The organism is Streptomyces sp. NPDC058646 (genome assembly GCF_042716875.1).
GTDB lineage: Bacteria > Actinomycetota > Actinomycetes > Streptomycetales > Streptomycetaceae > Streptomyces.
On the sequence record NZ_JBHXRK010000035.1, the window covers coordinates 1 to 55519 of the forward strand.

A 55519-nucleotide genomic window follows, 5' to 3' on the forward strand; every position below is an offset into this window, starting at 1 on the left:
GCCGGGGGCCCCCCGGGGGGGGGGGGGGGGGGGCCCGCCGGGGTTACCCCCCCCCCGTCGGGGGGGGGCCCCGGGGGGCGGGCCCGGCCCGGGGGCCCCCTTCCGCGTTCACTTCTCCAGGGCCGCCATCAGGGCCCGCATGTCCTTGGCCATCGCCGTCTTCAGCGTCTGCCGGTCGGGCCTGGGCCGGACCGGCTCGCCGCCGTCCCCGTCCTGCTCGTCCGGCGCCGGCCCGTCGCCGAGGAAGACCAGATGCAGGGTGAACACCGCTCCGCCGGCACGGACCCGCAGCCGCAGGTCGTCCTCGTCTGACTCCCCCGGGGTGTTGACGAGCGCTTCGTCACCCAGGCCGGGCACCGGCTCCCAGGTGGTGCCCTCTTCGGAGTACATCCAGTCGTACGTGGTGCCCACGGCGAACTCGGCCGCCGGGTCGGACTTCTTGTGGAGCTCGACCTCGGCCTGGACGAAGTACGATTCCTCCCCGGCCGCAGGGGCACCGGATCGGCTGCACGCCGCCCGGTCCAGCACCTCGTGCCGGCCCTCCGTGGGCCGGCCCGAGGAGGCCAAGAAGCCGTCCAGGACCTCGCCCAGGGCCGCCAGTTCCATCTGCGCGCACAAGTTGTCCGTGGTCCGGTGGCCGATCTCCGGCGCCGTCAGGCGGTCGCCGTAGAGGTACAGGCCGCCCGCCCACGCGGTGGAGGTGGCCAGGACGGCCGCCAGCACCCACTGCCACGGGCGGCCGGGCGGCCGTTCGCGCGGCGGTCCCGCTCCCTGCGCCACCTCGGCCGGCCGCACCGGCTCCCACTGCCCCTCCAGCTCGGGCTCGCTGATCATCCCCGCCCCCCTCGTTCCGCAGTCCGGCTGTTCCGCCGGACCGCCTAAGTCCCGGGCTCCGCCCGGCCGTCCGGCACCAGGCCCGCCGCCGTCGCCCCGTGCGGCGCCGGCCCGACCGCTCCGGCGCCCAGGTGGTGCTGGTCGCGCGAGTACGCCTTCAGGTAGCCCACCGCGGTGTTGGTGACGGCGACCAGCGGTACGGCCACCACCGCACCGCCGATGCCGGCGACCATCCCGCCGGCCGCGACCGAGAGCACCACGGCGAGCGGGTGGACCCGTACCGCCCGGCCCAGGATGAAGGGCTGGAGCACGTGGCCCTCGATCTGCTGCACCGCCAGGACCACCAGCAGCACCATCAGGGCGCTGAACACGCCCTGCGTCACCAGCGCCACGACCACGGCGAGCGCACCGGAGACCACGGCTCCGACCAGCGGGATGAAGGCGAACAGGAAGATGAAGACGGCCAGCGGCACGGCCATCGGCACCTTGAGGAAGTAGATGCCGAGGCCGATGAAGATGGCGTCGATGAGCGCGACGAGCACGGTGCCGCGCACGTACGCGGTCAGCGTGCGCCAGGCGCGCGGACCGGCGCCCGCCACGCCGGGCCGGGCCGCGGCCGGGACCAGGCCGAGCACCCAGGTCCAGATGCGCTTGCCGTCGTAGAGCAGGAAGAGCGTGGAGAACATCGCGAGCAGGATGCCCGTCAGGACCTCGACCAGGACCGTCACGCCCTGCAGGCCGGCGCTGGTGATCTGCTCGGTGTTGGTGCCGATGGTCTCGCTGAGGTTCTTCGCGATGTCGTTGATCTGCTTCTCGGTCACGTGGAAGGGACTGTCCAGTGCCCAGAGCTTGAGTTCGTCGATGCCGTCGCGGACGCGGTCGGAGAGGTCGTCCAGGTTCTCCATGACCTGCCAGACCACGAACCAGCCGACGAGGCCGATGACCACGAAGCCGAGGATCGCGGTGACGGCGGTGGCCAGTCCGCGCGGCAGGCCGAGGCGGCGCAGCCGGACCACGAAGGGCTGCAGCAGCGCGGTGACGAGCAGGGCCGCGGCGAAGGCGAGGACGACGAGGCGGACCTCGCTGATCACCTTCATCAGCACCCAGAGCATCCCGGCGAGGAGCAGCAGCCGCCAGCTGGCCTCGGCGGCGACCCGCATGCCCCACGGGACCACGCTCACCGGGTCGGGACGCCCGGGAACCCCGGCGGCCGCTACGGGGACCACCGCGGGCGCGGGCTCCGCGACGGCCGGCCGCGGGGCGGACGTGGCGGGGCGCGGCAGGTCACCGGCGGTCTCGGCCTCGACTTCGGCGCGCCGCTCGTTGAGGCGCGCCTCCATCCGGTGCAGCCTGCTCCCGAGCCGGCCGAGCCAGCCTGCCCTCTTCGCCATGTCGTTCCCTTCCCCCCGTCCGGTACGCGGGCACCCGAAGACCGTACACGCGGGGAGCCCCGCACCGTCGAACGGTGCGGGGCTCCCCGAGGTCGGACGGACCGCGGCTGCGCGTGTGTCTAGTACCAGTTGTTGGCCTGGTGGAAGGTCCAGGCTTCGCACGGGCTGCCGTAGCGCTCGTTCATGTAGTTCAGGCCCCACTTGATCTGCGTCGCGGGGTTGGTGCGCCAGTCGGCGCCGGCCGAGGCCATCTTCGAGCCCGGGAGCGCCTGGACCAGACCGTAGGCGCCCGAGGACGAGTTCACGGCCTTGTAGTTCCAGGTGGATTCCTGGTTGATGATCTTGGAGAAGCACTGGAACTGCCCCGCCGGGACCATCTGCTGGGCGATGGCCTTGACCTCGGCGACCGTGTACGAGCTCTGGGCCGCGAAGTCACCGGCGTCGCGGGCGGCGGAGCGGCTGGCGACCTGCTCCTTCTCCTCGCGTTCCTTCTTCAGCCTGGCTTCGTCCGCGGCCTTCTTGTCGGCTTCGGCCTTCTCCGCTTCCGCCTTCTTGGACTTGGCGGTCTCGGCGGCCTGGAGGCGGGCGGCCTCCTCGGCCGAACGCTTGGCGTCGGCCTCGACGGCGTGGACGATCGCGTCGGCCTGCTGCGTCAGGGATGCGCTCTGGACCGCGGCCTGGTCGCCGACCGGGATCTCGGCGAGGAGAGTCGCGCCGGACGCGGTCGTCTCGAGATCGTTCGAGGAGGTGTCGCCAGTGGCGACGCCGACGACTGCGCCAACGGTGGTGACCGCGGTGGCCGAAGCCACGGCGAACCCCCGGACCGAGATCCGGCTCACACGGTGTCCTTCCAGCAGCGTCCGCAGTGACCGGGCGGGCGCAAGAGTGCCCCTTGACACTGGCCTCCGTGATGGTGCGGTCACTGGAGGCGCGGGCCCGTGGACAACTCCCTTGCGGGGGCTGCCGCGTGATGCTCCGGGCGGCATACGGCGAACGGCTGTGGAGTTGTGGTGCTGCGCGTACCTCACGGGAGATACAGGTGTGCCGTATGCGGGGCCTGACGGAAAACAGACTCTGCCGGACCCCGACGCCGCAGGGCAATTCTGGGGTGCGTGGGAAAGGTCACACCTGGCATGTCGGCGCTGTTTTCACCAAAGGCCTGTGCAGCGCGACGCCGCCCGGCTAAGCTTCTCGGCCTTTGCCGGGCGGCGTCAACTCATCCTCCCGCTATGCGTTTTTTGACCCTTTCACCCCGTCAGGGGCTAGAGGCTCTCGAGCATCTCGGTGACCAGTGCGGCGATCGGGGAGCGCTCGGAACGGGTCAGCGTGACGTGGGCGAAGAGCGGATGCCCCTTCAGTTTCTCGACGACGGCCACGACTCCGTCGTACCGGCCGACCCGCAGGTTGTCCCGCTGGGCGACGTCGTGGGTCAGGACGACCCGCGAATTGGCGCCGATGCGGGACAGAACGGTCAACAGGACGTTGCGTTCCAGGGACTGGGCCTCGTCCACGATCACGAAGGCGTCGTGCAGGGAGCGGCCCCGGATGTGCGTGAGGGGCAGGACCTCCAGCATCCCCCGGTTCAGCACCTCCTCGATGACCTCGCGCCCGGCGACCGAGGAGAGGGTGTCGAAGACCGCCTGTGCCCAGGGGCTCATCTTCTCGGAGGCGTCCCCGGGCAGGTAGCCGAGGTCCTGGCCGCCCACCGCGTACAGCGGCCGGAAGACCATCACCTTCTGATGCTGCCTCCGCTCCAGCACCGCTTCCAGGCCGGCACACAGGGCCAGCGCCGACTTTCCGGTACCGGCCCGGCCGCCCATGGAGAGGATCCCGATCTCCGGGTCGAGCAGGAGGTCGAGCGCGATGCGCTGCTCGGCGCTGCGGCCGTGCAGCCCGAAGGCCTCGCGGTCGCCGCGTACGAGCTTCACGTTGCCGTCCGCCGTGACCCGGCCCAGCGCCTTGCCGCGCTCGGACTGCAGGACGAGTCCGGTGTGCACGGGCAGTTCGGCGGCTTCCGGGACGTAGAGCCGCTCCTCGGAGTAGAGGAGGTCCACCTGTTCCCCGGAGAGGGACAGCTCGCTCATGCCCGTCCAGCCCGCATCGGTGATCGCGAGTTCCGCCCGGTACTCCTCGGCGATCAGCCCCACGGAGGAGGCCTTGATGCGCAGCGGCAGATCCTTCGAGACGACCGTGACGTCGTAGCCCTCGGCCTGGAGATTGCGGGCGACGGCGAGGATCCGCGAGTCGTTGTCCCCCAATCGGAAGCCGGCGGGCAGGACACCGGGGTCGGAGTGGTTGAGCTCGACGCGCAGGGTGCCGCCCAGATCGCCCAGCGGGATGGGAGCGTCGAGACGACCGTTGCGAACCCGGAAGTCGTCGAGCAGGCGCAGGGCCTGGCGCGCGAAGTAGCCGAGTTCGGGATGGTGCCTCTTTGCCTCCAGCTCGGTGATCACCACGATCGGGAGCACGACCTCGTGCTCGTCGAAGCGGGTGATCGCGTTGGGGTCTGCCAGCAGGACGCTGGTGTCGAGGACGTAGGTCCGCCTGTCGGGCAGGCGGCTCTTAGTGCTGGTCACCACGGAAGGACGTACCCCCTCGGAAGAGGTCGGGCCATGAAGACCGGACCGGTCATCGGCACCCATGCCAGGGCCGATTTCCGGCCCTCCACTGCGTCCGTGCGAACCGCACGTGCGTCCTGGTGCAAAGGGCCTCCCGGGCGGACGACCCCATGCCGTCCGCTGAGATTCGACACCCGTGGATCGGACGTCGACCTGCAAGGGATATTCCCCGAACAGGCCCGGCCATGCCATGGCATATGACGGACGCTCGGTGAATCCCTGGTGAAGGCTTCCGGGGGGTCGGCGCGGCGTGGTCCCGAGGAGGGCGGAGGGTGGTCCGAAGGGGCGTCAGGCGCCCCTTCGGCTCAGGTCCCGTACCGCCGGTGGCGCGCGGCGTAGTCGCGCAGGGCCCGCAGGAAGTCGACCTTCCGGAAGGCCGGCCAGAAGACCTCGCAGAAGTAGTACTCCGAGTGCGCGCTCTGCCACAGCATGAATCCGGACAGCCGCTGCTCGCCGCTGGTGCGGATCACGAGGTCCGGGTCGGGCTGGCCGCGCGTGTAGAGGTGCTCGGCGATGTGGTCGATGTCCAGGATCTCGGCGAGCTCCTCGCAGGAGGTGCCCTTCTCCGCGTGCTCCAGCAGCAGGGAGCGGACCGCGTCGGCGATCTCCTGGCGGCCGCCGTAGCCGACGGCGACGTTGACGAGTATCCCGTCGACGTCGTGCGTGGCCTGCTCGGCCTCCTTCAGGACGGTCTGCGTCCGGGCGGGCAGGATGTCGAGGTTGCCGACGTGGTGGACGCGCCAGCGGCCGTCCGCGGCGAGGCCCCGTACGGTGTTCTCGATGATGTTGAGCAGCGGGCGGAGCTCGACCTCCGGCCGGTCCAGGTTGTCCGTGGAGAGCATCCACAGGGTGACGACCTCGACGTCCGTCTCGGTGCACCAGCCCAGCATCTCGGAGATCTTGTCGGCGCCGGCCTGGTGGCCCTGCTCCGTGGTGCCTCCGGACGCCTTCGCCCAGCGCCTGTTCCCGTCCAGGATGACGCCGATGTGCTTGGGCACCGCGTCATGGTCGAGGCGGCCTTCCACCCGGCGTGCGTACAGCCTGTACACCAGGTCGCGCAACTTCACGATCTTCCAGCCCCTCCGTGCAATGCCCCCGTGCGATTGCGTACCCCCCGAGTGCGCCACATTACTGCGCAGCGGGATGCCCTACCCAACTCGGTCTGTCACAAGTCCGTGATAGGGAGGACAACGTGACTGATACCAATCCCTATCGGGCAGAGCCCTCGCGCTACGACTCCATGCCGTACCGGCGCACCGGCCACAGCGGCCTCAAGCTCCCCGCCATCTCCCTCGGCCTCTGGCACAACTTCGGTGACGACAAGTCCCTGGCGCCGCAGCGGGCCATCCTGCGCCGGGCCTTCGACCTCGGCGTGACCCACTTCGACCTGGCGAACAACTACGGGCCGCCGCCCGGGTCCGCCGAGCTGAACTTCGGCAAGATCTTCGCCCAGGACTTCGCGTCCCACCGCGAGGAGCTGGTCCTGTCCACCAAGGCCGGATACCTGATGCACGCCGGTCCGTACGGCGAGTGGGGCAGCCGCAAGTACCTGCTCGGCTCGCTCGACGCCTCGCTGAAGCGGATGGGTGTGGACTACGTCGACATCTTCTACTCGCACCGTTTCGACCCGGAGACCCCGCTGGAGGAGACCATGGGCGCCCTCGCGTCCGCGGTCCAGCAGGGCAAGGCGCTGTACGTCGGCGTCTCCTCCTACACGGCGGAGCAGACGGCCGAGGCAGCGGGGATCCTGCGGGAGATGGGGGTGCGGCCGCTGATCCACCAGCCCTCGTACTCCATGATCAACCGCTGGACGGAGGAGGACGGCCTGCTGGACACCCTGGAGGAGAACGGCATGGGCTGCATCTCCTTCGCGCCGCTCGCGCAGGGGCTGCTGACCGGCAAGTACCTGAAGGGGATCCCGGAGGGCTCGCGGGCCTCCCAGGGCAAGTCCCTCGACCCCGGCCTGCTGTCGCAGGACGTACTGCGCCGGCTGACGGGGCTGAACGAGATCGCGGTGCGGCGCGGGCAGTCGCTGGCGCAGCTGGCGCTGAACTGGGTGCTGCGCGACGAGCGGATGACCTCGGCCCTGATCGGCGCGTCCAGCGTGAAGCAGCTGGAGGAGAACGTGGCCGCACTGGCCGGTGCGCCGCTTTCGGAGCAGGAGCTGAAGGAGATCGATTCCTTCGCGGTCTCCACCCCCGGCACCAACATCTGGGCCCAGCGCGGCTGACCTGCACCGATGGCGTGCGGGGCCGCGGAGGCCGGGTGGAACGAAAAACGGGCCGGTCCGTGGGGGGGATACGGACCGGCCCGAGGGGGGGGTTCCACCATAACCCTTCGTAAAGCATCCTGCGTGCATTGCCGCGCCACGATTACGCTCCGAAACCACCCAGCAGCACTCCGGTGAAGGCCCCGGCCGCCATGAAGGGGCCGAAGGCGAAGTGTCGCGTCCGGGCCGCCGGGCCCCGCAGGACCAGGGCGAGGCCGTATCCGGACCCGTAGAGGAAGCCCAGGAACGCCCCCGCCGCCCATACCCCCCACCCGTACCACCCAAGAGCGACCCCCAGCGCGAGCGCGAACTTGACGTCCCCGAAGCCCATGCCCGCCGGGTTGATCAGGAAGAGCAGCAGGTACCCGGCCGCCAGCGCCGCCCCGCCGAGCAGCGCGAGCCGCCAGGACCCGGCCGCCCCGGGGAGCAGGGCGGCGGCGCCCAGTGCCGCGGCCGTCACGGCGGCGAGCGGCAGGGTCAGTACGTCGGGCAGCCGGTGCACGGCGCGGTCGACCAGGGCCGGCAGGACGAACAGCGGGGCGAGCGCCACGTACGCGGCCGTCTCGGGGCGGGGCCCGGCGGCCGCGGCGAGCGCGGCGCACACCGCCCCGGTCAGGGCGGCGGGGGGCAGCGGGCCGGCCCCGTAGACGTGCCGGGCCGCCGTCGCGACCGCTGCGGGTGCGGGCGGCGCGGTCCCGGCCGGGGCGGGCGCCCGGCAGCGGGCCGGGCCGAGCCAGCCGGCCAGCGCGTGCCCCTGCGGACAGCGGTCGCGCCAGGGCTCGCCCGGGGCCACGGAGAGCCGGTACGCGGCGCGGGGCAGCAGCAGCCCGGCGGCGGCGCCGTACCCGGCGGCGAGGACGATCAGCACCACACCCATGCGGCGACCGTAGCGACTGCACCGCCAGCCCGCCGGAGGTTCGGGGCACGGGGCCCGTTCACCCCCGCAGGACGCCCCCTAAGGTGGCGGCCATGGCGATGGCGAACTGGCGCGACGGCGGGGCCACCCTTCGGGTCGGGGCGGTGGCGGTCCCGCTGGAGGTCGCCGCCTCCTACCGGGCGCGGACCCGCGGGCTGCTCGGGCGGGACGGCATCACGGGGGCGCTGCTGCTGACGCCCGCGGCGAGCGTCCACACCTTCGGGATGCGGTTCCCGATCGACGTCGCCTACCTCGACCGGCGGCTGCGCGTCCTCGCGGTGACCACCATGGCCCCCGGCCGGCTCGGGCTGCCCCGCCCGCGCGCCCGGTACGTCCTGGAGGCCGAGGCGGGCGCGATGGCGGGCTGGGGACTGCGCGTCGGGGCCCCCGTCCGGGTGGAGCCGTCCGCCGGCCCCGCACCCGGCTGAGACGGCTCCCGCGGGGCCGCACGGCCGGGCGCGGCCGACGGGTGGGACGGGGCTGGGCCCGGTGTCGCGCGGGCGGTAGGTTGGGGCGGTTGAGCTGGGGTGTCAGGGGAGCGGCATGACGGAGAACGCGCGGATCAAGGCGCTGGAGCAGATCATGCCGGCGACGCACGGCGCCGACGAGGACATCGACTGGCAGGCGGCCGAGGCCGTCTGGGGCACCCGCTTCCCGGCCGATTTCATCGCGTTCATGGGCCGTTTCGGCGCGGGTTCCATCAACGGCGAGGCGAGCATCCTGCTGCCGCTGCCCAAGCCCGGCCTCCAGTGGGACCCGGCCGGGATGGCGGAGGAGACCGGCAACGCCCGGCAGATCTGGGAGGCCGAGGGCGGCCGGTCCGCCTTCGACCTGGACCCGGAGTCGGTCATCGCCTGGGGCGTCACCGGCGGCTCGGACATCCTGTGCTGGCTGACCACCGATCCCGACCCGGACCGCTGGCCGGTCCTGGTGTGCGGGCGGCACACGGCCGACTCCTTCGCGGTGTACCCGTACGGCATGGCCGAGTTCCTCTACCGGCTGTGCTCCGACGAGTTCGACGTGAGCCCCGTCAGCATCACCTTCTGGGACGGCGGCCACCTCAGCTTCGTGCACTGGCGCAAGGCCCAGCGGCGCTGGCAGGAGGGCCGCAACCCGGAGACGGGCGAGCCCGACCCGTACGCGGGCGACTTCGCCGACTAGTCCCCGGGCCCCGTCGAGCCCCTTCACCCGTTCCCTGACCGGAAACGGGTGATTCCGCATGTCTACGCGCGTCCCGATGGCCGATCACATATCGGAAAACACCAGTCGGAAATCGCCCAGTTGGAGCATTGACCACAAGTACGGCCCCAATGGAACCAACCGCCCGCCCTCGGGAGAGAATTTCGGCCAACGGGCCACGGAAGTACACCCCCCAGCCCGGAGCAACTCACGAGTAGTAACGGGATCCAAAAGAAAATCAGGGGAATACACCCGTGCGACGAAGAATTTTCGGAGCGGCCGCCACCACGGTCGTGTTCGGTCTGCTGATACCACTGTCCGGATGCGGAAGTGACGACGACGGTGCAGGTGACGGCGGTACGCTGCGTCTGGTCGCCGCGGAATACGGAGACACCCAGGCCACCAGTTCCAAGGCTTTCTGGGACAAGCTGACGGCTGATTTCACCGCCGCCCATCCCGGCATCAAGGTCGAGGTCCAGCTCCTGCCGTGGGCCGACATCGACCGTGAGGTCTCCCGTATGGTCAACACCGGGAAAGCGCCGGACATGGCCCTCATGGGCTCGTACTCCGACTTCGCGGCCCAGGGCAAGCTCTATTCCGCGGACCAGCTCCTCTCGGTCACCGCCGAGGCGAACTTCCTGCAGCCGCTCGCCGAGGCGGGATCGGTCGGCAGCACCCTCTACGGGCTGCCCTTCGTGGCGAGCAGCCGCCTGCTCTTCTACAACGAGGCCCTGTTCGCCAAGGCCGGCATCACCAAGCCGCCCACCACCTGGAACGAGCTCAAGGCCGCCGCGAAGGCGCTCAAGGACAAGGGCGTGAAGTTCCCCTTCGCCATGCCCCTGGGCCCGGAGGAGGCGCACGCCGAGGCCATGATCTGGGAACTCAGCAACGGCGGCGGCTACGCCGACAGCAGCGGCAACTACAACCTGGCCTCCGAGCAGAACATCGACACCTGGCGATGGGTCAAGGGCAACCTCGTCGAGACCGGCCTGACCGGGCCCGTCCCGCCCTCCCAGCTCAACCGCGCCGACGCCTTCGCGGCGTTCCTGCGCGGCGAGGTCGGCATGCTGAACGGATACCCCTCGCTGGACCACGAGGCGCGCGCCAAGGGCATCGGGGTCGGCGCGGTCGCCATGCCGGTCTCGGACGGCCTCGGAACCGGGGAGAACCCGCCGGCCGTGGGCGTCGCCGACTGGATGATGGCCTTCAAGCAGAACGGCAACCGCCAACAGATCGGAAAGTTCGTCGAGTTCCTCTACCAGGACAAGAACCTGACGGACTTCGCCAGCCGCTACCACCTGCTGCCTTCGACCACCAGCGCCCTGCGCACCCAGGACGGCGGCGGCCTCAGCAAGAACGACACGCAGTTCCTGACCGCCCTGCGGGGGGCCCAGCTCTACCCGGTCAACGACCCGGCCTGGGTGACGGTCAGCGACACCATCAAGCGCAACATCGGCCGGGCCGTGGAACCGGGCGTGGACCCGAAGGTCGTCCTCGAGGACATCGCCGCCAAGGCGAACCAGGCCTCCAAGAAGAACTGAGCGTCCCCCTGACACGGGACCTTGGACCCCTGCCGCATCGCACCCCGTGCGGCACCCTGGCTGTTGCGGCACTCGATCCGAGGCCCCGGCCCAGTCGCCCGCCGAGCACCCACAAGGTGCGCGGGGCGGCCGGCCCCCGTCCCGCCACCCACCCGCCGGTCAGCGCCGGCCGTTGTCCGGGGCGAAGGCCGTGCGGTACTGCTCGCAGTTCGAGTTCCAGGGCAGCTTGCCCGACAGCGTCCCGTAGCCGGACCGCGTGACCGACCATTCCACCGTGTACTCGCCGGTGTCGCACGCGATCCGCTTGCCGCCCGTGACCTTCTCGCGCCCCGTCGCCGGCTGCCCGGTCAGCTCCCGGTCCACGACCGCGACCTGGACCCCCTCGGCGCTGCGCAGCACGGCGTGCACGACGATCGCGTGCGTGTCGTCCTTGGTGGTCAGCGCCTTCTTCACCAGGGCCGAGTCCGACACCGACCAGGCGAATTCGTACGAGGGCTGCCAGGCGAGGCTCTTGGGGTCGGGGACCTGGCGCTCGTAGTCCGGGGCGCCCGAGGGGCCGGGACGGGTGACCGTCCGGTACTGGACCCCCGGGTGGAAGCGGAACTGCCCCTCCACCTTGTGCATCTCGTCCTTGGTCCACATCGACTTCATGGTCTTCTCTCCGCCGGCCGGGTCCTGGAGGTAGACCGTGCCCTCGGCGGCGGTGGCGGACTGGCCCAGGAGGGGGGCCAGGGCGCTCGCGGTGGCGGCGAGGGCGAGAGCGGCGATCCGGGTGCGGTTCATGCCCGGCCCAACGGGCCGCTCCGGCGGGCCGGAACGACACCGGCGGCGCATTCACCCGTACGTGCGGGCCGCTGCTGCGGTGGTCGTGGCACTGCTCGCGCAGGACGGGGTGCTCGACCTGGACGCACTGGTGCCGACTGGCCGGAGTTCACCGGGTACGGCACGGGGCACCTGACGGAGCGGCAGCCGGTCTCCCCCCAGGGTGTCGGCACGGCACAGCGCGCGGCGGGTGCACTGGGCTGGGCCGACCCTGCCACCGGGACGGCGTACGGGTACACGCGCCGCCGTTACGGCTTCCCGGGCGAGCGGCCACGGAGAACGAGGCCCCGGCGGCGGCGGTGCTGGAGGTGGCGCGTTCGCGGTGAGGGCCGACGGGCCGACGGGCCGACGGGAGGGTGCGGCCCGCTCAGGCCTGGCCGGTCTCGAAACGGCTGATCAGACCGTCGGAGCCGACGAAGAACTGCCAGGACGTGAGCATCTCGCCCCAGGTGTCGTTGCGGTAGCCGACCACCAGCCGGCGGCCGTCCTCGGACTCGGAGCGCACGTCCATGTGGCCGCCGGAGGAGAAGATCTCCTTGTCGGCCCACTGGTGGAGCTCGCGGTCCGATCCGTCGTCGGACATCGTGGCGTCCGGGGCGAGGTTCGCCTCGAAGGCCTGCCGGTCACCGTCGTTGACGGCGGTGACGAAGGCGCGGACGGCGGGGTCGGAGAGCTGGCTCGGTTCGATCACTGGGTCCTCCTGGTCGGACGGGCGCGTACGGGGCGGCGTGCGCGGCTGCGTACGCGACCAGGGAACACCGTGGGCACGACCGGGGTGTCGACCCTCACCCGTTCGCCGCCGGACGGCGTGTCAGGCCGGTTCAGGAGGGGTCGGGGGCGGTGCGCACCGGGAATCCGGTCGGCCTGCCCTCTTCCTTCAGCCAGGCCAGCACCTGGTCGAGCGCCTCGACGGTCTGCGCGCGGTTGCCGCCGCCGTCGTGGAAGAGCACCGTCGGGCCGTCGGGGAGCTCGCGCTTGACCGCGTCGACGATGGCGGCGACGCCCGGCTTGCCGAAGTCCTTGGTGTCGACGTTCCAGCCGAGGGGCCGCATGCCGTGGGCGGCGGCTATGCGGCGGCTGTCGGGGGTGAACGCCCCGCCGGGGGCCCGGTAGTACTCGACCTTCGCCCCGCTGCCCGCCGCCTCCTCGATCAGCTTCTTCGCGTCGAGGATCTGCTGCTCCTGGTAGGCCACGGGCTTCTTGTCCATGGCGGTGTCGTGGTCCATGGTGTGGTCGCAGAGCCGGTGACCGGCGGCGACGACCTGCTCGACGAGGTCGGGGTGGGCCTTGGCCTGCGGCCCGACCATGCAGAAGGCGGCCTTCACGTCGTACTTGGCGAGCACCTCCAGCACCTTCGGGGTCCACCGGGGGTCGGGGCCGTCGTCGATCGTGATGTTCACGGCGTCCGCGCCGCTCTCCGACGCGTGGGCTATGCCTTCGGGTATCCGCGCGCCCGCCCGCTGCCCCCGGGGGCCCGCGGCGCCGGTGTCCTGTTCGCGGGACACGTTCTGGTGCGGGGCGTCGTGGGGCGGGTCCACGAGGGTGGTCACCGCCCAGATCGTCGCCGCCACGGCCGCGGCCGATGCGATGACGGCCGCGCGGGCCAGAACCCCCTGCGTCCTCGTCCGCGGCGCGCTCGCCGGGTCCGTCGCGTTCTGCTGCTTGTCCATGTCGGGCGTCCACTTCCCATCCGCCTGGTGAGCGTTCTGTGCATCAGGACGTCCGTCGCCGTGAAGGGGTTGCCCCCAATTCCCCCATAAGTTCCACATAATGGGACTTAGGTCCTTGATCGTCCCAAATTCCTGCCCACGGGGAGCCGGGCGAAACGGTGCTCCCGCAGCAGAGCCCGGCCCCGGTGGAGGGATCCACCGGGGCCGGGCTCCTGCGTCCGTAGGGGTTCGCGTCAGTGGGCGACGGACTCCCGGGGCGCCGGGGCGGACGCGTCGCCCTTGCCGTCGCCGTCGCCGCTGTGACCACTCTCACCGTCGGCCGGGGCCGGGACCGAGCCGCGCAGCGGGACCTCCTTGACGAACCAGGCGGCCAGGAAGCCCAGGAGGGCGATGGCGGCGCCGAGCACGAAGGCGGAGTGCGTACCGGCGGCCACCGCGTACTGGTACGCCTCGCGCACCGCTTCGGGCAGCTTGGCCAGGCTCGCGGCGTCCAGCTGGGCGGAGCCCGCGGCGCCGGCGGCCTCCGGGCCGAGCCGGTCGGACATGGTGCGGGTGACCTCGGAGGTGAAGAGCGAGCCCATCAGGGCGACGCCGAAGGAGCCGCCGAGCGTACGGAAGAGGGTCGCGGAGGAGGACGCGACACCCATGTCCTTCATGTCGACGCTGTTCTGGGCGACCAGCATCGTGATCTGCATCAGGAAGCCGAGACCGGCACCGAGGACGGCCATGTACACGCCGGAGACCAGGCGCGAGGTACCGGTGTCCATCGTCGCGAGCAGGAACAGCCCGACGACCATCAGCGCGCCACCGAGGATCGGGTACAGCTTGTACTTGCCGTTGCTGGTGGTGGCCCGGCCCACGACCAGCGAGATCACCATCATGGACAGCAGCATCGGCAGGAGCAGCAGGCCCGAGTTGGTGGCGGAGGCACCCTGCACCGACTGCTGGAACAGCGGCAGGTAGACGACGCCGCCGAACATGGCGAAGCCGACCAGGAAGCCGATCACGGCCATGAGGCTGAAGTTGCGGCTGCGGAAGATGTGCAGCGGCATGACCGGCTCGGCGGCCTTGGTCTCGACGTAGAGGAACCCGGCGGTCGACACCACGCCGACGGCGATCAGCCCGGAGATCTCGGCGGAGGCCCAGGCGTACTCGGTGCCGCCCCAGGTCGTGACGAGGACGGTGGAGGTGATGGCGACGGTGAGGAGGGCCGCCCCGAGGTAGTCGATCTTCGGGCGGGTCCGGTCCGTCCGCTTCGGCAGGTGCAGTACGGCGGTGACCATGGCCAGCGCCACCGCGCCGAGGGGGAGGTTGATGTAGAAGGACCAGCGCCAGCCCCAGTGGTCGGTGATGGTGCCGCCGACCAGCGGGCCGCCGATCATGGCGAGCGCCATCACGCCGGCCATCATGCCCTGGTACTTGCCGCGCTCGCGGGGCGGGATCAGGTCGCCGATGATCGCCATGACGCCGACCATCAGACCGCCGGCGCCGAGGCCCTGGACCGCGCGGAAGCCGATCAGCTGGCCCATGTCCTGGGCCATGCCGCTGAGCGCGGAGCCGATGAGGAAGATGACGATCGAGGTGAGGAAGGAGCTCTTGCGCCCGTACAGGTCGCCGATCTTGCCCCAGATCGGCGTGGAGGCCGCGGTGGCCAGCGTGTAGGCGGTGACCACCCAGGAGAGGTGCTCCAGGCCGCCGAGCTCGCCGACGATCGTGGGCATGGCGGTGCCGATGATCATGTTGTCGAGCATGGCCAGCAGCATCGCGATCATGAGCGCCATGAGCACGACCCGCACGCTGCGCGGCTTCGCCTCCACGTCCACCTCCCCCGAGGTCTTCGCCGTGTTGACCGTCTCGCCCATGTCCACTCCCCTGGCACGTCTTCCTGCACCGGCACTTACTTGCCGACCGGCTAGTTCACTACACTGGGGGACGGTAGACCCGTAACTAGCCGGGCGTCAAGTAAGTAATTCTGAGGAGAACCATGCCCAGCAACGGTCCGCAGCAGCGTCGCGGCAACACGCGTCAGCGCATCCAGGACATCGCGCTGGAGCTCTTCGCCGAGCAGGGTTACGAGAAGACGTCGCTGCGCGAGATCGCGGAGCGGCTGGAGGTCACGAAGGCGGCGCTGTACTACCACTTCAAGACCAAGGAAGACATCATCATCAGCCTCTTCGAGGACCTGACCCGGCCCATCGACGAGCTGATCGCCTGGGCGGAGGAGCAGCCGAGCTCCCTGGAGACCAAGCAGGAGGTCCTGCGGCGCTACAGCGAGGCGATGGCGGCGGGCGCCTCGCTGTACCGCTTCATGCAGGAGAACCAGGCGACGATGCGCGAGCTCAGCATCGGCGAGACCGTCAAGAAGCGGCTGTTCCGCCTGGTGGAGCTGTTGCGGACGACCGACGGCCCGCTGACGGACCAGGTCCGCTGCGTCAGCGCCCTCTTCACGCTGCACGCCGGAATGATGTTCCTCCAGCACGTGGAGGGCGACCCCGAGGAGACCCGCCAGGCCGCCCTGGCCGTCGCCATCGACCTGATCACCCAGGCCCACCACGAGCAGCCCTGACCGGCGGACCGACGGAAGGGGCCGCGCCCGCGGCTCGCCGGCCGGGCCGCCCGGCCGCTACCCGCGCAGGCGCCGCTCCGCCTCCTCGATCGGCACGTCGTTGATGCTGGCCTCGCGGCGGGACATCAGGCCGTCCGCGTCGAACTCCCACTGCTCGTTGCCGTGGCTGCGCCACCACTGGCCGGCGGTGTCGTGCCACTCGTACTCGAAGCGGACGGAGATGCGGTTGCCGGTGCAGGCCCAGAGTTCCTTGCGCAGGCGGTAGTCGAGCTCGCGCTCCCACTTCTCGGCGAGGAAGGCCCGGATCTCGGCGCGGCCGGTGAGGAAGCGGTCGCGGTTGCGCCACTGCGAGTCCTCCGTGTACGCGAGGGCGACGCGTGCGGGGTCGCGACTGTTCCAGGCGTCCTCGGCGGCCTGCACCTTGACCCGCGCGGACTCTTCGGTGAAGGGGGGCACGGGCGGTCGTACGGCGGTGGCGGTCATGACGACAACCCTCCTGACGGTGATGAGAGAACGAACGTTCTCACTCTAGAGAACGCCCGTTCTCCCCGCAAGGCGGAGCTGGTCTACGCTGCCCTCATGGACGACGAAGAGGCCCGCACCCGACTCCTGGACGCGGCGGAGGCACTGTTCTACGCCGACGGCATCCAAGCCGTCGGCATGGACCGCATCCGCACCGAGTCGGGGGTCCCCCTGAAACGGCTCTACAGGCTCTTCCCCGCGAAGGAATCCCTGGTCACGGCCTACCTCCAGCGCCGCGACCGGCGCTGGACGAACAGCCTGCGCGATGCGGTGGCCGACGCTCCCGACCCGGTCGCGGCCGTCTTCGACTGGCTGGCGGCCTGGTTCTCGGAGCCGGACTTCCGGGGCTGCGCCTTCCTGAACGCCTTCGGCGAACTGGGCACCGGGCCGCAGGCGGTGCTGGACGTCGTGCGCCGCCACAAGGCGGAACTACGGGCCCTGCTGGGCGAGCTGGCCGGCCCGGGCGAGGACGCGCTGGCGGACCAGCTGATGATCCTGGTCGAGGGCGCCACGGTGGTGGCGGCCCTGGACCCCGGCCCGGAACCCGCTCACCGGGCGGGCGCGGCGGCCGCCCTGCTCATTCGCTCCCGCGCGGGAAGGTGATCTCGACGCGCCGGTTCTTCTTGCGGCCTTCCTCGGTGCTGTTGTCGGCGATCGGGTAGTCCTCGCTGTACCCGCGGACGTCGAAGACGACGCTCGGATCGGTCACGGTCTTGGCCAGCTCAGCCTGCACGGCATCGGCCCGCTGCTTGGACAGCTCCTTGCCGTGCTCGTAGCTGCCCTGGTCGTCGGTGAACCCGAAGACCCGGACACGGGTCGCCTTCTGCTGGTTCACCTCGTTGGCGATGGCCTGGATCCGGGCGGCCGCCTGCGCGTTGAAGACGGCACTGTTCTCGGGGAACAACACCTCCGACTGCAACGCCATCATGACGGTCTGATTGGTCTCCTGCCGCCGCTGCTCCCCGCCGAGGTCCTCGACGACCTCGGCGATGTCGAGGACCTTGGGGGGCTGGAGCGTCCCGCCCTGGGGGATCTTCAGGCCGGGCGAGTTCGAGTCGATGGGCACCGGCGCGGCCGCGGACGGCTCCGTGCCGGGGGGCGCGGACGGCTTGACCTCGTCGGCGTACGCCGCCGTCGCGCCGATGAGGTGGGCGCCGGCGATGACGAGGGCAGAGACCGCTGTGGCCGCTGCCGCACGGCGGCATGTTGTCATGGGGTCACCCCGAGATCTTGACGGTGGCCGTACCGAACGTGGGCAGGCTGAACTCGACCTCGGCTGTGGTGGCAGGTGGTGACGGAAACTGGGCGAAGAAGGGAATTGTCTCGCCAGCATCGACGCTGGAAACTCCCGTCGTGCACAGGCATTGCTCGCTGTCCCTCAACACGTAGTAACGCTTCTTGCCCACCTTGTCGACCATCGTCGCACCCGCTACCGATTCGCCGGTCCCGATCACTTCGTTCCCCCGCCAAGGCACAGTGTTCCTGTACGGCTGGCTGCCCGTGTTCTTGATCTGCCCGCTGATGGTCAGGTAGCCGCCCGGGTCGCGCACTGCCGAGTTGATGACCAGAGCCATTCCCGTTTCCCCATTCAGCGTGGCAATCACCTGGGTGGGCTGAGAACTCTGACCCGCACCCGGAGTCGGCTTCTGTGACACCGACCCTTGCGCCTGAGGACTCGCTGACTTCTGCGGCCCGTCCGGCTTGTTGTCGTCACCGTCACCACATCCAGCCAGTGTGAGGGCCATGACCGCCGCACTCACCACGGCCACTCCCCCACGGACCTTCACCTTGCGCCGAATGCTCATCAATGAACGTTCCCTTGTCTCTCGTTCCCTGTCAGCTGACGAGTCGCACGCTGAACAGTCTTCTGGTCAATGCGGTGATCGAACCCGGTTTGAGCGGGTCGAGCCTCAGCTGCTCTGCGCCGCAATCGAAGTTGACCGTCGATGGAACCGGCGTGGGCGTCGGCGTAGGCGTGGCACCCTCGGTCGGCGCCGTAGCCGTAGGGCGCGGGGTGGGCGCCGCCACCAGAGTGCACTTAGACTCGATCAAGGCCGTGGCCTGGGCTGTTCCATGCATGCTGTCGGTGCCCGGGATGACCGAGTCACCGACCGTCCCCTTGGTCTCGACCGTGACGGAGAACCGAGGAAGCGAGGGCACGCACGTCGCCGTGGCATCGTTCTTCGCAGCGAAGGCCTCTGCCGCCGCGCAGGCGCCGCCGACCTTGAAGAATCCGCCGTCGACGATTCTCTTCCAGTCGTCGGACGTCACCGCGGCCAGATCGAGCCCGCGGAACACCCCGTCCCGCGCTTCGCGCCCCGCCGCCAGCGCTGCAGCATCCGCTGCGCCCTGCGCATCGCTCCTGGTGACAGACGCCTGTCCCACGACGAAGAAGGCCAGCGCAGCAAAGAGCAGACCCGCCACCACGACCACGTAAAGGGGGAAGGCCTGCCCTCGGTCGAGCGAACGCTTCCTACCCGCCTGCATCAGCCTGCTTTGACATTTGCCACTGCTTCCTTGATCCGCTTGGTGATGTCGCCACCGATCCCCGATCCCACGATCGCTCCCACGATCACGATCACCACCAGGATGATTCCTAGGTACTCGAACGCGGTCTGCCCGCGGTCGAGCCCCGCGTAGCGCTTGCGGATCCGGCTTACGGCCGTGTCCACCCAGCCGTTCACCCGGATCCTCGCCTCGACGGTGGCCTTCAGCAGGGTGTGGTGTGACATGAGGGGTCCCTCCCGGACGGGTGCCGTTGTCGATTTGCGGACAGTACGGCGGGTCACCGGTCGTTACCAAGGGTCCCGGGGCCCAATTACGGACCCACTGCGCACTCCGTCTACCCATGACCGGTCACTCCTGGACGGGCGGTTCCCAGCCAGCGGGCTATGGCTTCGCTGCGGGTGGTGCTCCGGAGCTTCGCGAAGATGCGGTTGATGTGGTTCTTGACCGTCTTCTCGCTGATGAAGCAGGCGGCGGCGATCTGCTGGTTGCTCATTCCGGATGCGATCAGATCCATGATCTCCACCTCCCGGGAACTCAGACCGAACTCCATCGAGTTGTGCATCCGCTCAGAAGACTGTGCCACAACTCGTTGCGGTTGCGAAGGGGTACGGAGTTCTGCGAGGAGGGCGCTCGCCGCCGTCGGGGTGAGGTGCGGGCGGCCCTCGCGGACGTCGCGGACCGCGCGCAGCAGGTCGTCGGCGGTGAACTCGCCGTGGACCAGGTAGCCGCCCGCGCCCAGCAGCAGGGCCTCCCGGACGACGCAGGCCTCCTGGCTGTACGTCAGCATCAGTACGGGCGCCAGCCGGACCAGGTGCGGCAGCGCCGAGATGCCGTCCACGCCCGGCATGCGGACGTCCAGCAGGATCACGTCCGGGGCGTGCCGGCGGGTCAGGCTCAGGGCCTCGCGGCCGTCCGCGGCCTGGGCGACGACCTCCAGGTCGGGGGAGGTGGACAGGAGCGCGGCCAGGCCGGCCCGGACCACTGGGTTGTCGTCCGCGATCAGCACGTGGAGCGGCATCAGGGGCTCCCCTCCGGGGCGAGGGCCGCGATCAGCAGGACGAGGCGCACCCGGGTGCCGGGGCCGCTCCCGGGGCCGGAGCTGCCGGGGCGCGGGCCGATGTGGAGGGTGGCTCCGATCGCCGCGGCGCGTTCCGTCATGCCGAGCAGCCCGAAGTGGCCCTCGCGGTGCAGCGCCGGCAGGTCCGTCCCCGCTCCGGGCAGGCCGCGGCCGTCGTCCTCGACGGTCACGGTGAGGCGGGGCCCGTCGACGGCGGCCTCGACCACCACGCGCCGTGCGTCCGCGTGGCGGCGGGCGTTGTCCACGGCCTCGGAGACCACGGCGACGAGCTGCCGGGCCACCGCGGAGGGGACGGTCGGCAGGATGCCCGCCGCCCTGAACTCCACCCCCTCGGTGCAGAGCGCGCGCAGCGGCGCGGTGAGCGCGATCCCGGGGGTGTCCAGGTCGAGGTCGCGGCGGAGGTCGGTCAGCAGGGTGCGGGACTCGGCCGCCGCGCGCCGCGCCGCCCCGGCGATGAGTTCGGCCTGGCGGCGGACGGCCTCCGGGTCGGTGGTGCGGGACAGGGCGTCGGCGGCGAGGGCCAGGCCGTGCAGGGTCTTGGACACCGAGTCGTGCATCTCCCGGGCCAGGTGGTCGCGTTCGGCCCGGACCGCCTCGGTGACCGCCAGCCGGGCCCGGGCCCGGGTCAGGGCCCGGCCGGCGGCTCCGAAGCGGAAGAGAAGGTCGCGCAGGGAGGCCCCGGCCGCGCCCGCCAGCAGGCAGAGGGTGGCGAGCAGCAGCCCGTCGGCCAACAGGGCCACGGCGACCGCCTGCACGGCGGCGTACGGGGCCGAGCCGCGCCAGCCGTAGACCAGCCCGGCCAGCAGGGGGGTGCAGACGCAGACGAGGCCCAGCGGGGACTCGGGGGTCGCCGTGACCAGCAGCAGCCCGCTGAGGGCCATGTCCGGGGCCAGCAACCAGCGGTGGCGCAGCAGCAGGGGGCCGAACCGCTCCCAGTCACGGAACAGGGCGTAGGAGACGAGGACGGTGACCAGCACCGCCCCGGCCACCAGGTACGTCGGGACGCCGGGCGCCGCCCCGCCGAGGGCCGGCGGCGTACCCAGCGCGATCATGACCAGGCGGAAGGCGAAGACCTGGCGGCACAGGGCCTGGAGTGCGTTCGCCTGCAGGGTCGGTCCGGGTGCCGTGGGCGATACCCCCGGGGCCGGCCGCCGCCGGGCGGCGGCGCGCCGTGCGAAGGCTTCCCGCCCCAGGCCGGCCGGCGCCGTGGTGCCCGGTGTGGCCGCCATGGCTCACCCGCCTCCGAACAGGGCGCCGAAGTCGACGTCCGCGCCGTAGACGAAGCCGCAGACGAGCAGGATGAGCGTGCCCGGCAGCATGAACATGGTGACGGCGAAGGTGGCCTTCGGCACGGCTCGCGCCGCACGCCGGCGGGCGTTCTGGGCGTCCGTGCGCCGCATGTCCTCGGCGATCGCGATGAGGGTCTCCACGATCGGGGAGCCCAGCTCCTCGCCCTGCTGGAGGGCGGTGACGAACTGGGCGACCTGCTCCGAGTCGTTGCGCCGCCGCAGCTCGTCGAAGGCCTGGCGGCGGCTGACGCCCATGTCCATCTGCTGCAGGGTGATGCGGACCTCGTCGGACCAGGGGCCCTCGTACTTGTCGGCCACCCGGTCGAGGGCCTGCCGGAAGCCGAGCCCCGCGCTGACCACGACGGCCAGCACGTCCAGGAAGTCCGGGAGGGTGCGCTCGATGTGGTCCCGGCGCACCCGGATCGCCGACCACAGGCCGGCCTCGATCCAGAACAGGCCGAAGGCGACCATCAGCAGGGCGGGGACGAGCTGCCCGTTGATCAGCATCGAGAAGGCGCCGAGCGCGCCGAGGAACCCGTACACGGCGCGGCGCGCCGCGTAGCGGTCGATGGTCAGGCCGGCGGGGTTGCCCGCCATGTCGATCTGGCGGCGTTTGCGCGCGACCTGGTGCGGTCCCATCAGGCGCAGGACCAGCGGGGCCCAGCGGATGCCCAGGCGGTCGACGAGGGAGCCGACCGCGGTGGTGCGCGTGGCGCCGACCTCCAGGGCGAGGGCGAGGTCCGTGGGCAGTTTCACGTCGGCGCGGTAGAGGCGGATGCCGTGGAAGGCTCCGAGCACCGACAGGGCGGCGACGAGGGCGAGGAGGAGTTCGGTCATCGGTCCGGCCCCCTCACACGTCGATCTTCGAGAGGCGGCGGATGAGCAGGAAGCCCAGGGTGAACAGGCCGAGCGAGATCAGGACGGCGGTCTGCCCGATGAAGGCGCCCGTCATCCGGTCCAGGGCGCCCGGCATCATCACGTCCACCAGCAGCAGGGAGCCCAGGCCCATGGCCGGGACCAGGTAGGCGGTCACCGTGACCTGGGACAGCTGGGTACGGATCTCACGGCGGGTCTCCTTGCGCTGTTCCAGGGTGACCGTGAGGTTGCGCAGGCTGTCGACGATGGCACCGCCCGCCCGGGCCGACAGGACGAGGGTGGAGACCAGGACGACGAGTTCGCGGGAGGGCAGCCGTTCGGTGAGCTCGCCGAGGGACTCCTCGATGGAGTGGCCGACGGCGAGCCGGTCGGCGACGCGGGCGAGTTCCTCGCCCGCCGGGGCCTCCAGCTCCTCGGCCGCGATCCCGATGGCCGTGCGCAGGGCGAGCCCGGCCTGGGTGGCGTTGGCGAGGATGCGGGCCAGTTCGGGCAGCTGGTTGATGAACCGCTCCGTACGGCGCGTGCGCTGCCAGTTGAGGAAGGCGTCGGCCGCCCAGACGCCGATCGCGCCCGCCACCGGGCCGAAGAACGGGGCGAGGAAGGATGCGGCGACCAGCCACACCCCGGCGATGCCGGCCAGCATGGCGACGAAGAACTCGCCGGGTGTGAGGTCCAGGCCGGTCGTCGCCAGCTTCCGCTCGATCCGCCGTCCCAGGGCGGTCCTGCGCAGCCGGCGGTCCACTGCGGGGAAGCGGCGGTGGCGGCCCGCGGGTGGAGGGGCGCCGCTCGCCGAGAGGCGTTCGACGAGGGCGGCGCGCTGGGCCCGGCCGGCGGAGTACGCGTGCACGCCGAGGACGACGAGCAGGCAGGCCAGGAGGGTGGCGCCGAGGGTCAGGAGGACGATTGGGTTCACAGGACGGTCCGGGTGATGCGGGTGGCCAGGGGGTCGTCGGGCGGGGCGACACCGAAGGCCTGCGGGATCGGCTGGTTGTTCATGTAAAGGCGTTCGGCGATGCGGCGCGGCAGCGGGTAGTACTCGAAGGAGCCGTGCACGCGCCCGTCCGGCCCCATGGGCTGGGCGGCGAACCGGCAGACGGTGGTGATCCGGAAGGGTTCGCGGCCGTGCGATTCGAGGATGGAGATCTCGGTGACGCGGCGCGAGCCGTCGCCGAAGCGGGTCAGCTGGACGACGACGTTGACGGCGCTGTTGATCTGGTCCTGGAGCGCCTCGAAGGGGACTTCCACCTCCGACATCGAGGCGAGGGTCTGGAGGCGCATCAGGGCGTCCTCCGCGCTGTTGGCGTGGACGGTGGCCAGTGAGCCGTCGTGGCCGGTGGACATGGCCTGGAGCATGTCGAGGGTCTCGCCGCCGCGGACCTCGCCGACGATGATGCGGTCGGGGCGCATGCGCAGGGAGTTGCGGACGAGGTCGCGGATGGTGATCTGGCCCTTGCCCTCGACGTTTGCCGGGCGGGATTCCAGGCGGATGACGTGGGCCTGCTGGAGCTGGAGTTCCGCCGAGTCCTCGATGGTGATGATCCGTTCGCCCTCCGGGATCAGTCCGGAGAGGGCGTTGAGGAGGGTGGTCTTGCCGGTGCCCGTGGCCCCGGAGACGATCACGTTCATCTTCGCCTGGACCAGCCCCGACAGCAGGAGCAGCATCTGCTCGTCGAGCGAGCCGAGGGCGATCATCTCGTGCAGGGTGAAGGCGCGCGGGAAGCGGCGGATCGTGAGCGTGGCGCCGGTCAGCGACAGCGGAGGGATGATGACGTTGACGCGCTCACCGCTGGGCAGGCGGGCGTCGACCATCGGATTGGCCTCGTCCACGCGGCGGTTGACGGTGGAGACGATGCGTTCGATGGTCTGCATCAGCTGCTCGTGCGAGGCGAAGCGCAGGGGCAGCTGCTCGACCCGGCCGGCCCGTTCGACGAAGATCTGGTCGGGCCCGTTGACCATGATCTCGGAGATCGAGGCGTCTTCGAGGAGCGGCTCGAGCACGCCGAGGCCCAGGGCCTCGTCGACGACGCGGCGGATCAGCTGGGCCCGCTCGACGGTGGACAGGACGGGGCCCTCGCGGCTGATGATGTGGCCGAGCACCCGCTCCAGCCGGGCCCGCCTCTCGGCGGGCGCGAGCGCGGACATCTCGGCGAGGTCGATCTCCTCCAGCAGCTTGGCGCGGTAGGAGGAGACCAGCCGGCCGTCCTCGCGCGGGTTGTGCCGGTCGTCGGGGGTGCTGACCCGGGAACGCAGGCTCATGGTCCGGTCACCTTCGGGTCGTCGTTGGGCATGACAGCGGTGGCCACCGCGGCCTCCAGGTCGAGCCCGGGCACGATGGCCTTGATCTCGATCCTCGCCACCGCGGTCACGGCGTCGTCGTCCTTGGTCACCGTGACCTGCGCGCCGAGGCCCGGCTTGACGGCGGCCCGGCCCGCCGCCTCGCCCCCGCTGCCCTTGCGGGCCTCGACGCGGGCGGCCGTACGCGCGGCCGTGTCGGCCTGTTCGTGGACGTACGCGACCCAGCCCAGCTGGATCCCGCACAGCGCGACGAACAGCAGGATCGGCACGAAGCCGATGTACTCGATCGCCACCTGGCCCCGGTCGGAGCGCATCCGCCCGTTCACGTCACTCCGCCTCCTTCTCCGTCGCCGCGCCGCCCGTGCCCTCGATCGAACCGAAGTCGAGCGAGGGGTGCAGGACGGGGATGCCGAGCTTGACGGTCGCCTTGTAGACGTCGCCCTGCCCGGTGCAGATCACCTGGATTCCCCAGGCCTCCCCGATGTGCTCGCGGGCCGCCGCCGCGCACGCGCCGGCCCCCTCCACCGCTCCCGCCCGGGCCGCCTCGTCGGCGGCGTTGCCCGCCAGGGAGAACGCGTACCCGATCAGTACGCACTGCCACACCGCGGCCACGAGCAGCAGGATCAGCGGCACCGTGCCGACGAACTCGACCGCCACCTGGCCGCGGTCCCCCCGGGCACCGCGGGGGCGTCCGCGTGCCGCCGGCACCGGTCAGCCCTCCCGGCCGCGGCGCAGCCGGGCCACCGGGCCGGACACGCGCAGGGCCAGGGAGGTCCCGGAGCTCCCCGGGCCGGCCGGGCCCGGGGAGCCCAGGGCCTTCGGGGAGCCGTGGGCGCCCGCCGGGGTCTCCGGGGCGGACAGGAGCCCGAGTTCGCCCGCCAGGGTCCACAGGGCCTGCTTCACCGTGGAGCGGTTGTCCAGGTCCTGGACCCGGCCGGCGTCGACCACCGCCTGGAGTTCCTTGAAGGCGGCCGGGACGGGGGTGCGGGTGGCGCGGGTCTTGGTGATCTTCTCGATCAGGGCGGGCTGGATCTCGGTGTGCTTGCTCCAGCGGTTGACGACCATCGCGGTGTCCTCCGCCTTGCGGACCTGGAGCCGCTCCCACATGCGGACCATCCGCTTCGCGGCCCGCACGGCGACCACGTCCGGGGTGGTCACCAGGACCGCCACGTCCGCCATCTCCACGGCGGCGGCGTTCGCACCGGTCACCTGGGTCCCGCAGTCGATGACGACGAGTTCGTAGCGGCTGCGCAGCGCCCCGAGGATGTGGCGGGCGGCCCGGTCGTCGACCTCCTCGCCGCGTTCGCCGTCGGCCGGGGCCAGCAGCAGGGCGAGGCCCGTCCGGTCGTCGTAGACGGCGTCCTGGAGGACCCGGGGGGAGATGTCCTGGATCCCGGCCAGGTCGGCGATGGAGCGCCGGAACTGCACGTCGAGGTACGAGCCGACGTCACCGGCCTGGAGGTCCATGTCGACCAGTGCGGTACGCCGTCCCGAGGCGGCCGCGGCCAGCGCGAACTGGACGGCGGTGAAGGTGGTGCCCACGCCGCCCTTGGCGCCGGCGACGGTGACCACGCGGCCGCCCGGGCCGGTGAACACGCCGGCCCCGCCGCCCAGGTGGCGGCGTACGCCCACGGCCCACTGGGCGGCGGCCTGGACGCGGGCGGCGACCTCCTCGTAGGCGAGGGGGAGGCCGATCAGACCGCGTGCGCCCGCGTCCATCGCGGCGGAGAAGAGGGCGGGTCCGGCGTCGGAGGAGAGCAGGACCACGCCCACCGCGGGGAAGCGCAGGGCCACTTCGCGGATGAGATCCAGGGCGGGGACCGGACCGATGCGCTCGTGGACGAGGACGACCTCGGGGAGCTCGTCGACGGATTCGGCGGCCAGCCGGGCGAGGGTGTCCAGCAGGGTGGTGGAGTCGGGTACGGACAGGGCCGGTTCGGCGGCGGGGAGCTGGCTGAGGAGGGTGGCGATGGCGCGGGCGGCGTCCGGGTCGCCGGCCGCGGGGAGGATTCGGGTGGTCATCCGGGCCTGCCTCACTTGTCCCCGTCGAGGGTGTACGTACGGTCGCCCGGGCTCGGTGCGGAGTCGGTGCCGGGGGCCACCAGCGCCAGGCGCACGTGCTCCGCGAAGGACTCGGCGTAGGCGACGCGCTGGGTGTCCTTGGTGTTCAGGGCGAAGGTGATCGGTACGGCCTCGGCCGGGCCGTTGCGGTCGCTGTTCTTCTCCAGGGCCGTGAGCTTGCCGACGCCCAGGACGCGGGCGTTGGCGACGATGATCACCGAGCGGGAGGGGTCGGACTCCTTGGCTCCCTTGAAGGTGGCGATGATGTTGACCTTGGCACCCGAGGTGATCTTGCCGGCCACGCCGGTGGCGGCGTCGATCATGATGGCGATCTCCTGCTCGCCGGGCTGGAGCTGCGGCCGGTCGACGAACATGTCGGACTGGAGCAGCGAGCCCTTCTTCAGGGTGGTGAGCGCGATCTTGTCCTTGACTGCGCCGAGATCGGTGACGGCGGTCTCGGACAGCCATCGCCGCGGGACGGTGATCTCCTCGAACTGGCCGTCCGACAAGGGGCTGTACGGGGCGATGTCGCCCTTGGCCCGGTAGGCGACGACCTCGGCCCCGACCTTGGAGTTGACGTCGCCGATCACCACGAGGACGCCGGCGAAGGCCCCGAGGGCGCACAGGACCGACAGGAGCAGCAGGATGACGCCGCGGCGCTGGCGTGAGTTCATGGACCGTCTTACCTCGCCGTTCTTCGTTCGATCGTGCGTGCGGGCCGGATGGGGCGGTCGGGGCGGGACCGGGTGGCGGCCGCCCCCGTGGGGGGCGGTGGTGCGGTGAGCGGCGCGGAGCAGAAGCCGCAGCGGTCGCCGATGAGTTCGAGTCCGCACCAGCGGCAGGTGTCGCGGCGGACCGAGGCGACCAGCTGGTAGAGGACGTTCGGGTCCGGGATGCCGGCGGCGAACTCGACGAGCTTGGGGGTGCCCCACCAGGCGGCCGAGTCGGCCGGCAGCGGGTTCTCCATGACACCCTGCACCTGCCAGGCGGGGGCGAGTTCGGCCGTGACCCAGTCGGAGGCGAGCTGCCCGCGGGCGAAGGTGAGGTGGGTGGCGAACTCAGGCCCGGCCGGCAGGCCCGCGCCCGCCCCGCCCGCCCCGGCCGCGCCGCCGCCGCGCGCACCCCGGGAGCCGCGCGCGGCGGCGGCCCCGGTCAGCTTGACCAGATGCGGAGCCGGGTGGGCGAGTACGCCGAACAGCGCGCTCGGCGACCAGGAGCGGGCGTGCGCCTTGAGCCCGACCGGTACGCGGTCGAGCCGGGCGACGGAGCCCAGCAGGGCGCCCGCGTAGATGTAGTGGGACAGCAGCCGGGCCGCGGAGGCGATCACTCCGGGGCTGAAGTCGCAGACGCTGAGCTGGCGCAGCTGACGCACCAGCAGCGCGGTGCCCAGCGGCGGCAGATCGATGCCGAGGAGCGCGATCCGGTCGGTTTCCAGGATGGCCCGTACGGTGTGCAGCCGCTGCACGGTGGTGCGGGGCAGCCAGGACGGCACGAGGACCACGAGGTGGCCGTGCCCCTCCAGGAGCGCACCGGTCTCGGCGAGCGCGCCCTCCAGGTCGAGGCGCCCGGGGGGCTGCAGGACGGCGGCCCCGGGCGTGTGCCGGTCGGGGGCCGGAAGCACCAGATCGGCGCTGGTGACAGCGATGGCGGTCGGCACGCGAATCCCCCTGTTCACCCCGTACGCCACGCACGTCCGTGTGCCCGTCGCGGGCCCGCTCCGCGCCCGTCACGTGCTCGCCGCGTACGCGCACGCACTGCGTGACCGCAAACGCCCCCGACTGCCGCCGGAAGGTACCCCGGACGTGCTCCCCTTGCTCCAGCACCATATCCGCGTCGCCCCTGGCGGGGCAGGGCCTTGGGAATTCCCGTGACACGAGCCCGGGGCACAGGTGGCGGGAAACCCGGACAACAGGGATCGGACATCCGGCCATTTCAAGCCACATTGCAAAGACCCTTGACACCAGGATTGGTCTGGACCAACTTGGCTTCGCAGGCCGCGCGTTGCCCGTCCCCACCGGGCCGGCCGCACCCCTTCCCCTTCACCTCCCCCCACCGGAGCCCACGTGAACCGCATACGCTCCCTCGCCCTCCTGGGCGCCGCCACCCTCGCCGCCGGCGGCCTGACCGCCCTCACCACGGGCACCGCCCGGGCCGCGGACATCGACGTCGTCCGCAACGGGGGCTTCGAGTCCGGGCTCTCCGCCTGGTCCTGCTCGGGCGGCAGCGGCGCCGCCGTCTCCTCCCCCGTCTTCGCCGGGGCCGGGGCCCTGAAGGCCACTCCGGCCGGTTCCGACAACGCCCGCTGCAGCCAGACCGTCACGGTCAAGCCGAACTCGACGTACACGCTGAGCACCCAGGTGCAGGGCTCGTACGTCTACCTCGGGGCGACCGGCACGGGCACGCAGGACGTCTCCACCTGGACCCCCGGCTCGGGCTCCGGCTGGCAGAAGCTGTCCACGACCTTCTCCACGGGGCCGGCCACCACGCAGGTCACGGTGTACACGCACGGCTGGTACGGCCAGCCCGCTTACACCGTCGACGAGTTCAGCGTCTTCGGCCCGGACGGCGGCGGGGGCACGGACCCCGGCCCGTCCGTCCCCGGCGCCCCGGCCGGGACCGCCGTTTCCGGCCAGAGCGCGAACGGCCTCACCCTTTCGTGGAACGCGGTGGGCTCGGTGACCGGCTACCACGTCTACCAGGACGGCGTCCGCGTCCGGAGCGTGACCTCCGCCTCCGCCCAGATCACCGGACTCGCCGCGGCCACCTCGTACTCCTTCCAGGTGAGCGCGTACAACGCGGCGGGCGAGGGGCCCCGGTCCGCCGCGGTGACGGGCACCACGACCGGCGGCGGCGACCCGAACCCGAACCCCTCGGTCCCCAAGCACGCGCTGACGGGCTACTGGCAGAACTTCGACAACGGCGCGACCGTCCAGAAGCTCTCCGACGTCTCGGCGCAGTACGACATCATCGCCGTCTCCTTCGCCGACGCCACGGCCACACCGGGCGCCATCGCCTTCAACCTCGACTCGGCGGGCCTGGGCGGTTACACGGTCCCCCAGTTCAAGGCGGACATCGCCGCGAAGAAGGCGGCCGGCAAGTCGGTCATCCTCTCAATCGGCGGCGAGAAGGGCACCATATCGGTCAACGACGCGGCCTCCGCGAACAACCTGGCGAACTCGGCGTACGCGCTGATGCAGGAGTACGGGTTCAACGGGATCGACATCGACCTGGAGAACGGGATCAACCCGACGTACATGACGCAGGCGCTGCGCTCGCTGTCCGCGAAGGCGGGCCCCTCCCTCGTCATCACCATGGCCCCGCAGACCATCGACATGCAGTCCCCGCAGGGCGGGTACTTCAAGACGGCGCTGAACATCAAGGACATCCTGACCGTCGTCAACATGCAGTACTACAACAGCGGCTCGATGAACGGCTGCGACGGCAAGGTCTACTCCCAGGGCTCGGTGGACTTCCTCACCGCGCTCGCCTGCATCCAGCTGGAAGGCGGCCTCGACCCCTCCCAGGTGGGCATCGGCGTGCCGGCCTCCCCGAGCGGCGCGGGCAGCGGCTACGTCTCGCCGACCGTCGTGAACAACGCCCTGGACTGCCTGGCGCGCGGCACGAACTGCGGGTCCTTCAAGCCCTCGAAGACCTACCCCGGGCTGCGCGGCGCGATGACCTGGTCGACCAACTGGGACGCGAAGGCGGGCCACGCTTGGTCCGACGCGGTGGGTCCCAAGGTCCACGCTCTCCCCTAGGCGGCACCTGTGGGGGTGGCCTGAATCGGTTCGGCGGGCACGAGGGGTCCTTGACCGGGACATGCCACGAGAGCACGCTGTGCGCACGTCCGCACGGCTACCCCCACACTCCCCACCCAGGAGAACGCATGCGGCTCCACACCCGCCGGAGGGCCGCCGTCACGGCGGCCCTGCTGGCACTCGCCCTCGGCGCACCCGCCTACGGAATGAGCGCGACGGCGTCGCCACCGCCCACCCCCTCCACCGCGACCCAGGACGAGGCCGTCGTCCAGTACCGGATCCACGGCCCCTCCACCGTCGCCGACCGTACGGCGCTGCTCCGCACCGGGGTCTCGATCGACGAGGTCGACGACCACACCGTCGTCGTCAGCGCCGACACCATGCAGGCCAAGGAGCTGCGCGCGCGGGGCTACCAGCTCACCGCCCTCCCCGGACCGCCCGACCGCTCCCTGCCCGGCATCGCGGCGGGCACCATGGACTTCCCCTCGGCGGACTCCAGGTACCACAACTACGCCGAGGCGAGCGCCGAGATCGACCAGCGCATCGCCCAGTACCCCGGGATCATGAGCAAGCGCGTCATCGGGAAGTCGTACCAGGGCCGTGACCTCGTGGCGATCAAGATCAGTGACAACGTCGCCACCGACGAGGCCGAACCTGAGGTGCTCTTCACCGCGCACCAGCACGCCCGCGAGCACCTGACCGTGGAAATGGCCCTCTACCTCCTGAAGGAGTTCGGCGCCAAGTACGGCACGGAGTCCCGCGTCACCAACGCGGTCAACAACCGCGAGATCTGGATCATCCCGGACCTCAACCCGGACGGCGGCGAATACGACATCGCCACCGGCTCCTACCGCTCCTGGCGCAAGAACCGCCAGCCCAACTCCGGCTCCTCCTACGTCGGCACCGACCAGAACCGGAACTGGAACTACAAGTGGGGCTGCTGCGGCGGCTCCAGCAGCAGCAAGAGCTCCGAGACCTACCGCGGCACGGCCCCCGAGTCGACGCCCGAGGTGAAGGTCGTCTCCGACTTCGTCCGCAGCCGGGTGATCGGCGGCAAGCAGCAGATCAAGGCCTCGATCGACTTCCACACCTACAGCCAGCTGGTGCTCTGGCCCTTCGGCTGGACGTACAACGACACCGCGCCCGGCCTGACCGCCGACGACCTCGCCGTGTTCAAGAAGATCGGCACGAGCATGGCGGCCAGCAACGGCTACACCCCGGAGCAGTCGAGCGACCTCTACATCACCGACGGGACGATCGACGACTGGCTGTGGGGCAGCCAGAAGATCTTCGCCTACACCTTCGAGATGTACCCGGCGAGCGCGGGCGGCGGCGGCTTCTACCCGCCCGACGAGGTGATCGACCGCGAGACCTCGCGCAACAAGGAGGCCGTGCTCCAGCTGCTGGAGAACGCGGACTGCATGTACCGCTCCATCGGCAAGGAAGCCCAGTACTGCACCGCCTGACCGCAGGACCGCCCAAGGGGCGCCCCACCGCCAGGGGGGCGCCCCGTCCGCGTGCCTCAGCCCAGGACGGCGAGGGCGTCGATCTCCACGAGCAGCCCGTCCGGCAGGCCCACGTACACGGTCGTGCGGGCGGCGGGAGCCTCCTTGAGGCCCTGCTCCTCGAAGTAGGCGTTGTAGATCCCGTTCATCTCGGCGAAGTGCGCCGTGTCCGTGAGGTAGACGCGGATCATCATCACGTCGTCCCAGCCGGCGCCACCGGCCTCCAGGACGGAGCGGACGTTCTCCAGCGTCTGCAGGGTCTGCTCGCGCAGCCCGGGCCCGGCGGGCGTGGGCGGCTGCCCCTCCACGTACGGGAGGAAGCCGACCTGGCCGGCGACCTGCAGGATGTTCCCCTTGCGCACCCCGTGCGAGAACCGCGCGGGCGGGACGGTGTGGGTGTCGGGGGTGAGGGCGGTCTTCTCGGTCATGAACCGTCTTTCTGTACGGGGCCCGGGGAGCCTGAGTACTCCCGGCTGATGGTGTCGGCGGTACGGAGCACCAGGGGCAGCAGCGCGCACAGCCCCTCGGCGGTGACGACCACGCTCGGCGCCGAGACGGACAGCGCGGCGACGACCCGCCCGTCCGGCCCGTGCACCGGGGCGCCCAGGCAGTTGACCGACTCCTCGTGCCCCCCGAGGTCCGTCGCCCAGCCCTGCTCCCTCACGAGGGCCAGCTCACGGAGGAAGGCGGCGGCGTCCGGGGTCGAGCGGGCCGTGTGGCGCGGGTACTCCAGGCGCTGCGCCAGGGCCGCGCGCTCGGGCTCCGGCAGATCGGCGAGGAGCAGCTTGGCGACGGCGGCGACGGTGAGGGCGACCGGCCTGCCGATCCGGGAGTACATGCGCACCGGGTAGCGGCTGTCGACCTTGTCGACGTACACGACCTCGTCGTCCTGGAGGAGCGCGAGGTGGACGGTGTGGCCGGTGGCCCGGTTCAGCTCGACGAGGTGCGGGTGCGCGATCTCCCGGACGTCCAGGCTCTCGACGGCCTCGGCGGCCAGCGCGAAGAGCTGCACCCCCAGCCGGTAGCGGCCGTCGGCCTGCCGGTACACGAAGCGGTGCTCGTGCAGGGTGCGCAGCAGGCGCAGCGCGGTGCTCTTGTGCACGCCGAGTTCCCCGGCCACCTCGCCGAGTCCTGCGGAGCCCTTGGCGAGCAGCGGCAGGATCGCGAGCGCCCGCTCGACGGACTGGCTCATCCCTCGTCCTCCCGTACGGTCCGGCCGGACCGGCTCCGCCGGCCCCTGGGCTCCGCCCCGGACGGCCGCGCGTTGACCCGCCGTCACCCGGGATGTTAGACAGCGGGGAGCGGCACACGCAACGCCCGTTGCGGTCCACGCAACGCATATCCCGGGAGGGCAGCACCACATGGCCAGCGACCCCGTCAAGGACCTCGCCGACGAACCGGTCGACCACCGGTTCAAGGGCCTGCCCCCGGACGCCCAGACCCACGGCCTCACCGTCGGGCAGCTCGCCGCCCAGCGCCGCGACCTGTTCGACGGCGGCTTCACCACCCCCGTCCTGACCCTCGACGCGGACGCCCTGGAGCACAACCTCACCGCCCTCGGCACCTATGCGGCCCGCCACGACCTGGCCTTCGCCCCGCACGGCAAGACCTGCATGTCCCCCCAGCTCTTCCGCCGCCAGCTGGACCACGGCGCCTGGGGCATCACCGCGGCCGTCCCCCACCAGGCCCGCGTCTACCGCGCCTTCGGCATCCAGCGGATCTTCCTCGCCAACGAACTCGTCGACGCCGCCGCCCTGCACTGGGTCGCCGCCGAACTCGCCGCCGACCCCGGCTTCCGCTTCGTCTGCTACGTCGACTCCGTGCGCGGCGTCCAGCTGATGGACCGCGCCCTGCGGGGCCGCCCGGCCGTCGTCGACGTCGTCGTCGAGCTCGGCGCCGGCGACGGCGCCCGCACCGGCGCCCGCACCGAGGAGGACTGCCGCGCCGTCGCCGACGCCGTCGCGGCCACCGACACCCTGCGCCTCGTCGGTGTCGCCGGATACGAGGCCGAGGTGCCGGACGCCGGCCCGGACCGCGTCCACGCCTACCTGCGCCGCCTCACCGGCCTCGCCGTCGAGTTCGACGAGGCCGGGCGGTTCTCCCCCGACCTGGAGGAGATCGTCGTCAGCGCGGGCGGCTCCGCCTGGTTCGACACCGTCGCCGAAGTCTTCGCCGGGCTCCCGGAACTGTCCCGCCCCGTCCTGCGGCTGCTGCGCTCCGGCGCGTACGTCTCCCACGACCACGGCTGGTACACCCGGCTCACCCCCTTCAACCGGCACCCCGAAGAGGGTGGCCTGCGGCCCGCCTTCCGCCTGTGGACCCAGGTCGTCTCGCGCCCCTCCCCCACCCAGGCCTTCGTCAACGCCGGCAAGCGCGACATCGCCTACGACCTGGGCCTGCCGGAGGCCGAACTGGTCCGTGACGCACTCGACGGGACCGAGCGGCCCGCCACCGGCATCCGCGTCGTCAAACTGTCCGACCAGCACGCCTGGCTGGAGACCGACTCCGCCGACGGCGTCCAGGTCGGCGACTGGGTGGCGCTCGGCATGTCCCACCCGTGCACGATCTTCGAGAAGTGGCCGCTGATCCCGGTCGTCGAGGGCGACGGCACGGTCACCGACTACGTGCGCACCTTCTTCTAGGCCGCGGCCGTGGACCTGGTCATCCGCGGTGCCCGTGTCGTCGACGGCACGGGCGGGCCCTCGTACACGGCCGACGTCGCCGTGCACGAGGGCCGGATCGCCGCCGTCGGCAGGATCCCCGGCGGAGGCCGCCGCACCCTGGACGCGCACGGCCTCGCCCTCGCCCCCGGCTTCACCGACATGCACGCCCACAGCGACCTCGCCCTGCTCCGCGACCCGGACCACAGCGCCAAGGCCGCCCAGGGCGTCACCCTCGAAGTGCTGGGCCAGGACGGCCTGTCGTACGCGCCCGTCGACGACCGGACCCTCGGCGAGGTACGGGCCGCCGTCGCGGGCTGGAACGGACCGGGCGACGACATCGACTTCGACTGGCGCACGGTCGGCGAGTACCTGGACCGGCTGGACCGCGCCCACGGCGGCCGGGGCTGCGCCGTCAACGCCGCGTACCTCGTGCCCCAGGGCACGGTCCGCGCGTACGCCCTCGGCTGGGAGGACCGGCCCGCGACCCCGGCCGAACTGGACCGGATGCGCCAGCTCGTCGCCGACGGGCTCGCCCAGGGCGCCGTCGGCATGTCCTCCGGGCTCACCTACACCCCCGGCATGTACGCCTCCGGCACCGAACTGACCGAGCTGTGCCGGGTGGTGGCCCGGTACGGCGGCTACTACTGCCCGCACCAGCGCTCGTACGGCCACGGCGCGCTGGCCGCCTACGCCGAGATGGTCGACCTGACCCGGGAGGCAGGCTGCGCCCTGCACCTGGCGCACGCCACCATGAACTTCGGCGAGAACGCGGGCCGTGCCCCCGAGCTGCTGGCCCTGCTCGACGGGGCCCTGGCCGCGGGAGCCGACATCACCCTCGACAGCTACCCGTACACCCCCGGCTGCACCACCCTCGCCGCGCTGCTGCCCAGCTGGGCCGGCGAGGGCGGCCCGGAAGCGGTCCTGGCCCGGCTGCGCGACGGCGCCCAGGCCGAGCGGATCCGCCACGCGCTGGAGGTCGAGGGCGCGGACGGCTGCCACGGCGTGCCCGTCGACTGGTCGACGATCGAGATCTCCGGCGTCACCGACCCCGCCTTCGCACCCCTGGTCGGCACCCGGCTGGACGGCTGGGACACCGCCCGGCGGCTCCTGCTCGGCGACCGGCTCCGCCCCACCGTCCTCCAGCACGTGGGCGACGAGGAGAACGTCCGGACGATCATGCGCCATCCCGTCCACACCGGCGGCTCCGACGGCATCCTGCAGGGCGCGAAGCCGCACCCGCGGGCCCACGGCACCTTCCCGCACTACCTCGGCCACTACGTGCGCGAACTCGGCGTGCTCACCCTGGAGGAGTGCGTCGCCCACCTGGCGGGCCGCCCGGCCGCGCGGCTGCGCCTGACCGACCGGGGGCTCGTCCGCGAGGGCCTGCGCGCCGACCTCGTCCTCTTCGACCCCGGCACCGTCGCGGCCGGATCCACCTACGAGCAGCCGCGCGCGCTGCCCACCGGTATCCCGCACGTCCTGGTCGACGGACGGTTCGTCATCCGCGACGGGCGCCGTACCGACGTCCTCGCCGGGCGTTCCGTGCGCCGGACGCTGCTCCCCGGCTGACACCTACGATGGCGCCATGGTCGTCTTCGCCTTCGCCGCGCTGCTGTTCCTCGCCTTCTGCATAAGCGCGCGGAAGGACCGCCGCCGATTCCGCAACGCCGTACTCCTCGGACTGACCTGCGTGGCCGTCTCCTTCGCCCTGCTCCTCCAGGCCGCCGCACTGCCGGGCTGGCTGGCGATCGCCGTCCTGCTGGCCGTCTTCTCGGTGCCCACGCTCGGCCTCGTGGCCGCGGGGGTGTTCCTCGTCGCCAACGGCATGACCATGGTCCGCAAGGAAGGCACGCGCCTGCCCAACCTGCTGTCGCTGCTCGCCGGCCTCGGGATCTTCGCGATGATCGCGCTGCTGGTCTTCGTCGGCGTCTCCGACTCCGCGGTCCTCACCGGGACCGTCGCCACCCTCGCCCTGGTCGTCGCCTACGTGTCCTTCGTGTTCCTGTCCTTCGCCGGGTACGCCTTCCTCTACGGCCGCATCAAGGTGCGCGGCGACGTCGACCACGTGGTGATGCTCGGTTCCGGCCTGATCGGCGGGGACCGGGTGCCGCCGCTGCTGGCCTCGCGGCTGCGCAAGGGGCAGCAGATCCACGACGCCCAGATCGCGCGGGGCGGGCGGCCGCCGGTGCTGCTGGTGTCGGGGGGCAAGGGCTCGGACGAGCGGGTCTCCGAGGCCCGCGCGATGGCGGACTGGCTGGTCGCGCAGGGCGCGCCGGCCGCGCACGTGCGCTTGGAGGACCGTTCCCGCACGACCGAGGAGAACATGCTGTTCAGCCGGGAGATCATGGAGGCGGACCTCCCCGGTTACCGGTGCGTGGTGGTCACCAACAACTTCCACGCCTTCCGGGCGGCGATGATGGCCGGCAAGACCGGGGTCAACGGGCAGGTCGTGGGGGCCCCGACGGCCCGCTACTTCCTGCCGACCGCCACGCTGCGCGAGTTCGTCGCGGTCTTCTGGGAGCACCGCCGGGTGAACCTGGCCATCTGCGGGGCGCTGGTCGCCGTCGGCGCGCTGGCCTCGGTGGCGGCGGCACTGAGCGCCTGACCCGACGGGCCCGACCCCGCGGCAGGGCGGGCGGGGGCGGGACGCGGGGGCGCCGCGGCGCCCCCCTCGGCAGCCGCGGCACCCCCTGTCCCGGCCTGACCTGGCCCGGACCCGGGCCGGACCCGGGCCTGGACCTGGGCCCCGGCGAGACCCTCAGAGGCGGTGCCAGAGCGCCGGGACGTTCGGCGGCTGCCAGCCCGGCTGGGCCTGGTGGCCCTGGAGGCAGCGGTAGGAAGCGCCCCCGTAGGTGACCGTGGCGCCGGTCGCGTAGACCGTGCCCGCCTTCCAGGTGCCGCCCGGCTCGGGCTCGCCGGGGCCGGGGCCCGGGTCGCTGCCGCTGACCTTGAGGGTCAGCCCGTACGCCGACAGGATCGGGTTCAGCGGCTGGAAGAAGGTGGTGCCGCCGCTGGAGCAGTTGCCCGAGCCGCCGGAGGTCACGCCCTGGGCCTGGCTGCCGGAGATGTACGAGCCGCCGGAGTCGCCGGGCTCGGCGCAGACCGTCGTACGGGTCACGCCGGAGATGGTGCCCTCGGGGTAGGTGACGCTGGTGTTGTGCTGCTGGATCGTCCCGCAGTGCCAGCCGGTGGTCGAGCCGGAGCGGCACACCGAGGCCCCGACGGGCTGCAGGACCGAGCCCGTGACCTGCACGTTCGTCCCGCCGCTGCCTTTCACGAAGGGGGTCGCGGCCCACTGGGCGTTCGTCGCCACCCAGGCCATGTCGTTGCCGGGGAAGACCGAGGCCTGGAAGGACCCCTGCGCGACCTGGTTGAAGCCGCTGGTCGTGGTCCCGGCGCGGCCGCAGTGCCCGGCGGTGGCGAAGCCCTGGGTGGTGCCCCTGGTGACGGGGAAGCCCACCGAGCAACGGCCGCTGCCGTTCATGTAGTACGCGTCCCCGCCGCGCAGGTCGTACAGCGGGCGCGGGCTCTGCTGCGTACGGACCACCGTGACCAGGCCCGGATCGGTCCCCGTGGCGGCGAGGAGCCCGGCGGCGGCCCCGGCTTCGGCCTCCTCCACGACCAGGGTGTTGGAGCGCGGGTCGGCGTACCGGACCGGGGTCGCGGCGGTGGCCGCCCGGTCCAGGGCGGCCCTGGCGGCGTCCAGGTCGGCCAGGCTGCGGGTGACCACGGCCGCCCGGGCCCCGGCGGCCCGTATCGCCGTGGCGTCGGCGGCCCGGGTCGTGGCCACGGTGAGGCTGCCGGCGTCGGCCCCCTCCACCCAGGCCCCGGCGAAGGCTGCGCCGAGCCGCACCTGGAGCCGGGCCGCGGTGGCCCCCGCCTCGGCCTCGTGGGCGAGGCGGGCCCGGGCCTGCGTGGGGGTCAGGCCGAGGTCGCGCTGCATGGCGGCGAGCAGCTCGGGCGGGGCGTCGGCCGTCCGCAGGGCGGCCGACGCCGAGGGGGTGGCCGGGCCGGGGTCGGCGGTGGCGCCGCCGGTGCCGGCCAGCAGCAGCCCGGCGGCGGCCAGGGCGGTACACGCCGCGCGGGCGTGTCGCTTGAGCATGGGGGATCTCCTCGGTTTCCGGTGGGGGTGGGGCGGGAGGTATGCGGAAACCGTAGAAATCCGAACCGGTGCGCGGGAGCTGCCAATTGGCCCCTCCCCCGGCGGTATGGCCGCCGCGGGCGCCCGGCCGAGGTGCGTTCATGGGGCTGCCGCCGGAGTATGGGGGCCAGGGGGCACTGGAGGAGGTACGCGATGGACAGTGAATCGGACCAGCAGCCGACACGGTCGGACCGGCTCTTCACGGGCGGGGAACGACCGTACGACCCCGAGGACCTCGTGATGGCGACCGGCCACGACCCGACTCCGGAGCGGGTCGAGAAGGCCCGCAAGCTGATCGAGAAGGAGGGCCCGCAGGTCATCGAGCGCTACCTGCCGTAGCGCCGGCACGGATGCTGCTGCCGGGCCCGCCCCCACGCACGGGGGCGGGCCCGTACTGCTGCCGGGACCCGGCAGCCGCCCGGTCGGCAGGCGGGCCGCCAGGGCGCCCCCGTCAGCCGGGCCCGGCAGGCCACCCCTGGGCGGTGACCGGCCGACCGGGCGCACGGCCCCGGCCGAGGCCGCCGGCCGACCGGGCCAGGGCCTCGGCGTGCGCGGCCCTGGCCCGGTCCAGTACCGCCGGCGCCCGGGAGGCGGCACGGGCCGCGGGGTGCCAGCCCAGCAGGTGCCGCCACACCAGCGGGGCCCCGGCGAGCGGCAGGGTGACCACCCCCGGCGTGACCGGGAAGGTGGCCCGGCACAGCCCGACGGCCCGCCCGACCTGCACCAGGTGCACGCAGGAGGCCGTGTCCGCCTCGTACACGCAGGCGGGCGTGAACCCGGCCCGCACGCAGGCCGCCGCGAAACAGTCCCCGAAGCACCCGTCCCCCGGTACGTCCGCCCATGCCTCCGCGGCCAGCTCGGCGAGCTCCACCTCCCGCCGCGGGGCGAGGGCCAGCGGATGCCCCTCGGCCAGCATCACGTGGACCGGGTCCCGCGCCACCTCCATCCAGGCGAGGCGCCCGGGCTCCGGCGGCGGGCTCTCCCCGCACACCCCCACCAGGGCGAAGTCCAGCCGCCCGGCGGCGACGCTCCCGGCGATCTCCGTCTCGGACCAGGACGTGTACGTGGTCACGGGCACGCCGGGCTCCTCCCCGGCGAGCCGGTCCACGAGCCCGCCGAGCAGGGGTCCGTGCGTCCCCCCGAGCCGGTACCCCGCCGCCCCCTGCCGGGCGAACCGCTGGGCCTCCTCCTGGAGCTCGCACACCGCGGGCAGCACCACGCGGGCCCGGTCCAGCACCAGCTCCCCGAGCGCGGTGGCCCGTACGCCCTCCCGCCCGCGCACGAACAGTGCGGCACCCAACCCCCGCTCGATCCGCTTCAGTTGGGCGCTGAGCGCGGGCTGTGCGAGCCCGAGCGCGGTCGCCGCCCGGGTCAGGCTCCCGGCGTCGGCGACGGCCCTGATGATCTTGAGGTGCCTCAGCTCCAGGTCCATACGAGGAGCTTGGTCCAGACCAGCGCGACTGCGCTACGGCCCGACCGCATCCAGAATCGGTGAAGGCTCGTTATCGGCCAGGGGGCCACGACCCAAAGGACAGGTGAATGCACGCACTCGACGTCGACTGGGACCACCCCGTGGACCCGGCCCCGGGCCCACAGCTCGACCACGTCCGCGCCTACGTGACCAGCGCGGGCACCGACGGCCACCTGTGGCACGGGGTCCCCACCCTCCTGCTCACCACCGTCGACCGCCACACCGGCCGCACCACCCGCACCCCGCTGATCTACGCCACGGACGGGGACCGCCACATCGTCGTGGCCGCCGGCAAGGGGGCAGCCGGGCATCCCGCCTGGTACCGCAACCTCACCGCCCACCCCGAGGTCCGCCTCCAGGTCGGCCCGGCCACCCTCAAGGCCACCGCCCGCACGGGCGGCCCCACGGACCACGAGGTCTACTGGGAGATGATGACCGCCCTGTGGCCCCCGTACGAGGACGCCCGGACGGCCGCCCGCCCCCGCGAGATCCCCCTGGTGATCCTGGAACCCCTTCCGGACGGGGCGCAGTAACCTTCCCTCACCTGCCCGCCTCGCGAGGCGCGCGCCCCCTGTCGGCGTGCCCGCGGGCGGGCCCGGAGCGCGCCGATATCCGGATGCGGGCAGGTCGGGGCACCCGTAGGGTCGATGCCCGTGGAACCACTCACCGAGAAACAGATCCGCTCGTCGTTCGTGAACTGCACCAAGGGCGAGGCCGCACGACTGCGGCTCCCGCTCGACTTCGCCGAACTCCCCTGGGACGACCTGGACTTCCTCGGCTGGGTCGACCCGGGCGCACCGCTGCGCGCCCACCTCGTGCTGCCCGCGGCGCAGGGCCCGCTGGGGATCTCCCTGCGCGTGCCGTCCGTGAACCGCACCAGCGCGCTCAAGTCCAGCCTGTGCCAGATCTGCCTGACCGGCCACGCCTCGTCGGGGGTCACCCTGCTCGCGGCACCCCTGGCCGGCGCCCGGGGCCGCGAGGGCAACACCGTCGGCATCTACGTCTGCGCGGACCTCGCCTGCCCCCTGTACGTACGCGGCAAGCGGCAGCCGAAGCTGCGCACCGCGCGGTACGAGGAGTCCCTCACCCTGGACGAGCGCCTGGCCCGGATGTCGGACAACCTGGACTCCTTCGCGGCCCGGGTCACCGCGGCCTGAGTCCTCCGGGGGGGGCGCGGCGAGCAGCTGCCGGGCCTCCGCCACGAGCCTCAGCGCGGGGGCTCCGAAGGAGCCTCGTACGAAACCCTGCTCGGCCCGCTGCCGCTCCGTCAGCACGTCACGGTGGCTGGCGGCGAAGAGCTCGGCCATGCCCACCACGTCGGCCTCGGTGGCGTACCGGTAGTCCATACCGCGATCGCCCCACCTCACCCCCGGTCGTAGACGGTCACCTGCACCCCGCGGGCCCCCAGCGTGTCGACGATCAGCGGCTCGACCCGGGACCAGCTGCCCCCGGCGAGCCCGCACCCGATCCGGGGCATGTGCACGGAGGCACCCAGTTCCAGCGCGTGCCCGGCCAACGCGTCGAGGCAACGCCGCAAGGCGTCGTACCGGATCGGCGGCCCGCCGCTCCCGGTGCGCATGCCGCGCTGACCGACCATGTTGGCCACCCACACATCGGGCTGCACCCGCACCACCTGCACGGCACCCAGCCCGAAGTCGTTCCCGCTGCGCCCCCGGTGCCAGGCCCGGTACGCGGCCTCCGGCTCGGGCCACCGCTTCGAGACGGCCAGCACGAACCCCTTCCCCCACCCCCCGAGGTCGTTGCAGACATGGGCGATGATCTTGGGCCCCTTGGCCTGAGGGCTGGTCGCATCCCCGGCAACGACCCTCAACCCCTCCCCACCCGCTCCCACCCGAACTCCTTCCCCACCCTGAACACCACACCAGTCGAGGTCCAGCCTAGGCGAGAGGGGTGACAGGGGGGGGTGGGCGTTGAGGGGTCGGGGTTGGGCTTCGGGGGCCTGTTGCCCCTTCTCGGGATCAGGGAGGGTTTGGGGGTTTCCCGCCAGTCCTATCGTCTCTCCGCGTCGGGACGGCCCCTCAAGGGCGCTCACTGCGTTCGCGTCGCTTCGCGATGGCCTTCGGCCCCCCCTTGACCGCCCGCCCCGCCACGGAAAGACAGGACCGACGGGAACCCCCCAAAAAGACGCTCACCGGGGACCGGACAGAGGAGCGGGGCGGCCAGCGTTCCAGGGCCTGACCTCCAGTGGCCCTGCCGGAGCCAGACCTCGACCAGACCATCAGCAGGATCGGGCAGCGCATCAACGCCGCACACACCCTTCTCGCCTCAGCGTCTGCGACCCGCCTGGAGCTGGACATAAGCCGCCAACGGTCTGGTGGGCACCGCACGTTGCTTGACGTCTGCGACCCGCCCGGGGTTGGACATAAGCCGCCACCGGTCCGGTGGGCACGGCACGTTGCTTGGCGTCTGCGACCCGCCTGGAGCTGGACATAAGCCGCCACCAGTCCGGTGGGCACCGCACGTTGCTTGGCGTCCGCGACCCGTCCGGAGCTGGACATAAGCCGCCACCAGTCCGGTGGGCACGGCACGTTGCTCGGCGTCTGCGACCCGTCCGGGGTAGAGATGTGACGTCTTGCCGGAGTGAGGGACCGAAAAATCCGGCATCAGACTCCGTCAGCCCCCTTCCCGCGCCCTGACGGTCGCAGGGGCCCCCGGCCCACACACATGCATACGCACATACGCGCATACGCGCGCACAGCCGTGTCGCTGACGCCTGGCGACGTGCCCCGCCCACCGGAGCGTTGGCGGCCTATGTCCAACCCCGGGCGGGTCGCTGACGCCGGGCGACGTGCGGTGCCTACCGGAGTGGTGGCGGCTTATGTCCAACCCGCAGACGGCTCGCAGACGCTGAGCAATGAAGTGGTGGGTGGGGAGTGGACGCGCTCCCCGATCCTGCCGACGAGTCGGTCGAGGTCTGGCTCCGGCAAGGTCCCTGGAGGCCAGGCCCTGGAACGCTGACCACCCCGCATAGGCATCGGTCCCCGGTGAGCGTCTTTTTGGGGGGTTCCCGTCGGTCCTGTCTTTCCGTGGCGGGGCGGGCGGTCAAGGGGGGCCGAAGGCCATCGCGAAGCGACGCGACGAAGGAGCGCCCTTGAGGGCCCGCCCCGCCACGGAGAGACGATAGGACTGGCGGGAAACCCCCAAACCCTCCCTGATCCCGCCAAGGGGTAACAGGCCCCCGAAGCCCAACCCCCCTACAGATACTCCCGCGCGAACTCCACCGCCCACTCCACCGCGGCCACCGGGACGCTGCCCGAGTCAGGGTCGATGGCGAGGCGGGCGTGTTCCCAGCCTTCGCCGTGTTCGCGGAAGATCGCGAAGCCGCAGGTCTCGGGGCCGTGCCGGTGCGCCACCAGGAACTCGATCACCCGGTCGTCACCGTCCGTGCCCACCGTCGTGATCGCCATGTCACCCACTGCGAACTCCACTGCCCGCCGCCCTTCAGTAGCCGATCTCCACGGGCCAGCCGCCCAGCCGCCAGCCCCCCAGCTGCCCGGCCACCGACCCCTGGTCCACGGCCCAGCCTCGCCGCCGGCGCGGTCCGCCGCATGAGTGCGCGTACTCACGTGGGGTACTCACGCGGGCTACTGCCCACGAGGTACTCACGGGGTCCTCGCCCGGCGCCCCCAGGCGGGGCGCCAGGCGGCCTGCCGCCGCCCCGCGCACCGCGGAGCCCCCGAGCCCGAGGTGACGAGCGCAACACCCGCCCGTTCGGCGTAGTGCGCGTGCACCCGTTCCGCAGGCCGGAGCGCGGGCGGGCCCGGGATTCCAAGGGTGGATCCGGCCGCCACCCGCCCTTCACGCGAACCAGGACATATCGCACCCCGCATCCCGTCGCGGAATCGCAGGGCGGGTTCGCACCAGGCCCCGTAAGCTCCCGTCATGCAGGTGATCCAGTCAACGAAACTCGCCAATGTCTGTTACGAGATCCGCGGCCCCGTCCTCGAAGAGGCGATGCGGCTCGAAGCAGCAGGTCATCGCATCCTCAAGCTCAACACCGGCAACCCCGCGGCCTTCGGCTTCGAGTGCCCGCCGGAGATCCTTGAGGACATGCTCCGCAACCTGGGCAACGCCCACGGCTACGGGGACGCGAAGGGGCTGCTCTCCGCGCGGCGCGCGGTCATGCAGCACTACCAGACCAAGGGCATCGAGCTGGACGTCGAGGACATCTACCTCGGCAACGGCGTCTCCGAGCTGATCCAGATGTCGATGCAGGCGCTGCTCGACGACGGCGACGAGGTGCTGGTCCCGGCGCCGGACTACCCGCTGTGGACCGCCTCCGTCTCCCTCGCGGGCGGCACGGCCGTGCACTACCGCTGCGACGAGCAGGCCGACTGGATGCCCGACCTCGCGGACATCGAGCGCAAGGTCACCGACCGCACCCGCGCGATCGTGATCATCAACCCGAACAACCCGACCGGCGCCGTCTACGACGACGAGATGCTGCGCGGACTGACGGACATCGCGCGCCGCCACAACCTGGTGGTCTGCTCGGACGAGATCTACGACCGGATCCTGTACGACGGCGCGACCCACACGAACACCGCCGCCATCGCACCGGACCTGCTGACCCTGACCTTCAACGGGCTGTCCAAGAACTACCGCGTCGCCGGGTACCGGGCCGGCTGGATGGCGGTCTGCGGCCCCAAGAAGAACGCCTCGTCGTACATCGAGGGCCTGACGATCCTGGCCAACATGCGCCTGTGCGCGAACATGCCCTCGCAGCACGCGGTCGCCACCGCCCTCGGCGGCCGGCAGTCGATCAACGACCTGGTGCTCCCGGGCGGGCGGCTGCTGGAGCAGCGCGACACGGCGTACGAGCTGCTGACCGCGATCCCCGGCATCACCTGCGTGAAGCCCCGGGGCGCGCTGTACCTCTTCCCGAAGCTCGACCCCTCGGTCTACAAGATCAAGGACGACCGGCAGATGGTCCTGGACCTGCTGCGGGCCGAGAAGATCATGGTGGTCCACGGGACGGGCTTCAACTGGCCCGAGCCCGACCACTTCCGGATCGTGACGCTGCCGAACGCGAAGGACCTGGCGGACGCGGTGACGCGGATCGGCAAGTTCCTCGACGGGTACGGACAGCCGTAGACGCGGCGGCGGGGCCGCGGCCGGAACCCCGGCCGCGGCCCCGCCGGGCGTCCGGCCCGGGTTCCGGCGCAGGCGGGTCGGAGCATTGCCGGATCCGTATCAACTTTAGAACCGATCCAATGTAGGATGGTGCCCTGACCCACGCAGGAGGCCTCCTCATGTACGAGCCGATCCGCACCAAGCCGGTCGTCCACCGCATGGGCGCCGCCGCCGACTACCCGCACAGCAGCCGTGCCGAAGCCCTGGACATGCAGCTCGCCGGGCACCTGGCGGCGCTGCTCGCCGTCACCGACGAGCTCGGGCTCGACGAGGGCGCCGAGGCGATCGCCGCGCAGGTGAAGCGGTTGCGCGGGGCCGAGCCCGCGCGTGCACCGCACCGCGGTGCGGCCGGGGACGCCGTGCTGCACCGGCGTGCGCACGACCTCGCCGGACGCGCGCTCGTCGTGGCCGCCTCCCGTGCCGACACCACCGTCGCGATCCTCGCCGCCGAGCGCATGGACGCGCACGCCGCCGCCCTCGACACCCTCGACCTGGCCGGCGCCCACTGACGGCCCCGGTCCGGGGCCGCGGAGGCTCCGGACCGGGCGCCATGCTCCTCCGCCCGCCGCGCGGCCCCGTCCGGACTACGGGGCCGGGGTGAACTCCGCCGAGGCGACACCGCACCAGGGAACCGTCGCGACCGGCCACACCGGGCCGACGGCCTCCCCCGACTCGGTGGCACCCGGGGCCACGCCCGGGATCCTGACCAGGGCCTGAGCGGCCCGCTGGGCCGGGTCGGGCTGCGCCGTTTCGCGGAACTCGACCGTGACCACGTAGGCGCCCGGTCCCTCGGGCCGCCCCGCGGCCGTCACCGCCGCCGCCACCCGACGGCTCCCGGGGTCGATCCGGCACGCGGTGACCCGTACGTCCTCCACCGCGGCCCGCGGCGGCGCCGCGGGCGGATCGCCGCCGCTGGCCCACACGTACAGGCCCAGCGGGGCGAACACCAGCAGTCCGGCCAGCACCACCAGACCGACCAGCCAGCCCTGCCACTTCAATGCGCTCACGCCCATGGCACGATCCTCCCGGGCGGCCGCCCCGCCCACCAGCACCCACGGGCTCACACAGCATTTCGAAGTGGGACGGCCTGGCCACCTGACGTTCATTCAACTCGGCGCGGAATGTGGGTTTCCGCGAGCACGCTGCACCTCGTGAGACGCATCCTGGGAATCATCCTGGGTCTTCTCCTGATCGGCGGCGTGCTCCTCGTCGCCGTCTTCCAGGGGAAGGACTCAGCACCCACGGCAACGAAGACCGTGCGTGGCGTCATCGGCTCGGAGAAGTCCGAATTCTTCCGCGACCCCGATGTCGTCAAGGCCCTTGCGGACAAGGGCTACACCGTGAAGACCGAAACCTCGGGCTCCTGGGCGATGGACCGACTCGCCCTCAAGGAATTCGACTTCGCCTTCCCCGGCAGCAGTGAACCCGCGAAGGAGATCGAGGCCGCGGCAGGCCTCGAGGGCGCCCAGACCACCAGGCCCTTCTTCTCCCCGCTCGTCGTCATCTCCCGCTCGAACGCCGCCCGCGTCCTCGCCGGCAACGGCCTCGTGAGGATGACCGGGGAGAACTCCGGGACCCTCCTCATGGACCCCTTCCTCAAGGCCGCCGGCGAGGACCGCACCTGGCAGCAGCTGTCCGGATCCGCTCCCCATCCCGAGCTGACCGGCACGGTGTTCGTCAAAACCACCGACCCGGCCACCTCCAACTCCGGCGCCCTCTTCCTGGCCGCCACCTCCAACGTCGCGAACGGCAACAGCGTGGTCGCCGACGACACCGGGATCGCCCGCACCGCGCCCCTGCTGCGCAAGCTGATCTCGGTCCAGGGAGCGCTGGAACCCAGCACCGACGACCCCTTCCGGGCCTTCATCAGCGGAAGCGGCGAGCCGCTCGTCCTCGTGTACGAGTCCCAGGTGGCCGCCCTGCTGCTGCAGAAGCAGGAGCCGGGCGACATGGTCGTCCTGTACCCGGACACCACGGTCAACACCGCGCACACCTTCGTCCCGCTCGGCGACCGGGCCCGGGAGCTCGGCTCCTTCCTGGCCACCGACCCGAAGCTGCGCGAACTGGCCCTGCGGCACGGGTTCCGCCCGCAGGACGGCGTGCCCGAATTCACCGCCGCCACCGCCCCGCACGCCGCGTACCTCAACCCGGGACTGACCGGCATCCGCCAGGTCGGCACACCCACCGTCAAGATCCTGATGGCGCTGGCCGAGCGCGCCAAGGGCCAGGGGGACACACCATGACACCGACACCGACACCGACACCGACACCGCCACCCACGCCGTCCGCCGGCGGGGACGACGACCCGCTCGTCCTCACCGCTCCCGAGCCCGTCGCCCCCGTCCGCCGGGAGCAGGCCGCCGGCCTGGTCCCGCTCCAGGACGGCGTCCGCGAGGAGATGGCGCGCCGGGCCGGGGAGTTCGTCGACCGGCTCGCCGGGATCGACAGCCGCTCCCCGGAGTTCGCCCGGCACATCGGTGAGATCACCGGGCTGGGCTCCGCCGACATCCGCGGCGCCGCCCAGCAGTCCAACCGGATGCTGGAGCGGGCCGTGCGCTCCCTCGGCTCCGGTGAGGGCGGCGACGCCCAGGCCCGTGTCGCCGGGTCCCTGGTCGAACTGCGGCGCACCGTCGAGGACCTCGACCCGCGGGACGCTCCCGCCAAGGGGGCCCGCAAGCTGCTCGCAAAGCTGCCGGGCGGCAACCGGCTCCGCGACCACGTGGCGAAGTACGCCTCCTCGCAAGCCACCCTGAACAGGATCGTGGGCTCGCTGCGCGGCGGCCAGGACGAGCTGCGCCGCGACAACGCGGCCCTGCACACCGAGCGCACCCGCCTGTGGGAGACGATGGGCAGGCTCCAGGAGTACGCCGTCCTCACCGAGGCCCTGGACACGGCCGTCGGGCAGCGGATCGCCGAGGCGGAGCGGAGCGACCCACGGGACGCCGACGCGCTGCGCGCCGACGTGCTCTTCCCGGTCCGGCAGAAGCACCAGGACCTGCTGACGCAGCTGGCCGTCTGTGCACAGGGCTACCTGGCGATGGACGTGGTCCGGCGCAGCAACGAGGAGCTGATCAAGGGCGTCGACCGGGCCGCCACCACCACGGTGTCGGCGTTGCGGATCGCCGTCATGCTGGCATCGGCGCTGGACAGCCAGCGCAAGGTGGTCGAGCAGGTCGACGCCCTCAGGGGCACCACGGAGGAGCTGATCCGGGGCAACGCGGAGATGCTGTCCACGCAGAGCGGCGAGATCCAGCGGATCGCGGCCGACCCTGCGGTGGGTGCGGAGACCTTGCGGACGGCCTTCGCGCAGATCTACAAGACGCTCGACGCGATCGACACCTTCAAGGTGCAGGCCACCGAGAACATGGCGGCCACCGTGGAGTCCCTGGCCGGGGAGCTGCAGACCGCGTCGGCGTACCTCGCGCGGACGCGGACCTCCGGTGCGCTGGAAGGCGGTGCGCCGTGAGCCGGGGCCCGGGGGCCCGTCCGCCGGAGGGGCCGAAGGGCGCCCGGCGGGCCCGGAGGGCGGCCTCCGTGCTCGCCGTGCTGGCGGCCACGGCGGCCTGTACCTCCGGGCCGCCCGCCGAGCAGGGCCCGCCGGCGTACGAGGAGGGCACCCTGAGGGTGCTGGCCTCCAGTGAGCTGGCCGATCTGCAGCCCGTACTGGACCGGGCGAAGCAGGCCACCGGTGTCACGGTGCGGCTGACCTGGTCCGGGACCCTGGACGCGGTCGAGCAGGTCGCCTCGGGGAAGGCGGACGGCGCGTACGACGCGATCTGGCTGTCCTCCAACGACTACTTGCGGCTGCGCCCGGAGGCGGCGGGGAAGCTGGCGAACGAGACCCCGCTGATGTCGTCCCCGGTGGCGCTCGGCGTCAGGCCGGAGGCGCTGGCCCGGCTCGGGTGGAAGCCGGAGGAGGTCACCTGGTCGGCGGTCCACGAGGCCGTGGCGGGCGGGCGGCTGACGTACGGGATGACCGATCCGGTGCGCTCCCACTCGGGTTTCTCCGCGCTGGTCTCGGTGGCCTCGGGCCTGTCGGGTGCGCAGTCGGCGCTGACCGACGCGGACGTGAAGGCCGCCTCACCGCGGCTGAAGGAGTTCTTCGCCGGGCAGAAGCTGACCTCGGGTTCCTCGGGCTGGCTCGCGTCGGCGTACGCCCAGCGCGGGGACGTGGACGCGCTGGTGAACTACGAGTCGGTGCTGCTGTCGATGAACCGTGACGCCAAGGCTCCGCTGACGGTGATCCGGCCGCGCGACGGGGTGGTCACCGCGCACTATCCGCTGACCCTGCTGACGTCGGCCCCGGCCGGGGCCCGTGAGTCGGGGCGGGCGCTGACGGAGTACCTGCGCGGCGCGGAGGCGCAGAGGGAGATCACCGGGCAGACCTTCCGCCGTCCGGTGGCGGCCGGGGTGGCTCCGGCGCCGGGGCTGGACCCCGGGAAGCGGCGGGAGCTGCCCTTCCCCGGTTCGCGTCCGGTCGCCGACGGGCTGCTGTCCTCGTACGAGAACGAGCTGCGGCGGCCTTCGCGGACGGTGTACGTGCTGGACACCTCGGGGTCGATGGCCGAGGAGGACCGGATCGGCCGGCTGAAGGCGGCGCTGACCGAGCTGACCGGGAGCGGGAGTTCGGGGACCGGGGAGAGGTTCCGGGACCGCGAGGAGGTGACGCTGCTGTCGTTCGGGTCCAAGGTGAAGAAGGTGCGGACGCACGTCGTCGAGCCGGGCGATCCGGGTCCGGCCCTGGACGCGGTGCGCGCCGATGTGAAGTCGCTGGCGCCGGAGGGGGGTACGGCGGTCTACAGCAGTCTGGAGGCCGCGTACGAGCACCTCGGCAAGGGCGGCACGGACGCGTTCACCTCGATCGTGCTGATGACGGACGGGGAGAACACGGAGGGCGTGGGGGCCGGGCACTTCGGCTCCTTCTACGCCGCGCTGCCCGAGGCGCAGAAGCACACGCCGGTCTTCGCGGTGCTGTTCGGCGACTCGGACCGCGAGGAGCTGACCCGCATCACCGAACTGACCGGCGGGCGGCTCTTCGACGCCACCGGCGGGAACGGTTCGCTGGGCGGAGCCTTCGAGGAGATCCGTGGCTACCAGTAGGGCGGGAAGGATCCTGGGCCGGCTGGAGTCGGGGAAGAACCTGGCCGGTTCGGCCTGCGGTGTGGCCGGGGTGGGCCTGGCCCTGGCGGGGGTGGGCGGGGCGTACTGGCCGGTGGTGGTCGCGGGACTGTACGCGGCGGGTGCGCTGATCGCCCCGCCGGAGCGGGTGCCGCCGCCGCCCTTCGACCCGCGGGAGGAACTCGGTGTGCTGCGGGAGGATTTCGCGCGGCTGCGGGAGTACCTGACCGAGGTGGAGCTGCCGGCCGGGGCGGGGGCCGGGCTGGCGGGCCTGCTGGAGTCGTACGGGGCGCTGCTGGAGCCGGGGTGGGTGGCCGATGTGCTGGCCACCGAGCCGGAGGCGGTGCACGCGGTCTCGCGGGGGGTCCGGCAGGACGTGCCGGAGTGCGTGGACGCGTACCAGCGGACCCGCTGGTGGAACCGGATGGCGCCGGGCGGCGAGTCGCCGGAGCAGCACCTGGAGCGGCAGCTGGTGGTGCTGCGGGAGGAGGCGGACAGCGTAACGGCGGGCCTCCACGAGGTGGAGGCCCGCCGTCAGCAGACGCACACGGCCTACCTGGAGGAGCGCGGACGCTCCTGAGGACGGTCGTGTGCTGCGGTGGGCGCCGCTTGGTCGGGGGCTCCCACAGCGGTGGGCGCCGCTTGGTCGGGGGCTCCCACGTTCAATGGCCCTTCTTCAGGGCGTGTCCTGGCTCAGCCCAGGCGCTCGACCAGGGCGTGGTACTGGTCCCACAGCTCCTTCGGGGTGTGGTCGCCGTAGGTGTTCAGGTGCTCGGGGACCAGGGAGGCCTCGTCGCGCCAGACCTCCTTGTCGACCGTGAGGAGGAAGTCCAGGTCGGCGGCCGGGAGGTCCAGGCCGTCGGTGTCGAGGGAGGCCGCGGTCGGCAGGATGCCGATGGGGGTCTCCACGCCTTCGGCGGTGCCGTCGAGGCGCTCGACGATCCACTTCAGGACGCGGCTGTTCTCGCCGAAGCCGGGCCACACGAACTTGCCCGCGTCGTTCTTGCGGAACCAGTTGACGTAGTAGATCTTCGGGAGCTTGGACTGGTCCTTGCCCTTGGCCACGTCGATCCAGTGGCCCATGTAGTCGCCCATGTTGTAGCCGCAGAACGGCAGCATGGCGAAGGGGTCGCGGCGCAGCTCGCCGACCTTGCCCTCGGCGGCGGCGGTCTTCTCGGAGGCGATGTTCGAGCCGATGAAGACGCCGTGGTTCCAGTCGAAGGACTCGGTGACCAGCGGGACGGCGGAGGCGCGGCGTCCGCCGAAGAGGATCGCGGAGATCGGGACGCCCGCGGGGTCCTCCCACTCGGGGGCGATCGTCGGGCACTGGGAGGCCGGGACGGCGAAGCGGGCGTTGGGGTGGGCGGCCGGGGTGCCGGACTCGGGGGTCCAGTCGTTGCCCTTCCAGTCGACGAGGTGCGCGGGCGCCTCCTCGGTCATGCCCTCCCACCACACGTCGGAGCCGTCCGGGGTGAGGGCGACGTTGGTGAAGACGGTGTTGGCGTACATGGTCTTCATGGCGTTGGCGTTGGTGTGCGCGCCGGTGCCGGGGGCGACGCCGAAGAAGCCGGCCTCGGGGTTGATCGCGTAGAGGCGGCCGTCCTGGCCGAAGCGCATCCAGGCGATGTCGTCGCCGACGGTCTCGACGGTCCAGCCGGGGATCGTGGGCTCCAGCATGGCGAGGTTCGTCTTGCCGCAGGCGGAGGGGAAGGCGGCGGCGATGTACTTCGGGCCGTCGGACACGCCCGCCGGCGGGGTGAGCTTGAGGATCAGCATGTGCTCGGCGAGCCAGCCCTCGTCGCGGGCCATGACGGACGCGATGCGCAGGGCGTAGCACTTCTTGCCGAGGAGGGCGTTTCCGCCGTAGCCGGATCCGTAGGACCAGATCTCGCGGGTCTCGGGGAAGTGGGAGATGTACTTGGTGGTGTTGCAGGGCCACGGGACGTCGGCCTGGCCTTCGGCGAGCGGAGCGCCGAGGGTGTGGACGGCCTTGACGAAGAAGCCGTCGGTGCCGAGTTCGTCCAGGACGGCCTTGCCCATGCGGGTCATGGTGCGCATGGCGACCGCGACGTAGGCGGAGTCGGTGATCTCGACGCCGATCGCGGAGAGCTCGGAGCCGAGGGGGCCCATGCAGAAGGGGACGACGTACATCGTCCGGCCCTTCATGGAGCCGCGGAAGATGCCCTGCTCCCCCGCGAAGATCTCCTTCATCTCGGAAGGAGCCTTCCAGTGGTTCGTGGGGCCCGCGTCCTCTTCCTTCTCGGAGCAGATGAAGGTCCGGTCCTCGACGCGCGCGACGTCGGAGGGGTCGGAGGCGGCGTAGTACGAGTTCGGGCGCTTCGTCTCGTCGAGCTTCTTGAACGTTCCCTTGGCGACGAGCTCCTCGCACAGGCGCTCGTACTCGCTCTCGGAGCCGTCGCACCAGACGACGCGGTCCGGCTGGGTGAGGGCTGCGATCTCGTCGACCCAGGAGATCAGCTCCTGGTGACTCGTCGGGATGGTGGTGGGAGCCGCGTTGTCGCGCGCCACGATTGCTCCTTGTTGAGGGGTGTGTTTGGTGTATGCCCCGTGGGGGCTGCGACCCGGACGCTTCGCGCTCCGCTCATCCGGTGCCGACCGCACTCATCTGATCATCCGGTGCGTGTGCGCATATGTCCAGGGGGCCTCTCACGTGAGCATCGCCACTCGCGTCAATCTTCCGTAAAGAGGACCAACGGAAAGCTACGGGCCCGTAGGTAGCATGTGGGCCATGACTGCTGACGCCGCCGCCGTCCCGGCCTCCGAGTCCTCCCCGGTCGTCGAGGCCGTCGAGGCCGTCGAGTCCGCCCTGGAGGCCAAGCCGCTCCTGCGCGGCTGGCTCCACCTGGGGATGTTCCCCGCCGTGCTCGTGGCCGGTCTCGTCCTGATGGCGTTCACCGACTCGACCCGGGCCCGCGTGGCCTGCGGGGTGTACGTCCTCACGGCGTGCCTGCTCTTCGGTGTGAGCGCGGTCTACCACCGCGGCACCTGGGGCCCGCGCGGCGAGGCCATCCTGCGGCGGCTCGACCACGCCAACATCTTCCTGATCATCGCGGGCACCTACACCCCGCTGACCGTCCTGCTGCTGCCGCCCTCCACCGGGCGGACCCTGCTGTGGGCGGTGTGGATCGCGGCCGCCGCCGGCATCGCGTTCCGCGTCTTCTGGGTCGGTGCCCCGCGCTGGCTCTACACCCCCTGCTACATCGCCATGGGCTGGGCCGCGGTCTTCTTCCTGCCCGATTTCATGCGCACCGGCGGCATCGCCGTCCTGGTCCTGGTGATAGTCGGCGGTCTGCTCTACAGCGTGGGAGGGGTCATCTACGGAATGAAGCGCCCCAACCCCTCGCCCCGCTTCTTCGGCTTCCACGAGGTCTTCCACTCGCTGACGCTCGCGGCCTTCGTCGCGCACTACGTCGGCATCTCGCTCGCCGCCTACCAGCACTGACGTCGCCCCCGGTCAGGGGCTCACGGGGACCGGCCGCACACGCGGCCGGTCCCCGCCCCTCTGTCCGCCGTCAGCAGGCGTAGCCGTCGCGGTCCGGGTCGAGCCGCAGCGGATCGCTGCCGTTGACCTTCATGCGCTGCGGGTACCGGTGCGCGGCCAGCCACGCGCAGCGCGCCTGCGAGGTCGGCTTCACCTCCGCCGGGAAGCGCGCCGGCACGCACAGGTTGACCGACCCGTAGTGCCGGTCGCAGCCGGCCACGCCGGGCGGTACGGGCACGGAGTCCCGCTTCGGCGGGTTCTTCTTGGGCGCCCCGAGTTCGTTCGCGAAGGCGTGCTGGTGCGCGGAGGGCTGTTCGTCCGCCTTCGCCAGGGCCGGGGCCCCGCCCAGGTGGACCCACTTCGCGACCGACGGCACCCCGTTCGCGTCCACCGCGAAGAGCATGTACCAGCCGGGCGGCGCGAGGTCGGGGTTGCTGGTGACGTTCAGGTCGATGGTGTTCCCGTCCACCGTCATCGGCAGGTCCACGAACCGCTGGTTGGGGTCCGAGGAGTGGGTGACGGCCGCCGGACGGATCAGCTCCGCCTTGGCGACGGGCCGGTCGACGGTGATCCGCTGCGTGTCCCCGTACACCCACTGCGTGTCGATCACCGAGGTGATCAGCGGGCGCTGCCCCTTGAAGAGGTAGGGCGGGGTGTAGATCGACACGTTGTGGTTGTACGTGCCGTTGCCGGGGTTGTCGCCGACCGACATCACGCGTCCGTCGGGCATCAGGAACGACGCCGAGTGGTACGTCCGCGGGATCGGGTCGGCCGCCAGACCCGGCTGGTAGGTGTTGGTCACCGGGTCGAAGAACGAGGCCTCGAACACCGGGTCCGCCCGGTCGTGCAGGGCACCTCCGGTCTCCAGCACCTTGCCGTCCGGCAGCAGCACCGCGGACACGTACATCTTGCCCTCGGCGCCCGTCTGCGGCCGCTTGCCCGCGCCCTGGTCGACCAGGCCGAGCGGGATGTCCGGGCCGGCGGTGTAGGCGGGGCTCGGCTGCTTCAGGTCGATGATGTCGGTGATCCGGTTCGCCGCCGGGTTGGTCTCGTTGTTGCCGCCGCCGATGGTCAGGACCCGCTGGTCCTGGGCCGGGGGCAGCAGCACGCTCGCCGACTCGTCGCGCTGGTCCTTGTTCCGCAGACCGGGCACGTCGGTGATCGTGTTGGCGTCGTAGTCGTAGACGGAGGCCCCCGTGCCCGGGGTGCCGTTGCCGAAGGTGTGGCTGCCCGAGTAGAAGAGCCGGCCGTCCTGCATGAGGATCATCGACGGGTACAGGCCCCAGTACGACCAGGTCTGGTTGACCTCGTTCACCGGCAGCCACTTGTTCTGCGCCGCCGAGAACTTCTCGGCGGTCACGTTGCCCGTCGAGTCCTCCTTCAGCCCGCCGAAGGAGATCACGTCACCGTTGCCGAGGATCGTCGCCGACGGGTACCAGTGCCCGCCGTTCATGTCGTTCGTCCTCGTGTACGCCTCGGTGGCCGGATCGAAGACGTAGCTGTCCTTCAGCCCCTGGTAGCCGATCGAGCCGTCGGCGGACGGGTACCCCTTGTTGCCGCTCATCACCAGCACCCGCCCGTCGGACAGCTGCACGTGTCCCGAGCAGAACATGTCCACCGGCGTCGGGATCGTCTTGAACGAACCGTTCGCCGGGTCGTAGACGGCCGAGGTGAAGGTCCCCGCGTTGAACTGGTCGATGTCGTTGCCCGATCCCGCGATCAGCAGCACCTTGCCGTTCCTGAGGACGACGGCGTGCATCGAACGCACCGGG

Annotated in this window: 56 protein-coding genes (1 of these 56 cut by a window edge); 21 read left to right on the forward strand and 35 right to left on the reverse strand. The window is 71.8% G+C overall.

Features of this window, described 5'->3' with window-relative positions:
- Positions 1–108 precede the first annotated feature (108 nt).
- The 5 genes from ACFWUZ_RS31545 to ACFWUZ_RS31565 all read right to left on the reverse strand — a co-directional run bounded on the left by ACFWUZ_RS31545 (position 109) and on the right by ACFWUZ_RS31565 (position 5910).
- Positions 109–834 carry a hypothetical protein gene (locus ACFWUZ_RS31545; protein WP_384380554.1) on the reverse strand — a complete coding sequence of 242 codons (726 nt, stop codon included), beginning with the start codon at positions 832–834 and terminating at the stop codon, positions 109–111.
- 44 nt (positions 835–878) lie between these two features.
- Entirely contained in the window at positions 879–2225 is a 1347-nt protein-coding gene (locus ACFWUZ_RS31550; RefSeq protein WP_384380557.1) for an AI-2E family transporter, read from the reverse strand.
- Positions 2226–2344: 119 nt separating this feature from the next.
- A complete protein-coding gene (locus ACFWUZ_RS31555) occupies positions 2345–3064 on the reverse strand; it encodes a transglycosylase SLT domain-containing protein (protein ID WP_384380559.1) in 720 nt (239 codons plus the stop codon).
- A 423-nt stretch (positions 3065–3487) separates the two neighbouring features.
- The gene (locus ACFWUZ_RS31560; protein ID WP_384380562.1) at positions 3488–4804 is read right to left on the reverse strand and encodes a PhoH family protein; all 1317 of its coding nucleotides are present in this window, start codon (positions 4802–4804) and stop codon (positions 3488–3490) included.
- Positions 4805–5148: 344 nt separating this feature from the next.
- The gene (locus tag ACFWUZ_RS31565) at positions 5149–5910 is read right to left on the reverse strand and encodes an isoprenyl transferase (protein ID WP_384380565.1); all 762 of its coding nucleotides are present in this window, start codon (positions 5908–5910) and stop codon (positions 5149–5151) included.
- 125 nt (positions 5911–6035) lie between these two features.
- On the opposite strand from ACFWUZ_RS31565, the gene mgrA reads away from it, so the two are divergent.
- Complete coding sequence (gene mgrA, locus ACFWUZ_RS31570) at positions 6036–7073, forward strand: L-glyceraldehyde 3-phosphate reductase (RefSeq protein WP_384380568.1); 1038 nt, start codon at positions 6036–6038, stop codon at positions 7071–7073.
- 142 nt (positions 7074–7215) lie between these two features.
- On the opposite strand, the gene ACFWUZ_RS31575 is transcribed toward mgrA, so the two are convergent.
- Positions 7216–7989, reverse strand: a complete 774-nt coding sequence (locus ACFWUZ_RS31575) for a prepilin peptidase (protein ID WP_384380571.1) — start codon at positions 7987–7989, stop codon at positions 7216–7218.
- A 98-nt stretch (positions 7990–8087) separates the two neighbouring features.
- Here ACFWUZ_RS31575 and ACFWUZ_RS31580 point away from each other — a divergent pair, with 98 nt between their 5' ends.
- The 3 genes from ACFWUZ_RS31580 (at position 8088) to ACFWUZ_RS31590 (ending at position 10748) form a co-directional block, all read left to right on the forward strand.
- Entirely contained in the window at positions 8088–8456 is a 369-nt protein-coding gene (locus ACFWUZ_RS31580) for a DUF192 domain-containing protein (protein WP_384380728.1), read from the forward strand.
- A gap of 115 nt (positions 8457–8571) precedes the next feature.
- Positions 8572–9189 carry an SMI1/KNR4 family protein gene (locus ACFWUZ_RS31585; protein WP_384380574.1) on the forward strand — a complete coding sequence of 206 codons (618 nt, stop codon included), beginning with the start codon at positions 8572–8574 and terminating at the stop codon, positions 9187–9189.
- 272 nt (positions 9190–9461) lie between these two features.
- Complete coding sequence (locus tag ACFWUZ_RS31590; protein ID WP_384380577.1) at positions 9462–10748, forward strand: extracellular solute-binding protein; 1287 nt, start codon at positions 9462–9464, stop codon at positions 10746–10748.
- A gap of 159 nt (positions 10749–10907) precedes the next feature.
- Here ACFWUZ_RS31590 and ACFWUZ_RS31595 read toward each other — a convergent pair whose 3' ends face one another.
- The 4 genes from ACFWUZ_RS31595 to ACFWUZ_RS31610 form a co-directional block, all read right to left on the reverse strand.
- A complete protein-coding gene (locus ACFWUZ_RS31595) occupies positions 10908–11531 on the reverse strand; it encodes a hypothetical protein (protein ID WP_384380580.1) in 624 nt (207 codons plus the stop codon).
- Positions 11532–11937: 406 nt separating this feature from the next.
- The gene (locus ACFWUZ_RS31600) at positions 11938–12261 is read right to left on the reverse strand and encodes a nuclear transport factor 2 family protein (RefSeq protein ID WP_384380583.1); all 324 of its coding nucleotides are present in this window, start codon (positions 12259–12261) and stop codon (positions 11938–11940) included.
- Between the two features lie 130 nt (positions 12262–12391).
- Positions 12392–13240: a polysaccharide deacetylase family protein gene (locus ACFWUZ_RS31605; RefSeq protein WP_384380586.1), complete on the reverse strand. Its 849-nt coding sequence runs from the start codon at positions 13238–13240 to the stop codon at positions 12392–12394.
- A 233-nt stretch (positions 13241–13473) separates the two neighbouring features.
- On the reverse strand, positions 13474–15102 hold the full coding sequence (locus ACFWUZ_RS31610; protein WP_384380589.1) for an MDR family MFS transporter: 1629 nt from the start codon (positions 15100–15102) through the stop codon (positions 13474–13476).
- Between the two features lie 122 nt (positions 15103–15224).
- Here ACFWUZ_RS31610 and ACFWUZ_RS31615 point away from each other — a divergent pair, with 122 nt between their 5' ends.
- Complete coding sequence (locus tag ACFWUZ_RS31615) at positions 15225–15806, forward strand: TetR/AcrR family transcriptional regulator (protein ID WP_384380592.1); 582 nt, start codon at positions 15225–15227, stop codon at positions 15804–15806.
- A 57-nt stretch (positions 15807–15863) separates the two neighbouring features.
- Here ACFWUZ_RS31615 and ACFWUZ_RS31620 read toward each other — a convergent pair whose 3' ends face one another.
- Positions 15864–16289, reverse strand: a complete 426-nt coding sequence (locus tag ACFWUZ_RS31620) for a nuclear transport factor 2 family protein (RefSeq protein WP_384380595.1) — start codon at positions 16287–16289, stop codon at positions 15864–15866.
- A 96-nt stretch (positions 16290–16385) separates the two neighbouring features.
- On the opposite strand from ACFWUZ_RS31620, the gene ACFWUZ_RS31625 reads away from it, so the two are divergent.
- Positions 16386–16931 (forward strand): TetR/AcrR family transcriptional regulator, encoded by a 546-nt coding sequence (locus ACFWUZ_RS31625; RefSeq protein ID WP_384380598.1) that lies wholly within the window; start codon positions 16386–16388, stop codon positions 16929–16931.
- Here ACFWUZ_RS31625 and ACFWUZ_RS31630 read toward each other — a convergent pair.
- From ACFWUZ_RS31630 to ACFWUZ_RS31695, 14 genes are all read right to left on the reverse strand, one after another.
- Positions 16906–17541, reverse strand: a complete 636-nt coding sequence (locus tag ACFWUZ_RS31630; protein WP_384380601.1) for an OmpA family protein — start codon at positions 17539–17541, stop codon at positions 16906–16908. The two genes, ACFWUZ_RS31625 and ACFWUZ_RS31630, sit on opposite strands and share 26 nt — an antisense overlap.
- Positions 17542–17545: 4 nt before the next feature.
- Positions 17546–18133, reverse strand: coding sequence for a hypothetical protein (locus ACFWUZ_RS31635; protein WP_384380604.1), 588 nt, complete (start codon positions 18131–18133; stop codon positions 17546–17548).
- A gap of 31 nt (positions 18134–18164) precedes the next feature.
- Positions 18165–18815, reverse strand: coding sequence for a pilus assembly protein TadG-related protein (locus ACFWUZ_RS31640; RefSeq protein ID WP_384380607.1), 651 nt, complete (start codon positions 18813–18815; stop codon positions 18165–18167).
- A complete protein-coding gene (locus tag ACFWUZ_RS31645; RefSeq protein WP_384380611.1) occupies positions 18815–19060 on the reverse strand; it encodes a hypothetical protein in 246 nt (81 codons plus the stop codon). The genes ACFWUZ_RS31640 and ACFWUZ_RS31645 overlap by 1 nt, the downstream gene beginning before the upstream one ends.
- 110 nt (positions 19061–19170) lie before the next feature.
- Positions 19171–19854, reverse strand: a complete 684-nt coding sequence (locus tag ACFWUZ_RS31650) for a response regulator (RefSeq protein ID WP_384380613.1) — start codon at positions 19852–19854, stop codon at positions 19171–19173.
- On the reverse strand, positions 19854–21143 hold the full coding sequence (locus ACFWUZ_RS31655; protein WP_384380616.1) for a sensor histidine kinase: 1290 nt from the start codon (positions 21141–21143) through the stop codon (positions 19854–19856). The genes ACFWUZ_RS31650 and ACFWUZ_RS31655 overlap by 1 nt, the downstream gene beginning before the upstream one ends.
- 3 nt (positions 21144–21146) lie before the next feature.
- Positions 21147–22040: a DUF5936 domain-containing protein gene (locus tag ACFWUZ_RS31660; RefSeq protein ID WP_384380619.1), complete on the reverse strand. Its 894-nt coding sequence runs from the start codon at positions 22038–22040 to the stop codon at positions 21147–21149.
- A gap of 13 nt (positions 22041–22053) precedes the next feature.
- Entirely contained in the window at positions 22054–22992 is a 939-nt protein-coding gene (locus tag ACFWUZ_RS31665; protein WP_384380622.1) for a type II secretion system F family protein, read from the reverse strand.
- Positions 22989–24335, reverse strand: a complete 1347-nt coding sequence (locus ACFWUZ_RS31670; protein WP_384380625.1) for a CpaF family protein — start codon at positions 24333–24335, stop codon at positions 22989–22991. Before ACFWUZ_RS31670 ends, ACFWUZ_RS31665 begins: the two co-directional genes overlap by 4 nt.
- Complete coding sequence (locus ACFWUZ_RS31675) at positions 24332–24700, reverse strand: TadE/TadG family type IV pilus assembly protein (RefSeq protein WP_384380628.1); 369 nt, start codon at positions 24698–24700, stop codon at positions 24332–24334. Before ACFWUZ_RS31675 ends, ACFWUZ_RS31670 begins: the two co-directional genes overlap by 4 nt.
- A 1-nt stretch (position 24701) precedes the next feature.
- Complete coding sequence (locus tag ACFWUZ_RS31680) at positions 24702–25031, reverse strand: TadE/TadG family type IV pilus assembly protein (protein WP_384380631.1); 330 nt, start codon at positions 25029–25031, stop codon at positions 24702–24704.
- A gap of 54 nt (positions 25032–25085) precedes the next feature.
- The gene (locus ACFWUZ_RS31685; protein WP_384380634.1) at positions 25086–26396 is read right to left on the reverse strand and encodes a CpaE family protein; all 1311 of its coding nucleotides are present in this window, start codon (positions 26394–26396) and stop codon (positions 25086–25088) included.
- 11 nt (positions 26397–26407) lie between these two features.
- Positions 26408–27109, reverse strand: a complete 702-nt coding sequence (gene cpaB, locus ACFWUZ_RS31690) for a Flp pilus assembly protein CpaB (RefSeq protein WP_384380637.1) — start codon at positions 27107–27109, stop codon at positions 26408–26410.
- A gap of 8 nt (positions 27110–27117) precedes the next feature.
- Entirely contained in the window at positions 27118–28092 is a 975-nt protein-coding gene (locus tag ACFWUZ_RS31695) for a hypothetical protein (protein WP_384380640.1), read from the reverse strand.
- Between the two features lie 406 nt (positions 28093–28498).
- On the opposite strand from ACFWUZ_RS31695, the gene ACFWUZ_RS31700 reads away from it, so the two are divergent.
- Entirely contained in the window at positions 28499–30193 is a 1695-nt protein-coding gene (locus ACFWUZ_RS31700; RefSeq protein WP_384380643.1) for a chitinase, read from the forward strand.
- A gap of 128 nt (positions 30194–30321) precedes the next feature.
- Positions 30322–31659: a M14 family metallopeptidase gene (locus tag ACFWUZ_RS31705; protein WP_384380647.1), complete on the forward strand. Its 1338-nt coding sequence runs from the start codon at positions 30322–30324 to the stop codon at positions 31657–31659.
- A gap of 56 nt (positions 31660–31715) precedes the next feature.
- On the opposite strand, the gene ACFWUZ_RS31710 is transcribed toward ACFWUZ_RS31705, so the two are convergent.
- Together ACFWUZ_RS31710 and ACFWUZ_RS31715 are read right to left on the reverse strand one after the other, a co-directional pair.
- A complete protein-coding gene (locus ACFWUZ_RS31710; RefSeq protein WP_384380651.1) occupies positions 31716–32126 on the reverse strand; it encodes a RidA family protein in 411 nt (136 codons plus the stop codon).
- Positions 32123–32890 carry an IclR family transcriptional regulator gene (locus ACFWUZ_RS31715; protein WP_384380654.1) on the reverse strand — a complete coding sequence of 256 codons (768 nt, stop codon included), beginning with the start codon at positions 32888–32890 and terminating at the stop codon, positions 32123–32125. The genes ACFWUZ_RS31710 and ACFWUZ_RS31715 overlap by 4 nt, the downstream gene beginning before the upstream one ends.
- A 169-nt stretch (positions 32891–33059) precedes the next feature.
- Between ACFWUZ_RS31715 and ACFWUZ_RS31720 the strand changes: the two genes are divergently transcribed.
- From ACFWUZ_RS31720 to ACFWUZ_RS31730, 3 genes are read left to right on the forward strand one after another with little or no spacing between them, the layout of a single operon-like run.
- Positions 33060–34340 carry an alanine racemase gene (locus ACFWUZ_RS31720; protein WP_384380657.1) on the forward strand — a complete coding sequence of 427 codons (1281 nt, stop codon included), beginning with the start codon at positions 33060–33062 and terminating at the stop codon, positions 34338–34340.
- Between the two features lie 9 nt (positions 34341–34349).
- A complete protein-coding gene (locus ACFWUZ_RS31725) occupies positions 34350–35930 on the forward strand; it encodes an amidohydrolase family protein (protein WP_384380660.1) in 1581 nt (526 codons plus the stop codon).
- A 16-nt stretch (positions 35931–35946) separates the two neighbouring features.
- Positions 35947–36966, forward strand: coding sequence for a YdcF family protein (locus tag ACFWUZ_RS31730; RefSeq protein WP_384380663.1), 1020 nt, complete (start codon positions 35947–35949; stop codon positions 36964–36966).
- Positions 36967–37119: 153 nt separating this feature from the next.
- Here ACFWUZ_RS31730 and ACFWUZ_RS31735 read toward each other — a convergent pair whose 3' ends face one another.
- The gene (locus ACFWUZ_RS31735) at positions 37120–38463 is read right to left on the reverse strand and encodes a carbohydrate-binding protein (protein ID WP_384380666.1); all 1344 of its coding nucleotides are present in this window, start codon (positions 38461–38463) and stop codon (positions 37120–37122) included.
- 192 nt (positions 38464–38655) lie between these two features.
- Between ACFWUZ_RS31735 and ACFWUZ_RS31740 the strand changes: the two genes are divergently transcribed.
- A complete protein-coding gene (locus ACFWUZ_RS31740; protein WP_362047664.1) occupies positions 38656–38841 on the forward strand; it encodes a hypothetical protein in 186 nt (61 codons plus the stop codon).
- Between the two features lie 112 nt (positions 38842–38953).
- On the opposite strand, the gene ACFWUZ_RS31745 is transcribed toward ACFWUZ_RS31740, so the two are convergent.
- Positions 38954–39934 carry a LysR family transcriptional regulator gene (locus ACFWUZ_RS31745; RefSeq protein WP_384380671.1) on the reverse strand — a complete coding sequence of 327 codons (981 nt, stop codon included), beginning with the start codon at positions 39932–39934 and terminating at the stop codon, positions 38954–38956.
- Positions 39935–40041: 107 nt separating this feature from the next.
- On the opposite strand from ACFWUZ_RS31745, the gene ACFWUZ_RS31750 reads away from it, so the two are divergent.
- Together ACFWUZ_RS31750 and ACFWUZ_RS31755 are read left to right on the forward strand one after the other, a co-directional pair.
- Entirely contained in the window at positions 40042–40506 is a 465-nt protein-coding gene (locus ACFWUZ_RS31750) for a nitroreductase/quinone reductase family protein (protein ID WP_384380674.1), read from the forward strand.
- A 120-nt stretch (positions 40507–40626) separates the two neighbouring features.
- The gene (locus ACFWUZ_RS31755; protein WP_384380677.1) at positions 40627–41130 is read left to right on the forward strand and encodes an FBP domain-containing protein; all 504 of its coding nucleotides are present in this window, start codon (positions 40627–40629) and stop codon (positions 41128–41130) included.
- Between the two features lie 206 nt (positions 41131–41336).
- On the opposite strand, the gene ACFWUZ_RS31760 is transcribed toward ACFWUZ_RS31755, so the two are convergent.
- The 3 genes from ACFWUZ_RS31760 to ACFWUZ_RS31770 form a co-directional block, all read right to left on the reverse strand.
- Complete coding sequence (locus ACFWUZ_RS31760) at positions 41337–41825, reverse strand: macro domain-containing protein (RefSeq protein ID WP_384380680.1); 489 nt, start codon at positions 41823–41825, stop codon at positions 41337–41339.
- A 1363-nt stretch (positions 41826–43188) separates the two neighbouring features.
- On the reverse strand, positions 43189–43401 hold the full coding sequence (locus ACFWUZ_RS31765) for a hypothetical protein (RefSeq protein WP_384380683.1): 213 nt from the start codon (positions 43399–43401) through the stop codon (positions 43189–43191).
- A gap of 34 nt (positions 43402–43435) precedes the next feature.
- Positions 43436–43573, reverse strand: coding sequence for a hypothetical protein (locus tag ACFWUZ_RS31770; RefSeq protein WP_384380686.1), 138 nt, complete (start codon positions 43571–43573; stop codon positions 43436–43438).
- Between the two features lie 303 nt (positions 43574–43876).
- On the opposite strand from ACFWUZ_RS31770, the gene ACFWUZ_RS31775 reads away from it, so the two are divergent.
- The gene (locus tag ACFWUZ_RS31775; RefSeq protein ID WP_384380689.1) at positions 43877–45088 is read left to right on the forward strand and encodes a pyridoxal phosphate-dependent aminotransferase; all 1212 of its coding nucleotides are present in this window, start codon (positions 43877–43879) and stop codon (positions 45086–45088) included.
- Between the two features lie 158 nt (positions 45089–45246).
- On the forward strand, positions 45247–45636 hold the full coding sequence (locus ACFWUZ_RS31780; RefSeq protein ID WP_384380692.1) for a hypothetical protein: 390 nt from the start codon (positions 45247–45249) through the stop codon (positions 45634–45636).
- Positions 45637–45711: 75 nt separating this feature from the next.
- Here ACFWUZ_RS31780 and ACFWUZ_RS31785 read toward each other — a convergent pair whose 3' ends face one another.
- Positions 45712–46134: a hypothetical protein gene (locus tag ACFWUZ_RS31785; protein WP_384380695.1), complete on the reverse strand. Its 423-nt coding sequence runs from the start codon at positions 46132–46134 to the stop codon at positions 45712–45714.
- Between the two features lie 144 nt (positions 46135–46278).
- On the opposite strand from ACFWUZ_RS31785, the gene ACFWUZ_RS31790 reads away from it, so the two are divergent.
- Genes ACFWUZ_RS31790 through ACFWUZ_RS31805 form a run of 4 tightly spaced genes read left to right on the forward strand, consistent with a single transcriptional unit; the run spans position 46279 to position 50825 of the window.
- Entirely contained in the window at positions 46279–47370 is a 1092-nt protein-coding gene (locus ACFWUZ_RS31790) for a hypothetical protein (protein WP_384380698.1), read from the forward strand.
- Complete coding sequence (locus tag ACFWUZ_RS31795) at positions 47367–48593, forward strand: toxic anion resistance protein (protein WP_384380701.1); 1227 nt, start codon at positions 47367–47369, stop codon at positions 48591–48593. Before ACFWUZ_RS31790 ends, ACFWUZ_RS31795 begins: the two co-directional genes overlap by 4 nt.
- The gene (locus ACFWUZ_RS31800) at positions 48590–50227 is read left to right on the forward strand and encodes a substrate-binding domain-containing protein (protein ID WP_384380704.1); all 1638 of its coding nucleotides are present in this window, start codon (positions 48590–48592) and stop codon (positions 50225–50227) included. The genes ACFWUZ_RS31795 and ACFWUZ_RS31800 overlap by 4 nt, the downstream gene beginning before the upstream one ends.
- Entirely contained in the window at positions 50214–50825 is a 612-nt protein-coding gene (locus ACFWUZ_RS31805; RefSeq protein ID WP_384380707.1) for a hypothetical protein, read from the forward strand. Before ACFWUZ_RS31800 ends, ACFWUZ_RS31805 begins: the two co-directional genes overlap by 14 nt.
- A gap of 113 nt (positions 50826–50938) precedes the next feature.
- Here the strand turns inward: ACFWUZ_RS31805 and ACFWUZ_RS31810 are convergent, their stop codons facing one another.
- Positions 50939–52774 (reverse strand): phosphoenolpyruvate carboxykinase (GTP), encoded by a 1836-nt coding sequence (locus ACFWUZ_RS31810; RefSeq protein ID WP_384380710.1) that lies wholly within the window; start codon positions 52772–52774, stop codon positions 50939–50941.
- Between the two features lie 211 nt (positions 52775–52985).
- Here ACFWUZ_RS31810 and ACFWUZ_RS31815 point away from each other — a divergent pair, with 211 nt between their 5' ends.
- On the forward strand, positions 52986–53708 hold the full coding sequence (locus ACFWUZ_RS31815; RefSeq protein ID WP_384380713.1) for a hemolysin III family protein: 723 nt from the start codon (positions 52986–52988) through the stop codon (positions 53706–53708).
- Positions 53709–53778: 70 nt separating this feature from the next.
- On the opposite strand, the gene ACFWUZ_RS31820 is transcribed toward ACFWUZ_RS31815, so the two are convergent.
- A protein-coding gene (locus tag ACFWUZ_RS31820; protein ID WP_384380716.1) for a galactose oxidase-like domain-containing protein crosses the window boundary here: on the reverse strand, positions 53779–55519 show its 3' portion. It continues 674 nt past the right edge of the window; the window shows 1741 of its 2415 coding nt (coding positions 675–2415); the start codon falls outside the window, past its right edge; it ends in the stop codon at positions 53779–53781.

Coding starts and splice junctions, on each gene's coding strand:
- ACFWUZ_RS31545 (WP_384380554.1), bottom strand. CDS start 834: ATGATCAGCGAGCCCGAGCTGGAGGGGCAGTGGGAGCCGGTGCGGCCG.
- ACFWUZ_RS31550 (WP_384380557.1), bottom strand. CDS start 2,225: ATGGCGAAGAGGGCAGGCTGGCTCGGCCGGCTCGGGAGCAGGCTGCAC.
- ACFWUZ_RS31575 (WP_384380571.1), bottom strand. CDS start 7,989: ATGGGTGTGGTGCTGATCGTCCTCGCCGCCGGGTACGGCGCCGCCGCC.
- ACFWUZ_RS31580 (WP_384380728.1), top strand. CDS start 8,088: ATGGCGAACTGGCGCGACGGCGGGGCCACCCTTCGGGTCGGGGCGGTG.
- ACFWUZ_RS31585 (WP_384380574.1), top strand. CDS start 8,572: ATGACGGAGAACGCGCGGATCAAGGCGCTGGAGCAGATCATGCCGGCG.
- ACFWUZ_RS31595 (WP_384380580.1), bottom strand. CDS start 11,531: ATGAACCGCACCCGGATCGCCGCTCTCGCCCTCGCCGCCACCGCGAGC.
- ACFWUZ_RS31605 (WP_384380586.1), bottom strand. CDS start 13,240: ATGGACAAGCAGCAGAACGCGACGGACCCGGCGAGCGCGCCGCGGACG.
- ACFWUZ_RS31610 (WP_384380589.1), bottom strand. CDS start 15,102: ATGGGCGAGACGGTCAACACGGCGAAGACCTCGGGGGAGGTGGACGTG.
- ACFWUZ_RS31615 (WP_384380592.1), top strand. CDS start 15,225: ATGCCCAGCAACGGTCCGCAGCAGCGTCGCGGCAACACGCGTCAGCGC.
- ACFWUZ_RS31620 (WP_384380595.1), bottom strand. CDS start 16,289: ATGACCGCCACCGCCGTACGACCGCCCGTGCCCCCCTTCACCGAAGAG.
- ACFWUZ_RS31625 (WP_384380598.1), top strand. CDS start 16,386: ATGGACGACGAAGAGGCCCGCACCCGACTCCTGGACGCGGCGGAGGCA.
- ACFWUZ_RS31630 (WP_384380601.1), bottom strand. CDS start 17,541: ATGACAACATGCCGCCGTGCGGCAGCGGCCACAGCGGTCTCTGCCCTC.
- ACFWUZ_RS31635 (WP_384380604.1), bottom strand. CDS start 18,133: ATGAGCATTCGGCGCAAGGTGAAGGTCCGTGGGGGAGTGGCCGTGGTG.
- ACFWUZ_RS31640 (WP_384380607.1), bottom strand. CDS start 18,815: ATGCAGGCGGGTAGGAAGCGTTCGCTCGACCGAGGGCAGGCCTTCCCC.
- ACFWUZ_RS31645 (WP_384380611.1), bottom strand. CDS start 19,060: ATGTCACACCACACCCTGCTGAAGGCCACCGTCGAGGCGAGGATCCGG.
- ACFWUZ_RS31650 (WP_384380613.1), bottom strand. CDS start 19,854: ATGCCGCTCCACGTGCTGATCGCGGACGACAACCCAGTGGTCCGGGCC.
- ACFWUZ_RS31655 (WP_384380616.1), bottom strand. CDS start 21,143: ATGGCGGCCACACCGGGCACCACGGCGCCGGCCGGCCTGGGGCGGGAA.
- ACFWUZ_RS31660 (WP_384380619.1), bottom strand. CDS start 22,040: ATGACCGAACTCCTCCTCGCCCTCGTCGCCGCCCTGTCGGTGCTCGGA.
- ACFWUZ_RS31670 (WP_384380625.1), bottom strand. CDS start 24,335: ATGAGCCTGCGTTCCCGGGTCAGCACCCCCGACGACCGGCACAACCCG.
- ACFWUZ_RS31685 (WP_384380634.1), bottom strand. CDS start 26,396: ATGACCACCCGAATCCTCCCCGCGGCCGGCGACCCGGACGCCGCCCGC.
- cpaB (WP_384380637.1), bottom strand. CDS start 27,109: ATGAACTCACGCCAGCGCCGCGGCGTCATCCTGCTGCTCCTGTCGGTC.
- ACFWUZ_RS31705 (WP_384380647.1), top strand. CDS start 30,322: ATGCGGCTCCACACCCGCCGGAGGGCCGCCGTCACGGCGGCCCTGCTG.
- ACFWUZ_RS31710 (WP_384380651.1), bottom strand. CDS start 32,126: ATGACCGAGAAGACCGCCCTCACCCCCGACACCCACACCGTCCCGCCC.
- ACFWUZ_RS31715 (WP_384380654.1), bottom strand. CDS start 32,890: ATGAGCCAGTCCGTCGAGCGGGCGCTCGCGATCCTGCCGCTGCTCGCC.
- ACFWUZ_RS31720 (WP_384380657.1), top strand. CDS start 33,060: ATGGCCAGCGACCCCGTCAAGGACCTCGCCGACGAACCGGTCGACCAC.
- ACFWUZ_RS31730 (WP_384380663.1), top strand. CDS start 35,947: ATGGTCGTCTTCGCCTTCGCCGCGCTGCTGTTCCTCGCCTTCTGCATA.
- ACFWUZ_RS31735 (WP_384380666.1), bottom strand. CDS start 38,463: ATGCTCAAGCGACACGCCCGCGCGGCGTGTACCGCCCTGGCCGCCGCC.
- ACFWUZ_RS31740 (WP_362047664.1), top strand. CDS start 38,656: ATGGACAGTGAATCGGACCAGCAGCCGACACGGTCGGACCGGCTCTTC.
- ACFWUZ_RS31745 (WP_384380671.1), bottom strand. CDS start 39,934: ATGGACCTGGAGCTGAGGCACCTCAAGATCATCAGGGCCGTCGCCGAC.
- ACFWUZ_RS31750 (WP_384380674.1), top strand. CDS start 40,042: ATGCACGCACTCGACGTCGACTGGGACCACCCCGTGGACCCGGCCCCG.
- ACFWUZ_RS31765 (WP_384380683.1), bottom strand. CDS start 43,401: ATGGCGATCACGACGGTGGGCACGGACGGTGACGACCGGGTGATCGAG.
- ACFWUZ_RS31775 (WP_384380689.1), top strand. CDS start 43,877: ATGCAGGTGATCCAGTCAACGAAACTCGCCAATGTCTGTTACGAGATC.
- ACFWUZ_RS31780 (WP_384380692.1), top strand. CDS start 45,247: ATGTACGAGCCGATCCGCACCAAGCCGGTCGTCCACCGCATGGGCGCC.
- ACFWUZ_RS31795 (WP_384380701.1), top strand. CDS start 47,367: ATGACACCGACACCGACACCGACACCGACACCGCCACCCACGCCGTCC.
- ACFWUZ_RS31815 (WP_384380713.1), top strand. CDS start 52,986: ATGTGGGCCATGACTGCTGACGCCGCCGCCGTCCCGGCCTCCGAGTCC.